The organism is Halobellus rufus (assembly GCF_000739575.1).
Classification (GTDB): Archaea; Halobacteriota; Halobacteria; order Halobacteriales; family Haloferacaceae; genus Haloquadratum; species Haloquadratum rufum.
On sequence record NZ_BBJO01000014.1, the window covers coordinates 1 to 57,671 of the forward strand.

The 57,671-nt window shown below is 63.2% G+C and carries 47 protein-coding genes and 1 pseudogene (1 of these 48 running past the window's edge); 26 read left to right on the plus strand and 22 right to left on the minus strand.

What is annotated here, in order from left to right; genetic code table 11:
- Positions 1-124 precede the first annotated feature (124 nt).
- Positions 125-796 (plus strand): helix-turn-helix domain-containing protein, encoded by a 672-nt coding sequence (locus ACP99_RS06680; protein WP_049985859.1) that lies wholly within the window; start codon positions 125-127, stop codon positions 794-796.
- 192 nt (positions 797-988) lie between these two features.
- The gene (locus ACP99_RS06685; RefSeq protein WP_049985860.1) at positions 989-2,380 is read left to right on the plus strand and encodes an ATP-binding response regulator; all 1,392 of its coding nucleotides are present in this window, start codon (positions 989-991) and stop codon (positions 2,378-2,380) included.
- Positions 2,381-2,657: 277 nt separating this feature from the next.
- On the opposite strand, the gene ACP99_RS06690 is transcribed toward ACP99_RS06685, so the two are convergent.
- Both ACP99_RS06690 and glmS read right to left on the minus strand, forming a co-directional pair.
- Positions 2,658-4,367 carry an asparagine synthase-related protein gene (locus tag ACP99_RS06690; RefSeq protein ID WP_049985861.1) on the minus strand — a complete coding sequence of 570 codons (1,710 nt, stop codon included), beginning with the start codon at positions 4,365-4,367 and terminating at the stop codon, positions 2,658-2,660.
- Between the two features lie 30 nt (positions 4,368-4,397).
- On the minus strand, positions 4,398-6,206 hold the full coding sequence (glmS, locus tag ACP99_RS06695; RefSeq protein WP_049985862.1) for a glutamine--fructose-6-phosphate transaminase (isomerizing): 1,809 nt from the start codon (positions 6,204-6,206) through the stop codon (positions 4,398-4,400).
- A gap of 352 nt (positions 6,207-6,558) precedes the next feature.
- Between glmS and ACP99_RS06700 the strand changes: the two genes are divergently transcribed.
- Entirely contained in the window at positions 6,559-7,581 is a 1,023-nt protein-coding gene (locus tag ACP99_RS06700) for a DsbA family protein (protein ID WP_049985863.1), read from the plus strand.
- A gap of 297 nt (positions 7,582-7,878) precedes the next feature.
- Here the strand turns inward: ACP99_RS06700 and ACP99_RS06705 are convergent, their stop codons facing one another.
- Together ACP99_RS06705 and ACP99_RS06710 are read right to left on the minus strand one after the other, a co-directional pair.
- On the minus strand, positions 7,879-9,843 hold the full coding sequence (locus ACP99_RS06705; protein ID WP_049985864.1) for a hypothetical protein: 1,965 nt from the start codon (positions 9,841-9,843) through the stop codon (positions 7,879-7,881).
- 52 nt (positions 9,844-9,895) lie between these two features.
- On the minus strand, positions 9,896-10,999 hold the full coding sequence (locus tag ACP99_RS06710) for an ATP-grasp domain-containing protein (RefSeq protein WP_231554230.1): 1,104 nt from the start codon (positions 10,997-10,999) through the stop codon (positions 9,896-9,898).
- 215 nt (positions 11,000-11,214) lie between these two features.
- Here ACP99_RS06710 and ACP99_RS06715 point away from each other — a divergent pair, with 215 nt between their 5' ends.
- Positions 11,215-11,826, plus strand: a complete 612-nt coding sequence (locus tag ACP99_RS06715; protein ID WP_081927214.1) for a class I SAM-dependent methyltransferase — start codon at positions 11,215-11,217, stop codon at positions 11,824-11,826.
- Positions 11,827-11,918: 92 nt separating this feature from the next.
- On the opposite strand, the gene ACP99_RS06720 is transcribed toward ACP99_RS06715, so the two are convergent.
- Genes ACP99_RS06720 through ACP99_RS06735 form a run of 4 tightly spaced genes read right to left on the minus strand, consistent with a single transcriptional unit; the run spans position 11,919 to position 16,249 of the window.
- Positions 11,919-12,995, minus strand: a complete 1,077-nt coding sequence (locus ACP99_RS06720) for a DUF354 domain-containing protein (protein ID WP_049986178.1) — start codon at positions 12,993-12,995, stop codon at positions 11,919-11,921.
- A gap of 8 nt (positions 12,996-13,003) precedes the next feature.
- The gene (locus ACP99_RS06725; protein WP_049985865.1) at positions 13,004-14,290 is read right to left on the minus strand and encodes a nucleotide sugar dehydrogenase; all 1,287 of its coding nucleotides are present in this window, start codon (positions 14,288-14,290) and stop codon (positions 13,004-13,006) included.
- A complete protein-coding gene (locus ACP99_RS06730; protein ID WP_049985866.1) occupies positions 14,283-15,671 on the minus strand; it encodes a nucleotide sugar dehydrogenase in 1,389 nt (462 codons plus the stop codon). Before ACP99_RS06730 ends, ACP99_RS06725 begins: the two co-directional genes overlap by 8 nt.
- Positions 15,668-16,249, minus strand: coding sequence for an acyltransferase (locus tag ACP99_RS06735; RefSeq protein WP_049985867.1), 582 nt, complete (start codon positions 16,247-16,249; stop codon positions 15,668-15,670). Before ACP99_RS06735 ends, ACP99_RS06730 begins: the two co-directional genes overlap by 4 nt.
- Before the next feature lie 428 nt (positions 16,250-16,677).
- On the opposite strand from ACP99_RS06735, the gene ACP99_RS06740 reads away from it, so the two are divergent.
- From ACP99_RS06740 to ACP99_RS06750, 3 genes are all read left to right on the plus strand, one after another.
- Positions 16,678-17,754 carry a DUF1616 domain-containing protein gene (locus ACP99_RS06740; RefSeq protein WP_049985868.1) on the plus strand — a complete coding sequence of 359 codons (1,077 nt, stop codon included), beginning with the start codon at positions 16,678-16,680 and terminating at the stop codon, positions 17,752-17,754.
- Positions 17,754-18,323 (plus strand): metal-dependent hydrolase, encoded by a 570-nt coding sequence (locus ACP99_RS06745; protein ID WP_049985869.1) that lies wholly within the window; start codon positions 17,754-17,756, stop codon positions 18,321-18,323. The genes ACP99_RS06740 and ACP99_RS06745 overlap by 1 nt, the downstream gene beginning before the upstream one ends.
- Before the next feature lie 152 nt (positions 18,324-18,475).
- Entirely contained in the window at positions 18,476-19,990 is a 1,515-nt protein-coding gene (locus tag ACP99_RS06750) for a hypothetical protein (protein ID WP_081927216.1), read from the plus strand.
- Between the two features lie 85 nt (positions 19,991-20,075).
- Here ACP99_RS06750 and ACP99_RS06755 read toward each other — a convergent pair whose 3' ends face one another.
- Positions 20,076-20,744, minus strand: a complete 669-nt coding sequence (locus ACP99_RS06755) for a helix-turn-helix domain-containing protein (protein WP_049985870.1) — start codon at positions 20,742-20,744, stop codon at positions 20,076-20,078.
- A gap of 167 nt (positions 20,745-20,911) precedes the next feature.
- On the opposite strand from ACP99_RS06755, the gene ACP99_RS06760 reads away from it, so the two are divergent.
- The 3 genes from ACP99_RS06760 to ACP99_RS06770 all read left to right on the plus strand — a co-directional run bounded on the left by ACP99_RS06760 (position 20,912) and on the right by ACP99_RS06770 (position 24,972).
- The gene (locus ACP99_RS06760; protein ID WP_049985871.1) at positions 20,912-21,946 is read left to right on the plus strand and encodes a glycosyltransferase family 2 protein; all 1,035 of its coding nucleotides are present in this window, start codon (positions 20,912-20,914) and stop codon (positions 21,944-21,946) included.
- Positions 21,947-22,044: 98 nt separating this feature from the next.
- Positions 22,045-23,691, plus strand: a complete 1,647-nt coding sequence (locus ACP99_RS06765; RefSeq protein WP_049985872.1) for a right-handed parallel beta-helix repeat-containing protein — start codon at positions 22,045-22,047, stop codon at positions 23,689-23,691.
- 60 nt (positions 23,692-23,751) lie between these two features.
- Entirely contained in the window at positions 23,752-24,972 is a 1,221-nt protein-coding gene (locus tag ACP99_RS06770; protein ID WP_049985873.1) for a glycosyltransferase, read from the plus strand.
- 144 nt (positions 24,973-25,116) lie between these two features.
- Here ACP99_RS06770 and ACP99_RS06775 read toward each other — a convergent pair whose 3' ends face one another.
- On the minus strand, positions 25,117-27,549 hold the full coding sequence (locus tag ACP99_RS06775; RefSeq protein ID WP_049985874.1) for a lipopolysaccharide biosynthesis protein: 2,433 nt from the start codon (positions 27,547-27,549) through the stop codon (positions 25,117-25,119).
- Between the two features lie 139 nt (positions 27,550-27,688).
- A complete protein-coding gene (locus ACP99_RS06780) occupies positions 27,689-28,645 on the minus strand; it encodes a hypothetical protein (protein ID WP_049985875.1) in 957 nt (318 codons plus the stop codon).
- Between the two features lie 142 nt (positions 28,646-28,787).
- Here ACP99_RS06780 and ACP99_RS06785 point away from each other — a divergent pair, with 142 nt between their 5' ends.
- Genes ACP99_RS06785 through ACP99_RS06800 form a run of 4 tightly spaced genes read left to right on the plus strand, consistent with a single transcriptional unit; the run spans position 28,788 to position 32,084 of the window.
- The gene (locus ACP99_RS06785; protein WP_081927218.1) at positions 28,788-29,576 is read left to right on the plus strand and encodes a DUF4129 domain-containing protein; all 789 of its coding nucleotides are present in this window, start codon (positions 28,788-28,790) and stop codon (positions 29,574-29,576) included.
- Positions 29,573-30,148: a DUF7269 family protein gene (locus tag ACP99_RS06790; RefSeq protein ID WP_049985877.1), complete on the plus strand. Its 576-nt coding sequence runs from the start codon at positions 29,573-29,575 to the stop codon at positions 30,146-30,148. Before ACP99_RS06785 ends, ACP99_RS06790 begins: the two co-directional genes overlap by 4 nt.
- Complete coding sequence (locus ACP99_RS06795) at positions 30,145-31,404, plus strand: DUF58 domain-containing protein (protein WP_049985878.1); 1,260 nt, start codon at positions 30,145-30,147, stop codon at positions 31,402-31,404. The genes ACP99_RS06790 and ACP99_RS06795 overlap by 4 nt, the downstream gene beginning before the upstream one ends.
- On the plus strand, positions 31,401-32,084 hold the full coding sequence (locus ACP99_RS06800; RefSeq protein ID WP_049985879.1) for a DUF7519 family protein: 684 nt from the start codon (positions 31,401-31,403) through the stop codon (positions 32,082-32,084). The genes ACP99_RS06795 and ACP99_RS06800 overlap by 4 nt, the downstream gene beginning before the upstream one ends.
- Here the strand turns inward: ACP99_RS06800 and ACP99_RS06805 are convergent.
- Positions 32,062-33,029 (minus strand): annotated as a pseudogene (locus ACP99_RS06805) (AAA family ATPase). The gene ACP99_RS06800 and the pseudogene ACP99_RS06805 overlap by 23 nt on opposite strands.
- Positions 33,030-33,143: 114 nt before the next feature.
- Here ACP99_RS06805 and ACP99_RS06810 point away from each other — a divergent pair.
- A complete protein-coding gene (locus tag ACP99_RS06810; protein WP_049985880.1) occupies positions 33,144-34,064 on the plus strand; it encodes a glycosyltransferase family 2 protein in 921 nt (306 codons plus the stop codon).
- A 6-nt stretch (positions 34,065-34,070) separates the two neighbouring features.
- Here ACP99_RS06810 and ACP99_RS06815 read toward each other — a convergent pair whose 3' ends face one another.
- The 4 genes from ACP99_RS06815 to ACP99_RS06830 all read right to left on the minus strand — a co-directional run bounded on the left by ACP99_RS06815 (position 34,071) and on the right by ACP99_RS06830 (position 38,964).
- Positions 34,071-35,315, minus strand: coding sequence for a helix-turn-helix transcriptional regulator (locus ACP99_RS06815; RefSeq protein ID WP_049985881.1), 1,245 nt, complete (start codon positions 35,313-35,315; stop codon positions 34,071-34,073).
- A 223-nt stretch (positions 35,316-35,538) separates the two neighbouring features.
- Positions 35,539-36,141, minus strand: a complete 603-nt coding sequence (locus tag ACP99_RS06820; RefSeq protein ID WP_049985882.1) for a DUF7344 domain-containing protein — start codon at positions 36,139-36,141, stop codon at positions 35,539-35,541.
- Between the two features lie 701 nt (positions 36,142-36,842).
- Positions 36,843-37,832, minus strand: a complete 990-nt coding sequence (locus ACP99_RS06825; protein WP_049985883.1) for a Gfo/Idh/MocA family protein — start codon at positions 37,830-37,832, stop codon at positions 36,843-36,845.
- Positions 37,825-38,964 (minus strand): DegT/DnrJ/EryC1/StrS family aminotransferase, encoded by a 1,140-nt coding sequence (locus tag ACP99_RS06830; RefSeq protein ID WP_049985884.1) that lies wholly within the window; start codon positions 38,962-38,964, stop codon positions 37,825-37,827. Before ACP99_RS06830 ends, ACP99_RS06825 begins: the two co-directional genes overlap by 8 nt.
- 313 nt (positions 38,965-39,277) lie before the next feature.
- Between ACP99_RS06830 and ACP99_RS06835 the strand changes: the two genes are divergently transcribed.
- The 3 genes from ACP99_RS06835 to ACP99_RS06840 all read left to right on the plus strand — a co-directional run bounded on the left by ACP99_RS06835 (position 39,278) and on the right by ACP99_RS06840 (position 41,622).
- A complete protein-coding gene (locus tag ACP99_RS06835; RefSeq protein WP_081927220.1) occupies positions 39,278-39,793 on the plus strand; it encodes a DUF7344 domain-containing protein in 516 nt (171 codons plus the stop codon).
- Between the two features lie 177 nt (positions 39,794-39,970).
- Entirely contained in the window at positions 39,971-40,132 is a 162-nt protein-coding gene (locus ACP99_RS19880) for a hypothetical protein (RefSeq protein WP_156105621.1), read from the plus strand.
- Positions 40,133-40,287: 155 nt separating this feature from the next.
- Positions 40,288-41,622, plus strand: coding sequence for a hypothetical protein (locus tag ACP99_RS06840; protein WP_081927222.1), 1,335 nt, complete (start codon positions 40,288-40,290; stop codon positions 41,620-41,622).
- A gap of 52 nt (positions 41,623-41,674) precedes the next feature.
- Here ACP99_RS06840 and glmU read toward each other — a convergent pair whose 3' ends face one another.
- The 3 genes from glmU to glmM all read right to left on the minus strand — a co-directional run bounded on the left by glmU (position 41,675) and on the right by glmM (position 45,859).
- On the minus strand, positions 41,675-42,856 hold the full coding sequence (gene glmU / locus ACP99_RS06845) for a bifunctional sugar-1-phosphate nucleotidylyltransferase/acetyltransferase (RefSeq protein WP_049985887.1): 1,182 nt from the start codon (positions 42,854-42,856) through the stop codon (positions 41,675-41,677).
- A gap of 89 nt (positions 42,857-42,945) precedes the next feature.
- Positions 42,946-44,313: a succinylglutamate desuccinylase/aspartoacylase domain-containing protein gene (locus ACP99_RS06850; protein WP_049985888.1), complete on the minus strand. Its 1,368-nt coding sequence runs from the start codon at positions 44,311-44,313 to the stop codon at positions 42,946-42,948.
- Positions 44,314-44,521: 208 nt separating this feature from the next.
- Entirely contained in the window at positions 44,522-45,859 is a 1,338-nt protein-coding gene (glmM, locus tag ACP99_RS06855; protein WP_049985889.1) for a phosphoglucosamine mutase, read from the minus strand.
- Between the two features lie 344 nt (positions 45,860-46,203).
- Between glmM and ACP99_RS06860 the strand changes: the two genes are divergently transcribed.
- The 3 genes from ACP99_RS06860 (at position 46,204) to ACP99_RS06870 (ending at position 49,367) form a co-directional block, all read left to right on the plus strand.
- Positions 46,204-46,434, plus strand: coding sequence for a PadR family transcriptional regulator (locus tag ACP99_RS06860; protein ID WP_231554231.1), 231 nt, complete (start codon positions 46,204-46,206; stop codon positions 46,432-46,434).
- A 156-nt stretch (positions 46,435-46,590) separates the two neighbouring features.
- The gene (locus ACP99_RS06865) at positions 46,591-47,601 is read left to right on the plus strand and encodes a rhodanese-like domain-containing protein (RefSeq protein ID WP_049985891.1); all 1,011 of its coding nucleotides are present in this window, start codon (positions 46,591-46,593) and stop codon (positions 47,599-47,601) included.
- Positions 47,602-48,158: 557 nt separating this feature from the next.
- The gene (locus ACP99_RS06870; protein WP_049985892.1) at positions 48,159-49,367 is read left to right on the plus strand and encodes a threonine synthase; all 1,209 of its coding nucleotides are present in this window, start codon (positions 48,159-48,161) and stop codon (positions 49,365-49,367) included.
- A gap of 156 nt (positions 49,368-49,523) precedes the next feature.
- On the opposite strand, the gene ACP99_RS06875 is transcribed toward ACP99_RS06870, so the two are convergent.
- Positions 49,524-49,937 carry a MarR family transcriptional regulator gene (locus ACP99_RS06875; RefSeq protein WP_049985893.1) on the minus strand — a complete coding sequence of 138 codons (414 nt, stop codon included), beginning with the start codon at positions 49,935-49,937 and terminating at the stop codon, positions 49,524-49,526.
- A gap of 127 nt (positions 49,938-50,064) precedes the next feature.
- Here ACP99_RS06875 and ACP99_RS06880 point away from each other — a divergent pair, with 127 nt between their 5' ends.
- The gene (locus ACP99_RS06880; protein ID WP_049985894.1) at positions 50,065-50,613 is read left to right on the plus strand and encodes a hypothetical protein; all 549 of its coding nucleotides are present in this window, start codon (positions 50,065-50,067) and stop codon (positions 50,611-50,613) included.
- Positions 50,614-51,413: 800 nt separating this feature from the next.
- Here the strand turns inward: ACP99_RS06880 and ACP99_RS06885 are convergent.
- Both ACP99_RS06885 and ACP99_RS06890 read right to left on the minus strand, forming a co-directional pair.
- Positions 51,414-52,073 carry a hypothetical protein gene (locus tag ACP99_RS06885; protein ID WP_081927224.1) on the minus strand — a complete coding sequence of 220 codons (660 nt, stop codon included), beginning with the start codon at positions 52,071-52,073 and terminating at the stop codon, positions 51,414-51,416.
- Entirely contained in the window at positions 52,022-52,570 is a 549-nt protein-coding gene (locus ACP99_RS06890; RefSeq protein ID WP_156105622.1) for an AAA family ATPase, read from the minus strand. The genes ACP99_RS06885 and ACP99_RS06890 overlap by 52 nt, the downstream gene beginning before the upstream one ends.
- Between ACP99_RS06890 and ACP99_RS06895 the strand changes: the two genes are divergently transcribed.
- From ACP99_RS06895 to ACP99_RS06910, 4 genes are all read left to right on the plus strand, one after another.
- Complete coding sequence (locus tag ACP99_RS06895) at positions 52,548-54,176, plus strand: amidase (RefSeq protein ID WP_156105623.1); 1,629 nt, start codon at positions 52,548-52,550, stop codon at positions 54,174-54,176. The genes ACP99_RS06890 and ACP99_RS06895 overlap by 23 nt on opposite strands.
- 64 nt (positions 54,177-54,240) lie before the next feature.
- Complete coding sequence (locus ACP99_RS06900; RefSeq protein ID WP_049985898.1) at positions 54,241-55,347, plus strand: ABC transporter ATP-binding protein; 1,107 nt, start codon at positions 54,241-54,243, stop codon at positions 55,345-55,347.
- A 23-nt stretch (positions 55,348-55,370) separates the two neighbouring features.
- Entirely contained in the window at positions 55,371-56,909 is a 1,539-nt protein-coding gene (locus ACP99_RS06905) for an amidase (RefSeq protein ID WP_049985899.1), read from the plus strand.
- A gap of 48 nt (positions 56,910-56,957) precedes the next feature.
- Positions 56,958-57,671, plus strand: the 5' portion of a protein-coding gene (locus ACP99_RS06910; RefSeq protein WP_049985900.1) for an ABC transporter substrate-binding protein. Its footprint extends 498 nt past the window's final position; the window shows 714 of its 1,212 coding nt (coding positions 1-714); it begins with the start codon at positions 56,958-56,960; its stop codon lies beyond the right edge, outside the window.

Sequence of the window (57,671 nt, forward strand, 5' to 3'; positions counted from 1 at the left end):
AAAATCCCTCGACGGACGATACGGTGGCAGTTGTGGAATTGTCAGAAATTTATTCTAAAAGTTTTTATTCAAAATAGTTTGTGCCGATAAGAATGTTTTTATCAAATACTTCCGTGCACGACCTATGAGTGTCGTTCTGGAATTTACTATTGATGCCGAGGAATTTGCGTTCGGGAGCGTTCTCGCTACTGTGGGCGACCTAAGCTTTGAATTGGAGCAAATCGTTCCGACTGGACTTGAGGTGATGCCGTTCATATGGGCCAGCACAAACCAAGACTTGACCGAGGTGCTATCCAAGTTTGAACAGAGGATCCGAGATAGTGACCTTGTCCGAGAGCTGCACTCACTGGACCGGCTGGAAGATGGGACACTCTACCGGATTGAGTGGGGAAACTGCAGTGATGATGGCTTGCTCACGGCACTCAAAACAGCCGAAGCGACAATACTCGACGCGTGGGGAAAGCAAACGTGGAACTTCCGCGTGCGATTCGTCGACGGGGACTGTCTCACGAAATTTCACGACGTGCTACGTGAATCAGGAGTCACAATCGATGTTGAGCGGACACACCTAGTCACAGAAGATAGCACTCGTCGGTGGAATTTCGGACTCACACCAGAGGAGCGAGAAGCGCTGACACTGGCGCTTCAATGGGGATACTTCGAGACACCAAGCCAGACAGATCTCGCCGAACTGGGCGACGAACTCGACATCACAAAACAATCAGTATCGGGTCGCCTTCGTCGAGGGAATCAGAAAATTCTCCAACAGACACTCCACCCATCCGGATCAGACTGATGCAGTATTAAAATACCTTGACCTGTAAGCCAGCATTTTACTTATTAGTGGGAAGGATGTGTACCCCGCACTCTGGAAACAGTGCTAAGGGACAATGCTTCTGGTCCAGGCGACCGAGACAACTCCGAGAACGCTGACAGCTCAGGACGCAGCAGGAATAGCGGTCGATTAGACAGTAGGAAGGGCCCAAGTATGACAGGGACAGGTCAGAATACCGAGCAAGTGTCCGTCCTCTGTGTTGATGATGACAGCCAACAACTCGAACTCACATCTACGTACCTAGAACGGTTGGACAGCGGGCTGGAAGTCACCACAGAGACGGACCCTGCGACTGCACTTGAGCGGGTACAGGAGCGTCCAATCGACTGTATCATCAGCGACTATAAGATGCCAGGAATGAATGGCATCGAACTCCTCCGGGAAGTCCGGGAGGACTACCCCAATCTGCCGTTCATTCTGTTCACTGGAACTGGGAGCGAAAAGGTTGCCTCAAAAGCGATCGAGGCTGGCGTCACCTCCTACGTGCAGAAAGGAGGCAGCGAGGTGTACGAGCAGCTCACCAATCGAATCGACAATTCGATGGACCGACGGCGATCTGAGCGGCGAGCCCGAATCGCTCGGGATCGACTGGTAGAACTGTACGAACAGACGGACGGTTTTTATATTCTGGATAGCGACTGGACGGTAACGTACTGGAACCAACAGATTGCAGAGCGGACAGGCATCTCCAGCGAGGAAATACTGGGTGAAACCTTCTGGGAGGTATTCGAGGAAGCAACGAACACCGAGATGTACAGCAACTTGCGTGCTGCGATGGCAGAAAATCGCCCAACAGACTTCGAGCTCTACTATCCACCCTTCGATTACTGGGCGGAAATTCGGGCGTATCCGGTAGACGACCTGCTGTTCGTCCATTCACGCGAGACGACACAAGAGAACGAACGGAAAGACGAACTCGAACGCCGAAATCACATCATCCAGTCGTTTGCAAGCACCGTCTCCCACGATCTTCGAAACCCACTGAATGTCGCTGAGGGGAGACTCGAATTGGCCCAAGAGACTGGTGATTTCGAGCATCTGGAGGCAGTTACAGAAGCACACAACCGGATGCGGAACCTCATCGATGAACTACTTCGGTTGGCCCGAAATGAAGAGTTAGAAACCGTCTCTATTTCTCTCCAAGAAGCGGCTCACCACGCATGGGAAACGGTCTCTTCGGGGCCAACGGAACTGGTCGTTGAAGACGACGTAACGTTCGAGGCACAGGCAAGCGAACTCCGTCGGTTATTTGAGAACCTCTTCTGGAATGCAATCGATCACGGTGATGCGACGACGATTCGTGTTGGGCGAGTTGGCGATGATGGGATCTTCATCGCCGATGACGGAGCCGGGGTCCCCGAAAGCCAACGCGATTCCGTGTTCGAGTCGGGAATGTCAACACAGCAGAACAGTCCCGGGTTCGGACTCTCGATCGTGGTGGGAATCGTCCGGAATCACCACTGGAAGATTGACCTCGTTGAAAGCACTGCTGGCGGGGCTCGCTTCGAGGTCTCAGGGATCGAGTTCGAGGACAGCCAAGAGTAGCACCGGACATTGACATCTCCTCCGCACTGAAGCACAATTGAGGTGTCATCAGTCGGCAGGAGCTATTCATTGAAGGGTACTTTATTGAGGGTGCCATAAGAAGTACAGCGCGAAGAATCCGTAACCAGAGGAATGCCACTACGGCGTTTTTAGCCGAGTGGCTGATTTACTGGTGAGATCGGATGTCTTCGAAATAAACTCGCGCTGGTTCCCGCCCCCTATTGCGAGCTCCACCGATCGAAGCCGAGGGTCGAGTGACTCCCTAGAGCGGTCTGGATCAAATGTCTATCGGGAGTCTCGACCGCGGACACAGTACGTCGTTCGGAGTGAACGCGTTCTCGTCGGAGGCGGCGTTCATCCACGTCGTAATGTCGTTGATTCGGAGCTTCACTCTGACCGGTAGGTCGTGGATGCCCGGATACTTCGGGAACAGTTTGCGGTCGAGTTCGTTCTGTTCGTACTGCGCCTCCATATCGGGCCACGGCGAGCTGAACGGTTCGAGTCCGGGTACCTTCTTTCGGAGGAACTTCTCGATCTGGTTCTTCCGGAAGGAGTGGTGTGGCCTGTCCGGTGGTTGATGGCGGAAGATGTTCGGATTGAGTTTCCGCATCGCTCGCTTCATCGTCTCCGTGTTTCGTTTCTCCGGGGGCGTCTTCAGGTGCCACTCCAGGAGTTCGGCGTCCACGGCGACGAACGATTCGACGTAGTTGTCGGCCAACTCGAAGTGCAACGGGACCGACGGCTGGTTCTGGATCCCGACGAGTGCGATGCTGTCGTAGACGTTGTCGTACCGGTCGGACCACCGCTCTAACTGTTCGGAGACGACGTCGCGGATGAAGTCCATACTGGTGTCGAACTCGTCGTAACACTCGGGGAAGACGTGATCGCACGCCGGGTGGTAGCCGAACTTCGAGGACAACACCTCCGTCGGGTTCGGATCGGGGTCGAGTCCGTCCAGCGGAAATTTGTTGCCGAAGACGTCGACGACGTTACGCGGCAGGAAGTGGCCGCGGAGGAACGTATCGAAGAGCAGTCCGTGGAAGATGGTGTCGACCGTCATCTTCTCGTCACACCCGGCGTGGTGGATGTGAATCGACTCCCTGGTCCCGAGCGAGTACTCGATGACGTCTTTGTCCACGTTGAGATACTCGTCGTTCGCCACCAGCGTTTCGTGCTCTGCGCCGTACTGGTGCGCGATCCGCTCGGCTACTTCCACCTCGGGGTGACCCGGCGAGCCGAGCGTGTAACAGACGTCCATATCCGGGTGTTGAGCGACGAGCGCTCGCGAGTCGTACCCACCGCTGAGAAGGACGCCGTGCGAGCCGGGATTTTTCGTCCTCCGCCCGATCGCACGTTCGAGACGCGAGGCGAGTTCGTCGACGTAATCGAACTCATCGGGGTCCGCGGGATCGTAGACGAACCGGGAGAGCGTCCCGGCGTCGTCGGCGGTGATGTACCCGTCGAACGGGACGTTCTTGAGGCTGTTGTACACCGTCCGATCACCAACGACGACTCCCATGTGGACGTATTCCAGGACGCCGCGGGTGTCGACGGTGGAGTCCGACGCGGCCGAGAGCACGCGGTGTGGGTTCGTCCCGAACACGCGTCCCTCGTCGGTGTCCGTATAGAAACACTGCCACGACCTGACGGGATCAGTCGCGACGACGACGTCGTCGTCGCACTCGATGAATACGAGGAACGATCCGTTGAGTTCCGCGAACGCATCGGTCCCGACTGCAGTGTACCTTTCGAGCGTGTATTCGGCTGCGGAGACGGTGACGCCGTCTGGAGGATACACCTCGCCCCAGAGCACGCAGTGACCTCGCTCGTCTCGGTATGTCGCAGAACGTCCGGGGAACCCGAGCGCGGGATCCCGGATGGCGACGGTGGCGCGCTCGCCGTCGGTGACCCAGTCGAAACTCGACCTAGAGACGAGTTCGTCGAACGCTCCGTCGCCGTCGAGAACGCCAAACAGTTCTTTGTTCATTATATGCGGGTGCTGTTCAGTGGAGTCTCGTTATTCGACGGTCACGCTCTTGGCGAGGTTACGCGGCTTGTCGATCGCGCGGTCCAGTTCCGTGGCGCTGTAGTACGAGAGCAACTGCAACTGGACGTTCGCGAGGAGGTACGAACAGACCGGATGCATATCCGGGACGTAGAGGTGTTCGTCGGCCGTGTCCACGACTTCGTGGTCCGGCGGACAGACCGCGACGATGGGCGCACCTCGGGTCTTCGCCTCTTCGGCGTTCGTCACCGTCTTTTGGCTGTCGTCCACACAAATTGTGAACACCGGGGTTCGTTCGGTGACGAGTGCCAGCGGGCCGTGCTTGAGTTCGCCAGACGCGAACCCCTCCGCGTGCTCGTAGGTCACCTCTTTGAACTTGAGTGCGCCCTCCTTCGCGACGGAGCAGCCGAGTCCCCGTCCGATGAAGAAGTACGCCTTCTCGTTGAGGTACGTTCGCGAGAGGCGCTCGGCGCCGCTCGTCTGAAGCACCTGTTCGACGGCGTCGGAGAGTTCGGACAGGTCCGAGACGAGTTCTTCGAGGGTGTCCAGCGGTTCTCCGCCGTCGGTGATCTCGGCGAGGTACTGACTCAGGAGGGTGAGCGTCACCGCCTGCGAGGAGAACGTCTTCGTCGCCGCGACGCCGATCTCGGGGCCGGCGCGGATGTAGATCGGTTCGTCCGCCTCGCGTGCGGCCGACGACTGGACGACGTTCGTCACCGCGAGGCTAGTGGCACCTGCCTTCTTCGCGCGCTTCAGTGCAGTGAGCGTATCGGCTGTCTCCCCGCTCTGTGTGACGGCGATACAGAGCGTCTCCTCCGACGGAGTGCCGGCGGAGACGTCGTACTCGCTCGCGCGAATGGCCCGCGCTGAAACGCCGCACTGGTTCAGCAGGCTCGCGCCGAACATCGCAGCGTGGTAGGAGGTGCCGCAGGCAACGAGTTGGACGGACTCGACCCCGGAGAGGTCGATCTCTAAGTCGAGGTCGATCTCGCCGCGATCGCGGTCGAAACGCCCTTCGAGCGTCTTTTGGAGCGATTCCGGTTGGTTGTGGATCTCCTTGAGCATGTAGTGATCGAACTGCGCCTTCTCGGTCTCGCCGGGCTGCCAGTCGACCTGCTCGACCTCTCGTTGTGCCAAGTGTCCCTCCTCGTCGATGATTTCGACGCCGTCAGAACGGACCTCGAGGACGTCGCCGTCGTCGAGGTAGAGAACGGTGTCCGTCTGACCGAGGAACGCCGGCACGTCGCTCGCCAAATAGTAATTGTCCTCTTCGAGACCGAGCACGAGCGGCGATCCCTGCCGGGCGGCGAAGATGGAATCGCTCCCTTCGATGACGGTCGCGATCGCGTAGCTTCCGTCTAGGTCACTCACCGCGTGCTCGAAGGCGGCCAGCGGTTCGTTCCCGCGATCGAGGTAGTAGCTGATGAGGTTCGGAATGACTTCGGTGTCCGTGTCGCTCGTGAACTCGTAACCGTCCTCGGAGAGCTTCTCTTTGAGCGTCTCGTAGTTCTCGATGATGCCGTTGTGAACCGCAGCGACGCGGTCCGAATCGTCCGTGTGCGGATGTGCGTTCTCGTCGGTCGGTGGTCCGTGCGTACTCCATCTGGTGTGACCGATACCGAGCGTCGCGTTAGACTCGACGGTGTCGATAGTCCGCTTCAGGTCCGACACCTGCCCGGAGCACTTCCAGACGTCCAGGCCGTGTCCGTTCTTCACGGCGATCCCGGCGGAGTCGTATCCCCGGTATTCGAGCTTCTCGAGCCCGGTTACGAGCGGGTCGAGCGCTTCTCGATCCCCCACGTGTGCGATGATACCGCACATCTCAACACACCTCCAGATGGCGGCTGCCGTCGGCAGTCAGAACCGCGTTGTGCGCGTCCGATACGGAGGTGTTCGTCTCCCTCGAAGCGTGTGTCTGTTGTCTCATTGTTGGGTGGCTGCGGGGACGAGTTGCCCCTACGGAATCCAATGCAGAGACACGGGCATTACTATAGACGCGCTAAGGAGACGCACGCTCGGAGAGCCGACGATATTCGGCCCGCAGCGGTTCGGTCCCGACGGTCTCGGGTGATCGCGCTGATCGCCCGGTTTAGTCATCGGCCAACGGTGGATAACCGCGAGACGATCTCTTACCGGCCCGATAATAATGGCCGTTACGGCCGGTCTGTGTCGTATGGGTGACAGAGAAGTAGACAGACGACGAGTGCTCAGCCTGACCGGTGCCGCAGCTATCGCATCAGTCAGCGGCTGTGCGAGCATCGCGCAGGAGGCGAACTCCGATCCGAACCGACAGACGGGATCGGGAACCGAGCGGTCGACCGAACGGACGGCGAACGCCAGTTCCGATCGGACGAGTGACGACGCGTCGACCGAAGTCCACCCACAGACCATCGACGAACCGGACTTCGAGTTCCCGTCGGATCCGATACCAGACGGATCGACGAACCCGCGCTACCCGACCATCGGAACGGCTGAGGAGACTCTCACGCTCTACGGGAACTGGAAGTGCCCGTACACCCAAGAGTTCGTCAGGGGGCAACTGGGCGTCCTGATCGACGACTTCGTCACCACTGGTGACGTCTCGATCGAACTCCGCAACGTCGCCTATCTCGATGGAGAGCCCTACCTCGGTTCGGACGCGCCGCGGGCGAGCGAGGCCGGTCTCGCCGTGTGGAACGTTGACCCCGGGTCGTTTTGGACGTACCTCTCGTACGTCTTCGCCAACCAACCCCAGGAGCGGTACGAGTGGGCGTCCACCGACACCCTCGTTCGGTTCGCAGAGCAGGCAGGCGTAGAACGGGTCGACCGCATCCGGCAGGCGATTCGAGACCGCACCTACACCGGGGACGTGCAGACGTCCGCCGACAGGGCCGAGGAGATCGGTATCAGCACCGTCCCCCGCGTCGTTTACGACGGGGACGTGACCGCACCGACGGTGGACCCCGAGGCGACGCGGGCGCAGTTCGAGCGCGCGGCGAACGGGGAGTCGGAAACGGGTGATGGGTCGTTCGACTCCGACACGTCCGACGATTCATCCGATGGGAGCCCGTCCGACAGCGACGACCGGGATACGGACGACGAGGACGACGGAGACGATGCGGACGGTTCAGATTCAGATGGGTCGGGCTCCGACGGGGTAGACTCCGATGGGTCGGACTCCGACGAGTCGTCGACGTTTTCGATCTCGGTGACGTAACTGGGCGTACTCCAGAGGCTCGAACCGGACGTTTCGCACACGTCGATCAGTTTCTACGCCGCGACCGTTCGCATCAGCGACGCTGCCCTTCTCGCGTCTAGACCGAAAAGCGGGCCGGGGCGATGGAACCGATCACGCTGTCGGTCGTCGTCTTCGCCTCGCGACCGGAGCGGTTCAGCGTACGCTCGGTTTTCAGCGAACCGTGACGGCCGATCCCCGCATATCGATTGTCGTCTCGTTCCGGCGCTCACCGGGACCAGGAGTGGTGAGCACCGATACTAGCTCCGGCGATCAGTATCAGGCTCCGGGGAGCGTACAGATCGTGACCTCGCCGTTCGCGTAGACGTGGTTGGTCGTCGTCGGGCAGACCTCGCTCTTCGTGGGATTGAGGTTCTGGGTGACGTCCTGCTCGTTTGGGAAGTACGACGCGCTCTCGGATTGGTACTCCCGGTAGGCGCTTATCCCTTGGGGGACTGGGCGTCCCCCTTCGGCCGGTAATGGCTCGGCGGGGTAGGCGTTCGTCCGCTCCCACACGGTCCCGTACGGGAGGTCGGTGTAGAGCTCTCCGCCCTGTCCGGCGGGCCGAACAGTCCCGAACGTCTCCACTGCGGCGAGTTCCTGTTCGGTGTAGGACAACCGCTCGTGTTGGTTCGGGAAGGCTGGGCTGTCCATCGCCCCGTCGTTCGACATGATCATCACATTCGGGTAGACGAGCACGAATACGAGCAAGACCGCGCCGACGACCTTGAGCGAGGTCCGGTTCGCGAGGTGACGGAATCCGAGCGCGCCGACGATCGCCAACAGCGCGTACAGGAACGCGATCCAGCGACCCGGTACGAAGCTCTCGATACCGAACAGGGGCAGTCCGAGGATGACGAACAGCATAACGACGATGGAGCCGAGGATGGTGTACGTCGTCTGCGTCGCCCGTGAACGCTTGAGGACGGTGAGACACCCGAGGACTGCGGCGAAGATCAGCAGGAGGAATCCGGCCTCTGTGACGTACGTGGACAGCTGCGAGAGGAACGTCTGTCCGGCGGATCCCGTCGCACCCGACGCGCCGGCCGACCCCCCGCTCCCGCTGACGCCGCTCAGGAAGCCAGCGTTGAACAGGTTGATGTAGAGGTAGTTGAGCACCGTCTCGAGGAAGGTCTCTCCCTTGTAGGGCGTCAACGACCACGTGAACACGATGAGGCCGAGGTTGAAGACGACGAGTCCGCCCAGGTTCACCGGGTTGGAACCTCCACCGATGAACGACAGGGGGTTCGGCTCTGCCGAAAAGAAGTCGAACCGAAGCAGGACTTGCGCGAGCAACCCGGAGAACAGGAGCACCAGCATAATGAACGACGAAATCTGGTGGGTGAGGATCACCGCGCTGCTGAACAGGACCAGCAGCCCGAAGTCGCGCCACCGCTCGCTCGCGTGCGTAATCCGGACGAGACAGTACAGACACGCGAGGAAGAACAGGAGCCCGAGGCTCGTCGGGATGAGGTGGATCCCCCAGCGGATCACCTGATCCCCCATCGCGTAGAGCGCTCCCGCGGCGAGGGACCAGCGCACGGGAATCAGCAGCCGCGCCGTCCCGTAGACGAAGAGCGGCGCGAGCGGCATCACGAGTCCCAGAGAGAGGTACAGGCCGTTTCTGAGAGACAGGTCCAATAGATTCGTCGCCGCCACGGCGAGCAGGTGGAACAGCGGCGAGGCGAAGTACTTGATGTCGTCGATCGCAGACAGCGATCCGGTCTGCAGTATCGACTCCACGAAGGTCGTGTGCGACCAGATATCGATACCGATGTACCCCGGTGCGGTGTAAAGGGCGGCGAAGCGGACGACGAAAGAGTACGTCAGCAACTGGGCGAGATACACCGTCGGCCGCAGTTCCTCGTCGGGGGAGAGCAGAATCTGCAACAGCAGGACCACGCCGACGACGCCCCCGATGTCCATAAACAGGACTGTCCGGCTGCCCTGGAGGGCGGCGAGCGCGACCATCACAGCGAGGCCGAGGAAGACGCCGACCGAGAGGAGTCGACTGACCGAGGGCGTCACCGTCGGCAGCCCGTTCGTCGTCCCCGTTCCGCGCGCTGCGGCGAGGTACAACAGACACGCGACCCCGAGGATCACCGGGAGCGTCACGATGAATATCTGTGACGACAGGAACCGGAGCGGGAACAGCGCGAGCGCGAGCGCGAGTCCGACAACTGCGGCGAGTACGTCCAACTCTGCGCGTTGCAACCGATCGTAGGCGGATGATATCGGATTCATCTCGTGAGATAGGTGGCCGTCGAGCCGTTTCGGGAGCGGCCCGGCGGCTCAATCAGATCGTACTCGGCTCCCGGTCCGGCCCGTAGAACACGTCCTGCCAGTCGCGCGTGACGTGCGTCCCCCACTCGACGTCGACGTCCGGGAGTTCGCGGCCGAGGGCGTACTGCACGCTGAGTGCGGGTATGTTCGCTCCCGCTCCGACGCAGGCGGTGATGCTCTTCGATATCCGGGGGTGGATCCCGAGGAGTTTCGGCGTCCCGTCGGCGCTACGCTTGAACCGAAGCGTGGCGTTGTACTCCAGCCCGACCAGGTCGCAGATTTCCCGGGAATACTCCATCAGCTCGAAATCCTCCTCGACGGTTCCGGTGAACGACCGGTTCTCGTCGGTCTCGGTGTGCAGCCGAGTGACGAGAATCGGCTCCTCGTCCGCCCGGACCAACGCGTCGACGCTGTACTTCTCCCCCCGGAGGTCCTCTGTCACGACGAGGTCCGGAAACTCCGCCGTCTCGGCGAACGCCGGCAATACCCCGTCTAACGTGGTACGGATGCTGTTCGACTGCTTGTTCAGCAGGGCGTTGAACCGGTCTATCTCCGGGTCGAGGATGTGCAGGCAGGAGAGGTCGGTGCTGGTGGGGGGCTTGAAACAGACGCAACGGTCCGGATACCCGAGCGCGTGGACTGCGTCGACGAACTCTTCGTGGGTCGAGACGCGGTAGAACTCGGGGGTTGCGGGGTGCCCCCGCTTGACGAGTTCTCCGTAGAGGCGCCCCGTGTCCCGAGCGATCCCGAGGGCACGCGGATCAGCGACCATCACCTGGATGCCTTCGCTCTCGAAGGTCTGTTTCGACTCCGAGAGCGGCCGGAGGAACTCGGTTCCGAGCGGGAAGACCACGTCCACGTTCTCTCGCCAAGCGATCTCGAACAGCTCGGCGACGAGGGCTTCGGGTTCGTCTTGCGAGACGGTCGCTGCCGTGTCGACCAGACTGAACCCGCGTGCGTTCGGATTCGCGTCGACGCCGACGATGTGGGCGTCGAACGCGTCGGTCTGTCGGAGGGCTTTGAGGATTCCCGACGCCCCGAGCGTCCCAACGCCAGCCACCAGTACGGTCACGTCGCCGTCGCGGATCGAGGGCCGAACGGTATCCAGCAGTGTCATCGAAGTCAGGTAGCCACCAAACTGTCCTTATTATAAAGCCAATAAACGCCCGAATCCCCCGGGATTCCGCCGATCGCACCGGTGGCTTCTCGGTCGTCTCCGACCGCCGCTGCGAGACTACCGACTCGCCTCCGGAGCTGAACATCTACAATTGGGAGCAGAAGCGGAATCGACAGCGGGGACAGTACCAAGGCCCACGACGCCGTCGTGGACGTATGACCACGTGGGACGAACGCTACCGCCGCGGCGAGTACCCGTCCGAGCCCGATCCGTCGCCGGTCCTGCGCGAGTACGTCGACGAAGTGTCCGACGGACGGGCGCTCGACGTCGCCTGTGGCACGGGACGCAACGCTGTCTTCCTCGCCGAACGCGGCTACGAGGTCGACGCGCTCGATCAGTCCATCGAGGGACTCCGAATCGCGAGGTCGAACGCGGCCGATCGGGACGTCGGTGAGAGATTCAATCCGATACGGGCGGACGCGACCCAGTTCGAGTACCCCGAGGAGCGATACGACGTGGTGACGATCAGTTTCTTCCGAACGCTCGACCGACTGAGTGACGTTAAGGGAGCATTACGATCCGGCGGGCTTCTGTTCTATCAGCACCACCTCCGGTCGGACCCCCCGGCAACGGTGGGGCCGAGTACCGACCGGTACCGGTTTTGCTCGAACGAACTCCTCCGTGCCTGCCTCGATCTCACCGTGCTGTACTACGAGGAATCGAGTGGCCGACAGGACGGAAGACGTTCGGCGACCGTGGAACTCGTCGCGCGCAACAGCCACGGCGGGACGCAGTCGTATCCGGAGACTGGGTGGTCGCGCGCTTAGCCCCCTGTCGAGGCGTCTCGACAGCCCGAAAACGCCGTCGGCTCCGGGTGATGAGGGAAAGCAGTCCGAAACCGGGTGTTTCGGCGTCGTGGTTAGGACCGCTGAGCCCCGGTCGCGGGAACGCGCTGTTCCTGTATGCCGACCGTACGCGCGGCCGTGAGCACGCGTCGGACGACGACGTCCGTCGCGTCGACCCTCTCTTCGAGGAGCTGACCCCGTCGCTCCTCCCAGTCGACGTCGGTCGACCGGAGGATGTCGTCCGCTCGGTCCACGGCACGCTCGTTTCGGCGGTCCCCGTGATATCCGAACAGCAGTCCGTAGCTCTCCAAGTCCTGCATCAGACCCGGTTCCGCGCTGTGAACGTACACGGTCGGGGTTCCGAGGACGGCGCTTTCGGCGGCCATCGTCCCGCTCTCGCCGACGAACAGGTCGGCGTACGCGAGGACGTGGTGGATGAGGTGCGGGGCGACGTCGAGTGCGTACCCGCGGAGTTCCGGCGGAAGCGCGTCGCCTTCGGCCGAGATCAACACCGTCGCACCCCCGCGTTCGAGGCGGTCGATCAGCGCCGAGAGGCCGTCGATCCCCTCGTCGCCGACGTCGTGCGCCGCGCCCCAACTGACCAGCCGAACGACCGCGTAGGTGTCGTCGGGGCCGACCGGCAGTCCGTCGAGCGCCGACGGATCCGGCTCGAACCGGTCCGGGTGTAGGTACGCGAGTTCGTGATAGCTCGGATAGCGGTACTGGTTCGCTCCGGCGTCCTCGCGGTAGCACTCCGGCGTCGCGACCTCGTCGGCGAAGGGGAACGTCAGCGCGTTCGAGAGCGTCGCGTGCTCGGTGTCCGTGAACACGACGCAGTCCGTGCCGATCAGCCGCGCGACGTGGGCGGCGTAGAAGCCGCCGATGGTCGTTATCACGTCCGGTTCGATCCGCCTCGCCTCGCGGTAGAGGCGGTATTCGATCGAGAGCGCCGAGAGCGCGAGTGCGGGCAACGACTCGCCCGGCGAGCCGATGACCTCGTGCTCGATGTCGTACTCTTCGAGGAGCGACACCGAGACGTCCTTATCGAGGGCGCGGACGTACACCTCGTGGCCGCGCGCCTCGAACTCGTCGATGGCGTGCTTGAAGAAGTGCACGTGCGCCGGGTGCTGGATCGTGATGAGGATGTCCATCGTCACACTCACAACTGGGCGTAGTGGAACCCCTGTTCTGTCGCCGCGTCAGCGTCGAACACGTCGGCCACGTCGACCATCACGGGGTCAGGGCCGAGGGAGGCGGCCATCGATTCGAGGTCGTAGTCGCCGAAGGACTCGTGTGCCGTCGAGACGACGACGCCGTCGTACGCCTCGAAGTCGACCGCTTCGACCACGTCGATGTCGAATACCTCCCGTGAGTCGGCGGGTTCGGCGTGCGGGTCGTACCCCACGCATTCGACGTCGTACTCGCCGAGTTCGTCGATCATCGTCCCGACGTTGGAGCTGCGGATGTCACCGACCCCGGGCTTGTAGGCCAGCCCGAGGATCAGGAGCCGCGTGTCCTTCAGGACGCGGCCGGACTCGTTGATCGTCTTGACCGCCTTTCGCGCCGCGTGGACGGGAACGTACTCGTTGATCTCGCGGGCCTGCAACACGAGCTTCGGCGAGAAGCCCTCGCGCTTGGCGCGGTACGTGAGGTAGAACGGGTCGACCGGGATGCAGTGTCCCCCGACGAATCCCGGTGAGTAGCCGTCGTGGAAGTTCCACTTCGTCCCGGCGGCTTCGAGCACGTCCTCCGTCGTCAGTCCCATGTGGTCGCACGCGATGGCCAGTTCGTTGACGAGGGCGATGTTCATGTCCCGCTGGACGTTTTCGATGACCTTCGACGCCTCTGCGGTCTCGATGTCGGGCGCTCTGTGGATGCCCGCGTCGACGATGTCCCCGTAGAGCGCCGCGAGGTCGTCGCGGACCGACTCGGAGTTCGCACCGACCACTTTGACCACGTCCCGGACCTTTCGTCCGGCGTCTCCCGGCGAGGCGCGCTCCGGCGAGTAGCCGACGAAGATGTCCTCGCCGACGGTGTAGCCGGACGCGGCTTCGAGTTCGGGAACGAGGACGGACTCGGTCGCACCGGGGTAGACGGTGGATTCGAGCACGACGGTCGCTCCGGGTGCGATGTACTCCCCGATGGTCTCGGCCGCCGATTCGACGAACCGGAGGTCGGGGTTCTCCATGCTGTCGACCGGCGTCGGGACCGTCACGACGACGAAGTCCGCATCAGAGACGTGCGAGGGGTCCGCAGTGAAGAACACCTCGGAAGCGGCGACGCGGTCGTCGGTGAGGTCGCCGGTCGGGTCGGTTCCGGACGCGAGTTCGTCGATTTTCCCCGCGTCGACGTCGTAGCCGATCACTTCCTTCCCCGCGCGATCGAACTCGACCGCCAGCGGGAGGCCGACGTACCCGAGCCCCACGACGCAGACTGTCTCAGTCATAGAGGCCGATCCCCTCGTAGACGACGTCCTCGTCGTCTCGGTACTCCGTCGCTGCCTGGCGGCCGTCGACGAGCACGACCGGGCGTTCGCCGTCGCCGAGCGCCGGAACGTCGAGGCCGTCGAACGAGTCGTGAGCGGTCACGAGAAGCACGGCGTCGACGGACAGGTCGTCGCCGTTCGGGTCGTCGAGGACCGTCGCGCCGGCGTTCTCGAAGTCGGCGGTGTCGTCGAGGATGGGGTCGGTGGCGACGACGTCGGCACCGGCGTCGTCGAGGTGTTCGACGATCGGCAGCGCCGGCGTCTTTCGGATCTCTTCGACGCCGGCTCGGTAGGCCAATCCGAGGACCAAGACGGTCGCATCCGCGGGGGCGACGCCCTGCGCCTCCAGTCTGTCGAGCGCCGCCTGCGCGGTGACGTGCGGCATCTCGTCGTTGATCTCGCGGGCCGTCTCCATGAGCGACGACTCCGCGTCGAACCGCTCGATGAGGAACTTCGGATAGTACGGGATGCAGTGCCCGCCGACGCCCGCGCCGGGCGCGTGGATGTCGCAGAACGGCTGCGTGTTGGCGACGTCGATCGCTTCCGTGACGTCGACCTCGAACTCGTCGGCGTGGTTCGCGAGTTCGTTCGCGAGCGCGATGTTGACGTCGCGGTAGATGCCCTCGAAGACCTTGACCGCCTCCGCGGTCGTGGTGTCAGAGACGGTTATGACCTCGTTCGAGCTGATCTGCTCGTAGACGAGCGCCGCGGCGCGTGTGCTTTCGGCGTCCGCGCCGCCGACGACCTTCGGGTACGCGCCCCGGATGTCTTCCAACGCCCGGCCGGAGGAGGTCCGTTCTGGGCAGAACGCGAGCCCGAACTCTCCGAGCGAGAGGCCGCTCTCGGCTTCGAGCTTCGGCAGCAGTTCGTCGGCGCAGGTCCGCGGGGGGAGCGTCGACTCGAAGACGACGAGGTCGCCCTCCTCGAGCCCCCGTGCGATGCTCTCCGTCACCGCCTCGATTATCGAGAGGTCGGGGCGGCCGCGGTCGTCGATGAGCGTCGGGACGATAACCACGTGGACGCTCGTCTCCGCTGCGACGTCGTCGGGATCGGTGTCGGCGACGAGCGACCCTCGTTCGACCTGTTCCTCGACGAGGTCGTCCAGTCCCGGCTCGCCGACGACGTGACTGCGACCGGCGTTGACCTCTCGGACGACGTCTGGATCGACGTCCGCGCCGATCACGTTCCCCGTGGTCTCGGCGTAGACCGAGGCGAGGGGAAGTCCCATCTTGCCGAGGCCGTAGACGCCGACGGGTACCTGTCCCGACGTCAGTGCGTCGATCTGTTCGTCTTCGGGTCGCGTGGATCCGTAGACTGCTCTGATGGTGGATTTCGAGCTCATATCGCGTTCTCTCCGCTGAGCGCGGCCGGTAGCGGGCGATGTTCTGCCGGTACGCCGACTGCGAGGGTCCCCGCCGGGACGTCGTCGGTGACGACGGCACCGGCGGCGACGAACGAACCCTCGCCGACGGTCACGTCGGGGAGCACCGTCGCGTTCCCGCCGATCGAGACGCCGTCTTCGAGCGTCGGTCCCGACAGGTCGACGTCCCGCCTGACCGGGTACGGGTCGTTCGTGAGGACCGCGCCGGGACCCACGAACACGTCGCTGCCCACGTACGTGTTCGTGGGCACGTAGACGCGGCTCTGGAGGCTCACGTTGGAGCCGACGACGGACGTCCCGTCGACGACCGTGTCGGTCCCGACGACGACGTCGTCGCCGATTCGGGTATCCTCCCGAACGAGCGCGTTGTGTCCGGTGGTGAACCCGTCTCCGATGTCTACGTCGCTGTACACGATCGTCCCCGAGCGGATGCGGGCGTCGTCGCCGATGACGGTCTGACCGGGATCGTCTCCCGCCGGATACCCGATCGTGACGTCTTCGTCGATCTCGCAGCCGGTCCCCGTGACGTACGTGTTCATGCGGACGAGCCCTCTACAGTCGTCTCCACCTCGTCTGGTGGAGTCGTACCGCCGACCAGTCGGGGAACGATGACGAGCAGGAACAGTGCGAGGAATGACGCGAGAATTTTCGTTTTGGTGCGCATACGGTGATCACACGCGGGCCGATGTGACCCGCGGTTCAGCAGGCAGGTCACGCGAGACGGCCATTATTATCTGGACGGTAAGCGGCCTCTTGGTGGGTCCAGCGCGCCGTTTGGCTATGTGATAGTGTGTGCCACCGACGTTTCTCTCACCTCGACTCTCCGAATTTTCGAACTATCTGCGACGAGAGGCAGTGTCCGGGCGGTTCAGAATCTGCTTAGCAGTCGTATAAGGCCCGATAAGCCGGATATTCCGGCGTGAACAGTCTCCTCCATTTTTGGGGGCAGAAGCGAAAGCCGCAGGCGATGACGTCGTCTCACCGCCGGTGGACACTCGACTTACTACTCGTCGTCGCGGGGGCGATCGCCGCCCTCGCGGTGGTGCTCTTAGGTATCGAGGGATCGCTCGTCCGGAGTCTGTTCGTCGTGCCCTTGATCGTCCTCTACCCCGGGTACGCGCTGTTGGCGGTGATCTTCCCGGAGAGACGGTCGGAGGTGGATTCGGACCGACTCGGGCCCGACCTCTCGCTGACCCGCCCGGCGCGACACACGGCCGGGCTCCTGTACTCGGTTCGACTGATCCTCTCGGCCACTGCGAGCCTCGCGCTCGTCGCCGGCGTCGCCCTGCTCACGAACGCGCTCGGTCGCGGGTTCGACGCCGCTGTCGTGGGGTTTGGCGTGTTCGTCCTGACGGTCGTCCTCACCGCCGTCGCCTTCGCTCGTCGCGCGTCGCTCCCCTCGGACGTCCGTGCCGGTCTCCCCGCGCTTTCGTCGGTCTTCGGAGCCGTATCCTCGTCCAGTGGCGGACAGAGCTCCTCGCTTTCGGCGGCACGGCGTTCACCGGTCCCCCTCGTGGTCAACGCGCTGGTGGTCCTGAGCCTCCTCGTGTTCCTCAGCAGCGTCGGGTTCGCGATGGTCGAGACCCAGGACCCCGACGCCGAGTTCACCGAAGCGTACCTCGTGACGGAAAACGAGACCGGATACACCGCGAGCGACTACCCGAGACAGCTCTCCCAAGGCGAGACGACGGAGTACACCCTCGCACTGGAGAGTCACGAGCAGGAGCCGACGACGTACACCGTCGTCACCGAGCTCCAGCGAACGGAGCAGACGGCGAACGGAACGCAAGTCGCGGAGGAAGAGGAACTCTCGCGGACGCGGCACACGGTCGAGGACGGAGAGACGGCGTATCTCGATCGCGAGGTGCAGCCGACGATGTCCGGAGACGGACTCAGGCTGGTCTTCCACGTCTACGAGGGCGAGGCACCCGAGAACGCTGACCGCGAGAGCGCGTACCGAACCGTCCAACTCGTCGTCTCAGTCGGCGGTGACGATCCCACGCAATTCCAGCGGCAGTCGTCGGGCGGGGGGACGGTCGCCTGATGTGGCCGTGGGAGCACCTCGTCTTCGGCTACGTGCTGTATTCGGTGCTGAACGGCCTCGTCTGGGGACGCCCCATCAACGACGGAACCGGCCTCGCTCTCGCGGTGGCGACGCAACTGCCGGACCTCGTCGACAAGCCGCTCTCGTGGACGTTCGGACTCGTCGCCACGGGGTACGGGCCGGCTCACTCCCTGCTCGTCGCCGGACCGGTCGCGCTCGGAGTTGCGGCCGTGCTGTGGACGCGCGGCAGGACGCGAGTCGCCGTCGCCGCCCTCGTGGGGTACGGGTCCCACCTGTTCGCCGACGTGCTCGCCCTCCGCGCGAACGGCCCGAACGTCGCGCGAACCCTCTGGCCGCTCATCCCCCAAGCACCGTACGAGAGCGATCTCGGGTTCTTCGAGCGGTTCACCGAGTACTTCGGAACGTTCCTCCTGCAGATGATGCACACGGAGAACGTCGGACTAGTGCTCGGATACCTCGCTATCTTCCTCGTCGTCGCGGTTCGCTGGGTTATGGACGGGATGCCGGGGATCCGGTGGGCACGGCGAAACGTGCAATTCGCCGAGTAATCAAGCCCGTCCGCTCGTTTCTCCTGTCGATGCTCCCCGAGTGAGCCGAGGTTATAATCAGCGGAAAAGCTAACTAAATTCAGAATATTCAAGCTGGAAAATACGAAAAACCCTAAAAATACTCATTAGGCGAGCGTCGGGACTGGTTCCCGATGTCTGAAGAACGCGGAGACGGAAGCGACAGGATCGTCACACGCCGAGGAGTCCTCCGGGGGCTGGGGGGAGCGCTCGCGGCCGCCTCCTTCGCAGGGACGGCCTCTGCGGACAAAGACTGGTTGAACGTCGTCGAGTACGGGGCCGACCCGACGGGCGAGGAGCCGATAAACCCCGTCTTGGAGGAGTTGCCGCGCGACGACGACACGATACTGTATTTCCCGGAAGGCCGGTATCTGATGGACGACGAGTACCGTCACGTCGGTTTCCAGGGGTTCGGTCTCAGCGGCGACGACGCGACGATCGTTCCTGACCCCGGATACGACGGTCGGTGGCTGTTCAAGCTCGGAACGTACAGCCAGCCCGGAGACGACCTCTACGTCGAGGGATTGGACTTCGATTTCACCGCCGATCACACGGGACTGCGCGCGGTACAGGCCCAGGTCAGCGACGACCTGTTGGTGCAGGACCTCGAAGTAGTCGGTCAGCACGACAGCGGGAAGTTCGGCCCGTTCCTGTTCGATATCACGGATCCTTCCGGGATCGGCTCGATCGAGAACGTCCGGATCCCGGAAGGCGGTGAGTTCTCCAAGTACACGCCGGGTGACATCGACGTCGGCCCCACTGGGATCATCGTCTCGCCCTATCACGAGGGGAAGTTGTGGGTTCGAAACTGCGAGGTGGGCGCGTGGCCGGACAACGGCCTGTACTGCTCTACGGACAGCGGCCGAGTCGTCGTGGAGGGCGGGATATTCAAAAACTGTAATATCGCGTGTATCCGCCTGTCGGGCGACTACAGTTCGATCCACGACGCGACGGTCGTCGTCGACTCCCACCGGGAAGACGATCGCAATCAGCGCGCCATCCGCCTCGACGGCGGGGCGTACAACTGGGTAGAAAACGTCGAGATCCGGCTTTCAGAGCCCAACGGACGCGCGATCAGTATCCTCAACGACGTGGAGTGGGCCCGGATTCAGGATACCGACATCGTCGTCGACGGAGACGTGCCCACGAAGGCGGTCTCCGTCTCACCGGAGTCGGGGAAGGTCGACCTGATAAACTCCGAGATCGAGTTCAACACGCCCGGGTGTGCGTTCCACGTCGAAGGCCCAGGCAGCCCGGACGCAGACCGAGTGTACGTCCTGAAATCGAGTATCACCGGCGGCGGTGACGGCACTCACGGTCGCCACGCGGTACGGATCGAACGGGGTAACGGCACGTTCGATCGGTTCGACGTCGAACAGACGGGTACCGATTACCGGCGCGCGGTCAAGGTCCTCGGTGACGGCTGTCGGTTCACCTGGGGCCACTACGACGCGACTCACATCCCGATCGTCAACGAGAGCGACGGGACGACGTTCCACGGCATCACCACCCGATCGCTCGACGGCTACGAGGGGATGAAGATCCTCGACGGGTCCACTGACGTGACGATCTCGGAGTCGGCGATCTACAACGACGTCTGGGAGTACGGTGACGTCGACGTGACGTACAGCGACAACTCGTTCCTCTAGCCGTGGTGTCTGGTCCCCGCGAGTTCGCCTCCTTGGAGACCAATCTGGACGCGCAGGGCGTGTCTCGGTCGGATCTCGGCCGCTCTCACGGAGACAACGTGGACTCGATGAGCCTGCTGATGGAACGGCGGATGCGCTGTGACACTCCGGATTTCGAGATCCCGAGTCGGGCAGCGAGTTCCTCCTGTGACGTTTTGCGCGGCACGTCGAAGTAACCGCTCTTGTGGGCGATCAGCAGTGCTTCGTGCTGCGCCGGGAGCAGCCCCGTCTCGGACCCGGCGTCGGTCTCACGAGCGACGTGCAGGCGCTTTACGCGGAAGGTGATGTCGTGATCGTGGTAGTGTGATTGCACCCGGTGCAGCGTCGAGTGGGCGGGAAGTTGCATCTGAACGCGCCACGACCCGTCTCGGTGGCGAACGGAGATGACGCGGACGCCCATCTCGGTCGACGACTGTGGGATCAGTTGTACGCCGTTTCGAAAGAGCACTCTGAACCGCCTCTCTTCGCCGATCTCCCCGAGGAACTCCGCGTCTTCGACGGTCGAGTCCGATTGCAGCGACTCCAACAGCGACTCGGTCGTTCCTCCGTCGACGACGACGAACGCACAGTCCCAGCCCAGCCCGTCGGTCGGTTGGAACTCCAACTCCACCGCGTACGGCGTGTCGGCAGTGAACGTCGAGAGTATCAACCGCGGGTCGTCGAGACTGAGTTCGAGATAGATCGGCCGCGAGTCCTCATCACGTCCTACCGGCATTACTACTGGACAATCCCCGGGGGGCACCGGTTATTATTCGGATGATAAGCCGCGGAAACTACTTCAGAAGCAGAACCGCTGGTTGTGAGACGGACCCGCTCCCGTTGCTACGAGACACATAATAACGACCCCCGGAGCCCGACTCAGCGGTACCGAATCCCAATTCTATGTACAAGGAGAACTCTATCGCCGTCGTCGTGCCTGCCTACAACGAGGAAGGGTACGTCGGGGACGTCATCGACACGATCCCGTCGTTCGTCGACGTGGCGTACGTCGTCGACGACGGATCGACAGACGACACGTGGGAGGAGATCGTGACGCACGCGGAGGCGGTCAACGCCGAACGAACGCCCGAAGCGGATGGGTACGACGACCTCGTCGTCCCGATCCAACACGACGAGAACCGCGGCGTCGGCGGCGCACTCAAGACTGGATACCTCCGCGCACTCGAGGACGAAGTCGACATCACGGCCGTTCTCGGCGGCGACGGTCAGATGAACCCGGCCGAGCTCGCGAAGTACCTCGACCCCATCGCCGAGGGTGACGCCGACTACGCGAAGGGGAACCGGTTCATGAAGCGCGAGGACCTCGAAGCGATGCCGGGGTTCCGCCTCGTCGGCAACTCGGTTCTCTCGTATCTGACGAAGTTCGCGAGCGGATACTGGCAGACGATGGACCCGCAGAACGGCTACACCGCCATCTCCTACGAAGCGCTGGCGTCGGCCGACATCGAAAATATGTACGAGTACTACGGGTACTGCAACGACCTCCTCGTCAAACTCAACGTCGAGAACCTTCGCGTCGCCGACGTCGCGTGCTCCGCGGAGTATCTCTACGACGACGAGTGGAAGAGCCACATCGACTACGGGGAGTACGTCCCTCGCGTTTCGGGTATGCTGCTGCGGAACTACTTCTGGCGGCTGAAACAGAAGTACCTGCTGCGGGACTTCCACCCGCTGGCCGCATTTTACGTCCTCGGTACAGTCGTCTCGATGGTCGCCTCCGCTGGGCTCGTCGGGTCCGGGGTGATGCACGACGGTGACGGGCCCTCGGGGCTCGGGAGCTGGGCGATCGGCCTACTCCTCGGAACGGCCTTCCTCCTCGTCGGCGTCGTGCTCGATCGCGACGACAACGCCCCCCTCGAACTGCAGGTCTACGACGACACCTACGACACAGATGTGCCAATCGAGGCGAGTGAATAGACCCGAGTTAACACCTCACACATCAGTTTCCGGGACATATATAAAAAGCACACATATGAAGGGAGAGACGGTAGTCGGTCTACCGAGTCTTCTCTCGTATGAAAGAGGCGACCCGTGAAACTCACTCCTCGGAGAACTGCGAACCGGACACTTGCGATGGCTCAACACTTAGCAGACGATCCTACCTCCTCGGGGCGGCCGGAGCGCTCGCGGTGGGTGGGTACGTGTCTGCGACCGCTCCCACTGCCCAAGCGGACACGATAACGGTCGACGTACCGCAGGCGTACCTCGACCGATTCGACTCGGTCCTCAACGTCGTCGATCTGGGGGCCGATCCGACGGGGAACGATCCGATCGACGGCGTCCTCTCGGAGAACGTAGGCGACGATACGCTCCTCGTCTTCCCGGAAGGCCGGTACCTGATGAACCGCCAACTCCGAAAGACGGGGTTCGACAACCTCGGGTTCTACGGCCCGAACGCGACGATCGCACACGGGAAAATCGACGCGATCGACGGAAACGTCGTCACCGAAGGCGACTTCGACGGTCCGGCGCGGTTCTTCCGACTCGGCGTCATCTACGCCCCCGGACGCGACCTCCTCTTCGAGGGGTTCACCTTCGATTTCACCGAGGCGCAGACGGGGATCCGTGCCGTCGAGGCGTACGTCACCGACGGACTCGAAGTCCGCGACGTCACCATCGACGGACAACACGACACGGGGACGTTCGGTCCGGCGCTCTTCGGCGTGATGAACGCGAACGGAACCGGGACCGTCGAGCGGTTCAGCGCGCCGGACGGCGCTGAGTTCAGCGAGAACACGATCGGAGACATCTCGCTCGGCCCGACGGGGATGCTCATCGACCCCAACAGCGCGGGGACGCTCCGGATCGTCGACTGCGAACTCGGTCGATTCCCCGACAACGGGCTGTACGTTTCGGGCGCGAAAGGCGTCGTCCACGTCGAGGGCGGAACCTACAGGAACAGCACCGTCTCCTCGATCCGTCTCAAGGGCCACGGGAGCAGTATCCGCGACGCCACAGTCGTCATCGACGACCTGGTCCCTGGGATCAGCCAACGCGGTATCCGACTCGACGACGGCGCGGGGCTCACCGTCGAGAACACGACAGTCGAGGTGACCGGACCGGCAGAGAACGCCATCCGGGTGCTCAACGACGTGGAGACGGCGACGGTCCAGAACTGCACGATCGTCCTGAACGACGACGGCGACGGGTGCGCTCGCGGCATCCAGACCACGCCCGATGCCGGCAGCCTCGAAATCCTCGACTCCACCATCGAGATCGGGGGATCGAACTTCGCGATCTACCTGCAGGGCCGAAACGCCCCCGAGGACTCGATGGTGCTCGTCGAGGGAGTGTCGATTTCCGGGAACGCACCCGGCGATGGGCAGCGTGAGGCCATTCGGATCGAACGGTCGAACGCTCGGTTCGAGAACCTGACCGTCGACCAGCCCGGGTCACACTACCGGCGCTGTGCGGAGATTCTGGCCGACGACACCCTGTTCGTCGGCGGGAGCTACTCCTCTACCCACCACCCGTTCATCAACAAGGGCAACCGAACCCGCTTCGACGAGATAACCGCACGGTCGTACAGCGAACGGCAAGCGATGAAACTGTACGAGTCCGGCACCGACGTCGTCGTCACCGATTCCGTGCTCTACGGTGGATACATCGACCGTGGCGCGAAAGGGTTCGTCATCGAGAACTCGGAACTGCCTCCCGCCTGAGAGGGCTTCGACCTTACCCTCCCGATAATCATAGTCTCGGGGCGGCAACGACGGGTACGGATGAACCAGAAACGCCTGGCCGATATGGACCTGCTCGTCGTCTCACACGGCTACAAACACTTCGTGAAGTCACAGGTGGACGTCCTCGCGGAGTACGTGAACTCCGTCACCGTCTGCGTCAGGTACAATTGGTTCGCAGACGTCGCGTCACGGCTCCCGATCGACGCCGGTGCGGGGTTCGGCAAAGACGCGAAGATCGCCCGCAAGAACGTTCCGGACAACGTCGATGTCATCGAAGTACCGCTCGCGTACCTCCCAGTCGATCTCCACCGCGATCACCTGCTCGGTCAACAGCACGCCCGGAAGGTCCGGAAGAAGCTCGAAGAACACCCCGTCTCTTTCGATCTGATACACTGTCACATCACGTGGACGTCGGGGTACGTCGGCGCACGCCTCAAGCAGGAACTCGACATTCCGTACGTTCTCACCGTCCACGCGAACCGGAACTGGTTCGAGCAGCAACTCGAATCCGACAACGACCGACTGAAGACCGCGTGGGAGGACGCCGATCGGCTCATCCGCGTCAACCGGAGCGACCGCTCGAAGCTGGAGGCGTACAACGACGACGTGGTATACGTCCCGAACGGATACGACACCGATACCTTCGAGCGGATCTCTACGGCCGTGGCCCGGGAGCGCCTCGGCATCGATCAGGAACCACCGGTGGTGTTCGCGCTCGGGACCCTGAAGCCTCGGAAGGGGTTCCAACACCTGATGCGCGCGATGACGCGAGTCCACGAGTCCAAACCGAACGCGAGGCTCGTCATCGGCGGTCAGGGGGGGATGCGCGGAGAGCTCGAGACGCTCGCCGCGGAGCTCGGCATCGAGGACCGTACCTCTCTCCTGGGCTACCTCGAACCGGACGTGCTGAACGACTGGATGAACGCCACAGACGTGTTCGTCCTCCCGAGTTACAGCGAGAGCTTCGGCGTCGTCCAACTGGAGGCGATGGCCTGCGGAACGCCCGTCGTCGCCACCGAGAACGGCGGCAGCGAGGAAGTCGTCACGAGCGACGAGTACGGCCTCCTCGTCGAGGGACCGGAGGCGCACGACGAACTCGCGGGGGCGATCGAAACCGCCCTCGACCGCGAGTGGGACGAGGACGCCATCGAGTCCTACGCGAACGAGTACACGTGGGAGACCGTCTGCGAACAGATCGCCGACCTGTACGTCGACGTCCTCGACGAACATCGAAGCGCGCCTGTCGCCCCGACGCCCTGAGAGGCGGACTCAGGAAACCCGTTTCAGAGGGCTTTCTTTTCTCCATCGCACGGATCGCGCCCCGTTCCGGCGCAGGCCGGTTCATCCGTTCGCTCCACGTCGCCGATAGCGATGTTACACGTAGTCGACCGAAATCAGTATCCGCTACCGTAGATTCCGTCCGGCCAAGATCGCAACCGACCCCAAGAGCGCAGAGTGGTACATCAGTGTTCCTTCGATCTCTGTCCACCAAGAGCCGATCGACGAGAGCGGCTGTATCATCAGGAGCGACCCGTCCGACGTCTCTGTGGTCGTGCTCTCCGTGGTAGTGGTGGTCGAGGAGTCGGTCGTGGTTGCCGTCGACGTGTCGTCTCCGGTAGTCTCGTTCGACGACGTCGTCGTCGCAGTATCCGTGGTGGATGACTCCGTGGTCGTTTCGGTAGTCGTCGTGGACGATTCAGTCGTCGTGGTGTCCGTGGTGGACGACTCCGTGGTCGTTGCGGTAGTGGTCGCGGATGATTCCGTGGTGGTTGCGGTTGTCGTCGTTGACGACTCAGTGGTGCTCGCGGCATCCGTCGTGGACGACTCGGTAGTCGTCGCGGTCTCTGTGGTCGGCGAATTCGTCGTGTCCGTCGACGTCTGCGTCGTCGTGATCTCCGACGCCGTGGAAGTTTCGGTCGTCGTCGTCTCCGACGTTGTGGCCGTTTCAGTTGTCGTTCCGTCGTCGCCGCCGCCGCCACCGAAGAACCCGCCGTCGTCGTCCGATTCAGTCGTCTCCGTCGGCGTGGTCGTCTCCGTCGGACTCTCCGTCTCTGTCTGCGTCGACGTGTCTGGAGTTTCCGTCCCGGTGGCCGTCGAAGTCTCCGATTCGGTCGTCGTCGGCATCGGGGTGTCCGTGATCGGCGTCGTGGCGTTCACCTCCGGGACCGGCGAGTCACCATCGACCGAGGGTCCGACGCCGACGTCGGGTGCCCCCACGGCGAGTACGACGCCGGACAGCGAGAGGAGCACGCCGATCACGAGGAGGCCGCGCTGGAACGTGTCCTTGTGACGGTCGGCCCACGACTCGTTCCCCCACGACGGCCCGTCACCACCGAGTCCGGTACGGCGGGAGTGGATGGCGCTGGCGCGCGCTCCGATCGGGCCCGGGAGCGACGACAGCACGTCGAGCGCCTCGTCGACGTCGACCGCGCCGGTCAGGAACGCCACCGTGACGAAGACGACGAACCCGACCGGCGGGACGACCGCCAGCGCGAGGAGGCGTTGCCCGATCGCCATCGAGACCAGTACGATCGGGACGCCCGCGATCAGCCCAGTCCCGAGCACGCGGCCGATCCGCGCGTCGGCGAACGGCTTGAATCCGAGATAGCGCGCGCTGAACAGGTTGAATATCGGGAGCGAGGAGTACCCCGTCGTCGTCGCGATCGCCGCCCCCGTGATCCCGTATCTGGGGATGAGAACCGCGTTCAATACGAGGTTGAGAAGCGCCGCAGCGCCCGTCGCCGCGATGAGCGGTTTCATGTCCGCCTTCGCGTGACTGATCGCGAGGATCGGTCTGACGACGGCGAATCCGATCGTTCCGGGGAGGAGAACGAGGAGTGGCAGAACGACCGGCATCGACCCCTCGCCGAGATAGAGCGGGACGAAGTCCTTCGCCAGCGTCCCGAGGCCGATCGACAGCAGGAGTACGACCAACATCCCGTAGCGCGTCACCCGCGAGGCGATCTCGGTTATCTGCGCGGTTCTGCCGGCCGCCCACAGGTCGGAGACGGACTGGATGAGCATCGACTGGATCGACCGCGGGATGACCCAGAGGAACTGGCTGATGACCAGCGCGGACTTGTAGTAGCCGACCTGCGTCTCCGTGACGTGGGAGGCGAGCATCAGCACGTCGACGTGGTACATCGACGTGAGAAACAGCATATACACGACAGAGAGGTGATTGAAGCTGAACAGCTCCCGGGTCGGGAACCGGTCCGGTGTCCGACTGAAGATGCCGCGTAGCGAAACGTTCGTCCGGAGCCACCACAGCGCGAGCAGCGCGACGAGGCTGTTGACGACGACGAGTCCGACCATCAGTCCGCCGATCTCGAACCCGAGGTACGCGATACCGATGAGAACGAGTCGGGAGCCGACTTTGTTCAGGACTCGGAGTGGTTCCGAACGGTGCTCCTGCTTGAGCCCCATCAGCGCGCGTCGTGAGTACTCGCGGAACTGCGTCGCGATGGTCAGTCCGGCCAGCCCGTAGAAACCGACGACGTACTCGGGGCCCAAGTACCTCGTCACGATCCCGAACCGCGCCGCGGCGGCGAACGCGACCGCGGTCAACACCGCGAGGACGGTTCCCAAGCGGAAGTAGTACCCGAAGACGTGGGTCTCCCAGTTCCGGTGCGATCGGTCCTCGGAGAGATACTTGCGAGCGCCGCTGTTGATCCCCGAACTCATCAGGATCGTCGAGATGCCGAAGACCGCCGTGAGCGTGCTGTACCGTCCGTACAGCTCGAATCCGAGGGTCGTGATGAGAATCGGCGTCAGTACCACCGAGGACAGCACGATGAAGATGCGTCCTCCCACGATCGAGAGGAACGCAGTGACCATATTCCGCCTCATAGTCGCTCCGTCGGGCCTCCCGCCGCGGCTGCACTCGTCGGTCGGAACCGCCGATATCGATGGCGTATCGAGTCCTGATCGCGTGCTGTCCGGTTGCGTACGTGCATAAATCCGAGGTAGCGGGGGATCAGTCCGAGGATCCGATCTCGATGGCGACGGAATCGCCGTTCTTCAGATAGTACTCCGTCGGGTCGACGGGTTCGCCGTTGACCGTCACCGTGGCGGTCCCGTTCTCACCGTCGTAGGGGTACCTCGTCCCGTTGTAGACGACGGCCTCGTCGGTCACGTTGATGCCCTCCAGCGTCGACAGCCCGTAGGCGAGCGTGACGTGTGCCGAGTGAGCGTGCCACGGCTCGGCGTGGCCGCCCTCGAAGTGGAAGTGATCGTTGTGTCCGGCCTGCTGGTATCGTTCCCGGCTGAAGTCGAGTTCCTGCCCGTCGACGACGAAGTCGATCGTTCCGTGGACGTGGAGTTGCTCCGGCGGGATGTACTCGCCGGGCGTGGCGACGTCCGAATCGTCAGTCACGACTAGGACCCAGACTTCGTCGTCAGATTCGAGCACGTACTCCTCGGGATCGACCTCGTGGCTCCCGACGCGGTAACTGATCTCCGTCCCGTCGGCCGACTCGTCGTAGGACTCCCCGTCGTAGGAGAGCGACGACTCCTCCGCCTCGACTCCCGCCGCCGAGAGGACGTTCGCGAGCGTCACGCTCTCGTTCGTGGCCCACGTATCGACGTCGTGCATTCGAACGGGAGCGTCGTCGCCGAGACTCCGTTCGAGGTCGACGCGGTCGCCGGCGATCATCACGGCCATCTCCCCGCTGTACTCGGCGTCGATCTCCACGCTAGCGGCTTCGGTCGACGCGTTCGACTCCGTGTGTGAGTGGGAGTGTCCGTCCTCCGTGGCCGACTCCGCAGTCGTCGTTTCGTTGCTCTCGACGGCGGCGGTCGTGCCGGTCCCGTCGTCGACGGTCGGTCCGCCCTCGTCGGCACCACTCAGTGACGAACAGCCCGCTGTCGTCATCAGGAGGCCGACGAGAAGCGCGATGCTCACGCGTTTCACCGTGGTCGATTTGCGTTCCATTTCGGTCTCGACCGCTACGTCACACGCTCCCCTCGTTATTATCGAGTACGTAGCCGGCGCTTATCGTCCGGATAATAAGGAGCGAAGACGCGCGATGGCCAACAAACGTGATACCAATCCACACTCACGGAGGGCGGTTCGAATGAACCGAGATCGAGTGCTCACGCTCGCGCTGGCTCTCGTCTGCCTACTCGCCGTCGGGTCGGCGGCAGGGTCCCTCGAGTCTGCGGTGGATTCCACACCGAGCGAGGCGGTCGACCTCGATTACGCCTCGCTCCCGATGAGCGGGGAGGAGGCCGGCGAGGTCCAGCAGACGTATCGGTCGCTCGCCGGAGATTCGGGCTCGTCCGCAGACGCGGCGGGATCAGACACCGTGCGCGCGCGTCAGAGACAGGCGTCGACCGAGTCACCGGCCGCCGGCGAGTCCGCAGCCGAGTCGAAGGCGTCGACGCTTCGGACTTCCGCGCTGACGCGCCTCTTCGAGTACCTCCGGTCGTTGCTGAGCCGGCTTCTCGTGGTCTTCGGCGCGTTCGTCGCACTCGCCGGCGCCGTGCTGGCCGCTCGCTACGGTCCACGGTTGTTTGACCGCTTCCGTCAGCGGTCCGACGTCGACGACCGTAGCCCTCCGTCCGACGCCGAGATTCGGACCACAGATAGTGATGGTCGAACGCCACGGCCACAAAACGAGGTCACCGAAGCGTGGCACGAGATGGTCCGCCGACTGAAACTCGAAGATCGCGAACCGCTGACGCCCCGCGAGCGGGCCGCCCTCGCCCGCCGGGAAGGGGCCGACGCAACCACCGTCTGGTCGCTGACGGAGCTGTTCGAGGAGGTCAGGTACGGCGACGCGCCGGTCACCGAGGAGCGACGGCGACGTGCGCGGAAGTACCTCGATCAGCTTCGTCGAAGCGAGCAGCGAGAGGATCGATGAACACTCGGCAGACGCTCCTCGGTGGCGTCGGCGTGCTCTGTCTCGCCCTCGGTGCCAGTGTCCGAGACGTCTCCGTATCAGCCGCTCCCGTCGAATCGGGCGGAGACTACTTGCTGATCGCGCTCCTCGCCGGGACCGCGCTGCTGGCTGCGATCGCGGTCCTCGCCTCCGGCAGAACCCGAAACCTCCGACAGACGGAGACGCCCGACCCGGAGACGCCGGTCCAGTATCCGCACCCCGGCCGCGAGTTCGACGAGTCGGTCCGGCGCTGGGGCTTTCGGACACCCGTCGGCAGTGCCGACGCCACCGACGTGATCGAGGACCGACTTCGCACGGCCGCCGTCAAGGCGACGATGCACGCGGAAAACTGCGGGCGGACCCGCGCACGGCGCGCCGTAGAACGCGGCGAGTGGACCGACGACGGCGTCGCTGCGGCCTTCCTCGACCCATCACGTGGGCGGACCGTCACTGCTGTTCTCGCCGCTCTCGTGCGGTTCCAACTACCGGCCGAATTCCGCGCGCGTCGGACCGCAGACGCGGTATACGATCTCGCCCGGAGTGATACCCAGTGACGATCCCGACGCGGACCAACCGGTGGCGAGGGATCGTCGCGGTCTCGCTCGCCGTCGCCGCGGCAGGTCTGTTGGCCGAGCAACGGGCGGTGTTCCTGCTCTCGACGGTAGGTGTCGTCTTCGCCGCCTACAGCCGAACGGCGTCGGTGCCGACGCCTGCGCTCGGGATCGAACGCCGGGTGGACGCGCCGTCGCCCGCCGAGGGCGACGAGGTCGAAGTGACCGTAGCGATCACCAACGAGGGATCCTCGCTGCTTTTCGACTGCCGCGTCGTCGACGGCGTCCCACCGGCGCTCTCGGTCGTCGAGAGATCCCCGAGGCGGGGAATGGTTCTCCCGCCCGGGGCGACCCGGACCTTCTCCTACGTCGTCGAGGCGGAACGCGGCTATCACCCCTTCGGAGCGGCGACAGCCATCGTTAGAGACCCGAGTGGGACCGAAGAAGTCGAGGTCGCGCTGCGGACCGACAGCGCCACCGTCCTCGATTGCACGAGCGCCCTTCCGGAGCCGCCCCACCGCGGTCAGGCGCTCGATGTCGCGGGTACCGCCGTTTCCGACGGAACGGGGTCAGGAATCGAGTTTCAACAGACGAGGGCCTACCGGCGTGGCGACCCTCCGAGTCGAATCGACTGGAAGCGGTACGCGTCGACCGGGAGGCTGACGACCGTCGAGTTCCGCTCGGAGCGGGCGCTCTCTGCGGTGGTTCTCGTCGACGCCCGTGAGACGTCCCGGCGAAGCTCCCCGTCCGGAGCGAACGCCGTCGACGCGAGCATCTCCGCGGCGGCGCAGTTGGTTTCCTCGTTCTCGAACCGGTGTCGCGTCGGCCTCGCGGCCATCTCGGCGGAGCCGTTCTTCGCTGCGCCGGCCAGCGGGGGAGATCACCGCCAGAAGTTACGACACCGCCTGGCGACGCATCTGTCGTTCTCCGAGCGGGGAACCGGCGACGAAGAGCCGATCGACGCGCAAGTGCAGTCGCTGCTGGTTCGGCTCGCCGAACGGACGCAGATCGTCTTCGTCTCGCCGCTCTGCGACGGCGGTGCAGTCGACGCGGTGAACCGATTCGAGAGTCGCAACCACCCGGTGACGGTCGTGTCACCCGACGTGACGACCGACGGGACCGCGGGAGAGCGGTTGGCGACCGTCGAACGAACGAACCGGATTCGATCGCTCCGGCGGGCCGACGTGCCGGTCGTCGACTGGACGCCGGAAACTCCGCTGCGGCTCGCGGTCGAGCGACAACTGAACGATCGACTATGAGCGCACCGCTCGACAGACGCCCCGCCCGACTCAGTTCGTTCCTCTCGCTCGGCATCGCCGCGACCGTCGTCTCGGTCCTCGAACCCGACTCGTCGATGGGAGTCCTCGCGGTGGTCCTCGGCCTCGTCGTCGCGAGAGCGGGAGCCCACCGGTTCCGCTCTGACGGCCGCCTCCACGGGTCCGCGGCTCTGTCGGTCGGGGGTGGTGTCGGACTGGCCGGAATCGCTCTCGCGACGTCGAGCACGACGGATCTGGCGGGGCTGATCGAAGTGGGTCTGGGCGTCGCCGGGATCGGCTGTCTCGGCCTCGCGACGCTCCCGATGCGAGCGGTCGGCTCCCGGCTCTTTCTCAAGGCCGGATCGGCGTCGGTCCTCTTCGCGGTTCTGGCGGGGGCGCTGTTCGGATCGGTCAGCGGTGCGGTCGCACTCGCCGCGTGTGCGGGGGTCGTCGCCGCGTGGGACGCCGCCGAGAACGCCGTTACCGTCGGGGAACAACTCGGCGACGAGGCGCGGACGTGGACCATCGAGGTCACACATCTCGCCGGGACGGGTCTCGTCGGCGCGGTCTCGGTGGGGACCGGACTGGTCGTCAAAGGCGTCGGCGTCGACGGACTGTCACTTCACTCGCTCGCGCTCGTGCTCGTCGGAGTGGTCGCGCTCACGCTCGCCCTCCACGACTGACGGTCGGCACGGAAACCTCCGCGAGCACGTCGTCGACGATCTGCTCTCGGGTCACGTTTTCGACCTTCGCCTCCGCCGTCGGAACGAGTCGGTGAGCGAGCGTCTCGTGGGCGATCGCTTTCACGTCGTCGGGGACGACGAAGCTCCGCCCGTAGATCGCGGCCGTCGCGCGAACGGCCTCGAAGAGCCGCTGGCAACCGCGAGGGGAGACGCCGACGGCGGTGCGGGAGTCCGAGCGAGTCGCGTGGACGAGGTCGACGATGTACTCCTTGATGCCGTCTTCGACGTAGACGGTCTCGGTGGCCTGCTGCATCTCGCTCAAGACGTCCGCGGAGAGGACGCGCGAAACGGACGGAGTGGACGTGTCGCGCGCGTCCCGACGGTCGAGAAGCTCCCGTTCGGCCGCTTTATCGGGGTAGCCGAGGCTATCTTTGATGAGAAACCGGTCCTTCTGCGCCTCCGGTAGCGAGAAGGTGCCCTCTCCCCGCTCGACTGGGTTCTGCGTGGCGATGACGAAGAACGGCGTCGGGAGCGGGTGCGTCTCGCCGTCGACGGTCACCTGTCGCTCGGCCATCGCTTCGAGGAGGGCCGCCTGCGTCTTCGGCGAGGCCCGGTTGATCTCGTCGGCGAGGACCACGTTGGCGAACAGCGGTCCCTCGTTGAACTCGAAGGACCCTCGCGCTCGTCGAAGACGTACGTCCCCGTCACGTCGGACGGGAGGAGGTCCGGCGTGAATTGGACCCGAGAGAACGACAGCCCGAGTGCGGTGGCGAAACTCCGCGCCGTCAGGGTCTTTCCGGTCCCGGGGACGTCCTCCAAGAGGACGTGTCCTCCGGCGAGCACGCCGGTGAGAACGCGTCGCAGCACGGCCCTGTCAGCGACGACTGACCGGGACACCTCGTCGAGGACGCGCGCGCCTCGCTCGTCAACCTGGTCGAGGTCCATACGCCACCCTCGAAGTATCCGCCCATTATTATCCAACTGATAAGCCGAAACGGACCGCTCCGTTACCTGCCCGGTAATAAAGGGATGCCGGGCAGGACTGTCGGTCGATACTCGATGCCTACAGTGAGCGTCATCATACCCACGTACAACCGCGCGGCCGACCTCCCGCGCGCCATCGACAGCGCGCTCGGCCAGACGCTCTCGGATCTGGAAGTGATCGTCGTCGACGACGCTTCGACCGACGACACCGAGTCCGTCGTCACCTCCTACGACGACTCCCGCGTGAGCTACCTCGCTCACGAGACGAACCGCGGGGGGAGTGCCGCCCGAAACACGGGCATCGACGCCGCCACCGGCGAGTACATCGCACTCCTCGACTCCGACGACGAGTGGGCCCGAGAGAAACTCGAACGACAGGTACGGACGTTAGAGCAGCGTTCCGACGAGTGGATCGCCGCCTATTGCGGGACGACGCTCATCGACGACGGCGCGGAGAACTCTCTCTGGGAGCGGTGTAAATCGCTCGTCGGCGGACACTCCTCTCGGGAGGGCGCAGAGGGGGGCGAAGAACTCGTCAAGGAGATCTTCTTGGAGAACGTCCACACCAGCGCCGGATCGACGCTCGTCGTCGAGGCCGACGTCGTCGACCGGATCGGCGGATTCGACGAGTCGTTCGATCGGTACCAGGACACCGAGTTCCTCATCCGCGTGCTCAAGGAAGGGAAACTCGCCTACGTGGACGAACCACTGTTGCGTCGATACCCCTCCGGCGGTCCGGACGCGGACGCGGTTCGCCGCGCGAACGCGCACTTCCTCAAAACGTTCGCGGAGGACGTGGTCGAACTCGAAACGCGCGGCTACAACGTGACCGGGGTTCAGAAACACGCGGTCGCGTCGACGTATCTCCGCGAAGGTCGGTTCCGAACCGCGCTGACGTACTTCAGCGCCGGCGCGACGCTCTCCCCCTCGCAGCTACCGGGGCTGGCCTTCAATGCGCTTCGAGGCGTCCGTGCCGGCGCTAGGAGCGATTCCTGAAACCGCTCACTCGTCGAACGGCGACTTTGCGCCCTCCGGCATCGACCCCTCCTCGGCGACGAGGTTCTGCCGTCCGACGCTGATCTTCTCGATCATCCCGTCGTCGCACATTCGAGAGAGCAAGCGGCTGACCTTCGATTTCGACCAATCCGTCTCCTCGACGATCCGGCCCTGGTACATCCAACCGCCGTTCTCGCGCAGCAGTTGGACGACTCTGTCCTCGTCGCTCAGCATCGGCTGCGACGATTTCAGGAGTTCGTTCTCGTCGAACTCCATCGACGGCGGCGAATCCGCTTCTTCCTCGTTCGGCTCGTCGTCGTCCTCCGAGAATCGATCGAACAGGGCTGTCTCCGTCGGGAGCAACGACGCCGACGCGACCCCGGAAGAGTCGAGCGCCATCCACCCCCAGACGGCGACCACGCCGAAGAACGTCCCGCCCGCGAGCAGGACCACCATCGTTGTCCCCCTGTTCGTCGGGTCCGTTCCCAGCCTGACTTCGAGGTTATCGTTCAGACCGTCGTTGTCCGTGTCCACCGATCGTGGGTCGGTCCCGATAGAGACCTCTTGCGCGTCCGTTATCCCGTCCCCGTCGGTGTCCGGTGAGGTCGGAGACGTGCCGTAGTTTTTCACTTCCGGGCCGTCTTCGAGGCCGTCTCTGTCGGTGTCCCGTATCGTCATCGACGTCCCGTTCTTCAGCTCGTTCTCGTTCGAGAGCCCGTCTCCGTCGATGTCTCCGTCTTTGGCGATTGTCCGTATTTCGATCGTGTCGTTGCCGAGCGTTTCAGACCGACCGGGGAAATCGTCCCGAACGACGACGGTGACGTTGCTCGAACCCTCGAACGCCGAGAGGTTCTCGTAGGCAAACTGCACGGTGTGCTCACCCGAGATGCTACTCTCGGTCTTACAGGTCACGTTGTCCCCGGTGTCGTCGGACACGCAAACCTCGTACATACTCGTCTGGTTCGTGGCGGTGAACGTCGCGTTCAGCGTATTCGGCTCCGATTTCCAGAGCAGCACCGGTTCGCCCGTTTGGTTGGCGGGCACGGTTTCGTTGAACTCCGCTTGGACGTTTACCTGCGATCCGTTCGCCGCCGAAACAGGCGCAGCGAAGACGACCGCGACGAGCGCAAGCACCGTGAGGAGAAACGAGATCCGACCGAAGTTTCTCGTCGGGGTTCCTGTGCCGCCCAGCGTATCGACGATCCGGCGGAGGGTCCCACCGCTCCGGAGGGTCTTCAGGGCGGATTTCATCGTGAACCTCGCGATCGGAGGGGGCCAGAACTCATAGGTGCCTGCGTTGTCCTTGTAGGTAATTTTTGCGGACTACTATGAATCTCTCGCAATCGAACGTCGTTTTCATACCGCGCTTCCCGTCGTGATGTAACACATTTTAATTGCGCAATATATCCGTCGGAATTAGGTTAGATAACGGCTGTTCCGCGGTATGTGGAAATAAACGCTCTCCTTCGCAGTCTTATCTACCATCGACCGCACGGAGATCGTCGAGAACCTGCCAGAAGGTGAGTGTCGTGAAGCCACTCATAATCGCCAGCGCGACCGACAGGTACGAAATAGCGCCGATCAACGGCGCTTGGAGGACCGACGCTCCGATCAGCAGGGAGCTCGCACCCGAGACGCCGAGGTAGTACCATCCCCACGGACGATCCGGCTCGTCTTCGGCCTCATCGTCCTGCGCGTCGGGTGCTTCGAGGTGAGCGATGAGTTCCTCTGCGAGGGGCTTCTTCTCGACGATCCCTCGGCTCTGGTTGTAATCGATGACGCCCTCCTTGTCCAACTTCGGCAGGTGCGCCTGATACAACGCGATGTACACGCGCTGGCGCTGGTCGGACATCAACGCCTGCACGGTCGTGTCGTGCTCCCACGCGGCGACCTGTTCGGCGATGTCGCGCATCTGAACGGGTCCTTCGCGGTCACGCAGGTACTCCAGTACTTTCCTGCGCCGCTCGTTTTGGAGCAGGTGGTAGATCTCGTCCTTCCCGAGCTCGGTTTTCTCCTCTTTCGGCGTCGCGTGCTGATCGACGAGCGCATTTTCGTTGCCGCTTACTTGAGTAGTCATACTCACCCTGACTGTTATCTGGGACCCAAATAAATGCCCGAGTCCATCTCGATTGTTCTCGATTGTTGCAGCGTCGTTTCGGCATTGTTTCGAACTGTTTCAGGGAATAATCGCAATACTGCGCCAACATAGAAAGTACAACAACTGTCTGACGTGGGAGTCCCTAAATCCGAATAGAACCGAGTTGACCGTCCGAGAAACGGTTCGGTCACTCCGAAAACGGAACATACCTACCTATTCTCTGATACTATTTTTTGAGGGCTAGTTCTGTCGGGGATTCCCACCGCTAGTCGTCGATCCCAAATGCGGTGGTGAACCCGGTATCACTCGGAGTGAACGGTGGGTGTTGGCTCCACGCAGACCTCATCCGTGCAAAGGTGGATCGCCGAGATACGGCGAGCGGAAGACCGGCTTTCCGAACAGAAACGGCCGTCTGACGGTTGCAGAGCGTAGGGGCTTCGCGTCATATCCGGGCAGTAGCTGGTAGCCACTGACGCCGTGTCGAGGCAGTGTTTCGGATCGTCGGACAAACGGAGATTCACGCCCCTCAGTGTAGGGGTATCAAGCGATCGGGACGGACGTCGGGAGCTACGTGCACGGGCCAGAGGACCGTAAGGCGTCCGTACTGTCAGCAGCTATCTAACTCGAAGAGAAGAACCCGCTGCAACGTACAGAAACTCGCCGAGACCACGAAGGACGCGTCAGTCAGCGTCGATCCGTACCGGCGTCTTTCGATCCGCTGTCGACGTGGCTTCGGCGTCGAGCGACTTCGTCAAACTCAACACACGAAGGCCCTGCTCGCCGTCGACGACCGGATCCGAGCCGGATCGGGCGGCGTTCGCGAAGGACCGGAGTTCGCTCTTCAAGGGCTCGACCTGCTCGACCGAGAGCGTTTCGACGAGGTTTTCGTGACGGTGGCGGAGGAACGACTCGTCGTCGATGTAAGTGGGAACGGACGATCGGTGGATCTCGATGCTCTGGTCGATGTAGTCGACTTTCACCCGGCAGTCGGCGGCCGAGATCGTGAGCTTCCGAACCTTCTCTTGGGTGACCCGACTAGTCGTGAGTGATGCGGTCACGCCCGAGTCGAACCGGAGGTTCGCGTTCGCGTAGCGGCCCTTCGGCGTCCCGACCGCGTTGTAGGATTCGACTTCGCCGTCGACGAGGTCGAGGACGATGTCGAGGTCGTGAATCATCAGGTCCATCACGACGGTGTCGTCGATCATCCGGTCGACGGGCGGGCCGAGGCGTTCGGTCGAAACCGCGTAGACGTCGAGATCGTCGACGAGGTCGCCGAGCGTCTGGATCGCCGGATTGAACCGCTCGATGTGCCCGACCTGCAGGACGAGGTCGCGTTCGTCGGCGAGGGCGGTCAGCTCTCGGCCGTTCCGGGGATCTTCGACGAAGGGCTTCTCGACCAACACGTGAACGTCAGACTGGAGGGCGCGCTTGGCGTTCTCGTAGTGGAACTGCGTCGGGACGGCGACAGAGACGACGTCGGCGACTGCCAGCAGTTCGTCCATCGACAGCGCGGTCGTTCCGTACTCGGCGGCCACCTCGGTCGCCCGCTCGCCGTCGACGTCGAAGACGCCGACGAGGTTCGTCTCGTCGATTTCATCGTACACGCGCGTGTGATTTTGCCCCATACTTCCGACGCCGATGACCCCGGCGTTCACTCGCTCGTCAGTCATCGGCCACCTCCGCGACCGCGGCCGGACCCTCGGGCGAGGCGATAGACACCTCGTCCCGGAGGACGGTTCCGATCCGTTCGACCTCGCTGTCATCGAGAGCGGGGTGCACTGGCAGCGAGAGCACCTGTTCGGCGACCCGTTCTGCGTTGGGTGCCTGGACGTCGTAGCCGTCGTACGCCGGTTGGTCGTGGATGCAACGCGGGTAGTACACGCCGGTTCCGATCCCCCGCTCGTCGAGTTGGTCGGCCACGTCCGCTCGATTGCCGACGCGGATCGTGTACTGATGATAGGCGTGGTCGTACCCGTCCGGGACCGCGGGCGTGACCGCGTCCGTGTCCGCGAGCAGGCGATCGAGACGCGACGCGTTCTCGCGACGCGCCTCGACGAACTCGGGGAGCCGATCGAGCTGCGCCCGGCCCATCGCCGCCGCGACGCTCGTCATCCGGAAGTTGTGGCCGACCGAGACGTGGCGGTAGCCGTCGGACTCGCGCCCGTGGTTGATGAAACTCGCCGCCCGCCGAGCGATGGACTCGTCGTCGGTGAGGACCATCCCTCCCTCGCCGGTGGTCATGTTCTTCGTCGGGTAGAACGAGAAGCACGCGACGTCCCCGAGCGACCCCACCGGATCGCCGCGGTAGCTCGCCCCGTGCGCCTGCGCGGCGTCCTCGACGACGGCCACGTCGTAGTCGTCGGCGATGCTGCGAAGGCGATCCATCGGTGCCGAGAGACCGTAGAGGTGGACGGCGACCATCGCCTCGACGTCGCCGTCGAGGGCTTCGAGCTTCGCTTCGACGCTCTCGGGATCGAGGTTGAACGTCTCCGGGTCGACGTCGGCGAAGACGGGTTCGGCCCCGGCGAGGCGTATCGCGTTCGCCGTGGCGACGAAGGAGAACGGCGTGGTGAGCACTCGGTCCCCCGGTTCGACGCCCACCGCTTCGAGCGCCGTGTGGAGGGCCGTCGTCCCGTTCGACGTCGCGACGCCGTGTCCGACGTCGCAGTAGTCCGCGAACGCGGCCTCGAAGTCGCGGACCTCCGGGCCGTCTGCGAGCATCCCGGACTCGATGACCGACTCCACGTTCGCGAGTTCGGCGTCTCCGAGTTCTGGGTCGGCGATCGAGATCCGATCGGTCATCGACGCGCCCCCTCCCGGTTCGGTTCGACCGCGGTGTCGCCCGCGGGCTGCTCGACTCCCTTCTGGTTTCGACGTGTGCCTCTCATAGCGTGATCTGCGGATTCTACCGCTGACGATGCTCGGCACTGTCTCCGCATTATTATGAGTCAGATAAGCCCGTCACGCATCCAGAGGGGGGTTTCGGCGTACGATAGACGGCCACACCCGGGTTTTATTTTCACAGGCCCGATGTATCCAGACACGGATGTCCCCGACGCGGTCACCCAGTGGCCCGGACGATACTGAGACAGGGGCCACACCGGAGCTCGACGTTATGCCCGGGTTCGGTGGCGTCTCGGAGAGTGACCGCCGCGAGGAGATCGTTTCGCTCGTCGACGAACGACCGACGACGCCGTACACGGTCGGTGAACTGACGGTCGAACTCTCCGAGTGGTTCCACGCAGAGACCGACGGAATGGTCCCGACCGACGAGGAGATACACAGCACGCTCTACGACTTCGACCTCCCCGCCCTCGACAACAGTGGGCGGATCGTCTTCGACGAGGCGACTGGCCGGGTGTACGCGACTGATTACGAGGCAGCGAGGCGATCGATGTCGCCGGATTCGGGCCCAGAGCACGGAGCGTCCGTCGGTGATGGATCATCGGACGCGACCGCGCTGACCGGAGAGCGCGTCACGGTCTCGAAGAGGTTGCTGACGGACCTCGCCGTCTTGGTGGTCGGCCTGCTCGGCGTCGCCGTCGCGGCGTCGGACCTGCTCCCCGTCGGTACGTCGACGGCACTCGTTCCGGCCGGACTCGTCGTCCTCTATTTTATCTCACGCGCGTGAGGGTCGGTCGCCGACGCAGAAACCCACGGAAACCAACGTCCCCGAGCAGACGCTCCCGATTCGGTTATCGCCTCCATAAGCAAGTGTCGATTTCGCCTATCTATCGGCGTGCTCGATCAGAACGTTGCCGAGTCGAACCGAGTCTCAGGAGCGCCGGTCTGGAGGGCGAGATAGCGTATGCTCTCGGGCCAGTTCGTCCCGATGAGCGCGACGTTCGTCGGACTCGCACTCGTCACCTCCGGGGTAGGACACACGGGTCTGACCCGGTTGTCGCTCGCTCGGACGCACCAACTCGTGTTCCTGTTCCTCCTCTCTGGGACGATCAGCCTCGCGCTGTGAACGCGGTGAGGGGGCGATCGGGACCGCCACGTCGGCGTCGGTTAGGGCGTTCCCGGCGGAGCCGCGGCTCAACTCGTGGTTTTGTCAGACGCTAAGCGTAGCCGCGTCGGATTATCTGGTCGATAGTAATCATCGCTTCGGCGGTGTAGTGTGGTATGTTCGCATCAGCACGTATCCGGGGTACGTACGGTTCCCACGTGACCGCGAAACTCGCCCTCAAGACCGGTCGTGCCCTGACCAGCAACCGCGACGAGATCGTCCTCGGACACTCCCCGAGCGAGAGCGCACGGCTCCTGGCCGACGCCGTCTCCACCGGGATCCGCGAGTGCGGTGGGACGGTCGTGCGGCTCGGAGAGACGGCCGGCCCGACGGTCGCGAACAGCGTCAGCCGGCTGGGCGGTGACGGCGGCGTCGCGGTCGTCGCCGTCGGTGGGCGACCCGAACGAGCCAGTCTGAAGCTGTTCGACGGCGACGGGTCCCCACTCTCGTGGGAGCAGCAGAGCGAAATCGTCCGGCGGGTCAACCGATCGACTGCCGACATCGCTTCGTGGGGGGAGTTGGGGTCGGAACGACGATTGGATGACGCCACCGCACGTCACGTCGAACGGCTCTGCGAGAACCGCCCGACGTTCTCCGACACCCGCGTGGCCGTGGCCGTCGGCGAGTACGAGACCGCTGTCACGGCCGAGGCCCTCGACCAACTCGGCTGCGAGGTGGACCGCCTCGCCGACACGAGCGACGACGCGCTCCCGCAGGGACGCATCTCGCCGGGGGACGACGTGTGCGCGACGCTGCGACGCGCGGTCGCGACCTCCGACGCCGACTTCGGCGTCGCACACGGCGTCGACGCAGAGCGACTCGTCGTCGTCGATGGACGCGGTGAGATCGTCGAGGGGAACTCGCTAGTGGCGCTGTTCGCGCGAGGCGCGGTACGCGACGCAGGCCACGGTGCGTGCGTTGCGATCCCGCAGGGTGCGAGTCGGCGGATCGACGACGTCGTGGCCGACGTCGGGGGACAGGTCACCAGACCCGAGGCGGAACGGGACTCCTGGCCGCGTCCGGGAGGGTCCGCAAACGTCGTCTTCGGCGGTGACCCGAACGGCGTCCACCAGTGGCCACAGGAGTCGCCCTGTCCGGACGCCGCGTTGTCGGCGATCAAACTCGCCAGTCTCGTTGACGACGGCGCGGCTCTCGCCGAGCAACTCACGGACGTCCCAGCGTATCCGCTCTACTGTAAGTCGTTCGGGGTCGACAGTCTCGCCAGCGAGATGATCCGGGTCGCCGCAGACGCGAAGGAGCGCTTCGAGTCCGTCTCCACCGACGGCTGCGTGCTCGGCGAAACCGACGACGCCTGGTTCGTCGTCAGGCCGGACCGGACCGAACCGGCCCTTCGAGTGACTGCAGAGGGGACGTCGAAGCGCAGCGCGAAGCAGTTGTTCGAGCGCGTTACCTCCTTGATCGCCGACGAGCAGACGACGGTCGCCACGTGACCTGCCACTCGCGTCGACGGTAATCCGGTGAAGGGGCTCCGGTGTGAGGCGACTATCGGTCTCGGGTCACTGTTTCACCGGCCGGGATCGAAGTCCCGTGAGACAGTTTCACGCCGGCGTCGAGCGTGGCATCGATCCCCGTCCCGACGTCGTCGCCGACGACGACGCCGAAGTTCTGCCGACCGGTGGAGACGCGGTCGCCTTTGACCGTGACGACGACGTCGCTGCCGTCCTGACAGCGGTTGACCACCTTGAGCCCGGGGCCGAAATCGACCTCTCGCCCGACGACGCTGTCACCGACGTAGGAGTGGTGGCCGACCCGGGTATCCGCGAGGAGGACGCTGTTTTCGATCTCGACAGCGCGCTCAACGCTGACGTTCGGGCCGATGAACGTCCGTCCACGGACGTACGCGTTCGGACCGACTTCTGCGCCCGAGGAGACGACCGCTGGTCCGTCGACGACGGTCTCCTCTCGGATCGTCGCCCCCTCCTCGACGACGACGTCTCCTCGAATCGTCGCGTCGTCGCTCACGTCGCCGTCGACCCGTCTGTCGATCGTCCCGAGTTTCCACTCGTTGGCTTCGAGGAGCTCCCACGGCCGCCCGACGTCCATCCAGCGGTCGAGCGTCACCGAGGTGACGTTGAAGTCCTCGATGACCCGTTCGAGCACGTCGGTGAGTTCGCGCTCGCCGCGTTCGCTCTCGGGAACGTCGAGCGCGTCGCGCGCCTCCGCCGGGAAGACGTACGCCCCCGCGTTCACGAGGTCGTTCTGCGGCGCGTCGGGCTTTTCGACGATGTCCGACACCGCGCCGTCGGCCACGGTCAACACCCCGTAGTTCTCCGGGTCCGGAACGCGGATGGAAGCGACGCTCGGTGCGGCCGCGAACAGTCTGTCGATGCCGTCTGGATCGTAGAGGGAGTCGCCGGAGAGGACGGCGAACGGTCCGTCGATGTGCTCTTTCGCGGCGTGAACGGCGTCTGCGGTGCCGCGCTGTTTCGATTGGACGACGTACGTGACGGGCACGTCACGGTGGGCGGTTCCGAAGTGATCTCGTACGCGCTGTTGGCCGTGACCGACGACGAACAGGAGTTCGTCGGCCCCCGCTTCGACGGCGGCGTCAGCGGTGTGCTCGGCGATCGGCCGGCCGGCGACCGAAAGCATCGGTTTGGGCGTCGCGTTCGATAGCGGTCGCATTCGAGTCCCGCGTCCGGCGGCGAGTACGATTGCCTGCATACCCCATCGGTGCGGAACGGGGGGGCGTTATTATCCGTGAGATAAGCGCACAGTCCCGCCACTCTGCTCGCCGGCGTTTCTGGGAGGCCCTATCCGTGCAGGACTCCGTGCTGCCAGAGCAGATCGCGCGCCACGGCGAGTTCCCACGTCACCGCATCCTCGAAGTGCGTCTCCTTTCGGGTCGTCTCCACGAGATACCCCGGGAGGCGGAGGTCGCCGTACACCTTGTGAACGAGTCGCGGGTGCGATCCGTCCAGGGAGTTCCCGCAGTCGAAGTCGTAGTACGTCGGGTACTCCGAGAGGTCTACGTACTGCTCGTTGACGTACTCGCAGGCACCCACCGCGTTCCCGGGCGTCGCAGCGGTCGGGAAGACGGCCTGTCCGACCTTGCCGTCGTGCTTGTAGATGCCGCTCGAACTGTGGAGGTCGACGACGACGTCCGGATCGTGCGAACGGAGTTCCTCCCAGAGCGCGCGAGCGAGGGTCGACGTCGGCTCAGGTCCCGTGGGGAACTGCTGGTTGAGGTCGCCGTCGGTCGTGTACCGCGCTCCGATGTCGACGGCGGGCTTGTTCGCGTAGGGAACGACGACGAGTTTCCCGCCCGTCGGGCGGAGCCGAGTCACGTGCCTCGCGGCGGTGTACCCCTCCGGTTCCTCACCGTGAATCCCGCCGACGACGAACGCCGTCGGCCCGGGTCTCCCCGATTCGATGACGTACACCGGCGTCTCGTAGTCGGTCCCCGGAAGCAGCGAGTGGGTCTGAACCGACCCTTCGTTGGCCCTATCGAGGCGCTTCCGGATCCAGCCGAGTACGTCGGCGTAGTTCCCGTGCTTGTGATCGCGGAGCAGGCGGATCCGCGGCACGTCGGAGATCCCGTAGCGGACTGCTTCGTCGGTCGCGCCGCGAACGAGTGCGTCGTACCGGTCCCTGTACGCCCGGTTGGCGATCTTCGTGACGTTTCGGACGCCCGCGAGGTCCATGTAGGACTCCAGCCGGGAGTGCGTGTACGTCTTCGTCGTGAAGTTCCAGAACATGAACTCGAAGAACGTCCAGAAGTTCTCCGGTTCGACGTCCCAGACGCCGTGACCGGCGCGCGCGGCACGGGCCTCTCCCTCGTCGTCGCCGACGAGGTAGGTGTCGACGTCGTCCGGTCGATACGAGAGGAATCGGACCTCGAGATTCAGGTGGCCCGGGACCACGTATTCGCGGACGATGCGCTCCAGATTGTGCTGTACGAAGTACTGGGAGGCTTCCGAGAGGAAGTTGACGTAGACGACCAGCGTGGGATTGCTGTCGTCCGTTCCCATCGTCGGGTACAATCGATCGCTGAGGTACGGTGCGGTTCCGACGACACCCGGCGAAAAGTCGGCAGAGACGGGCTGTGCTCCGGCGGCACCGACGAGCGTGAGCCCTCCGGCGGCCGTGAGAAAACGGCGTCGAGTTAGTTGTGGATTCACTGTCGTTCGTATCGAGAGACGTGGCGGATCCCCGAGAGTAGCGTCCTTCACATATGCAGCGTTGATATAGTCGTGTGACCGACAAACACACCGAGTCACTCGGTTTCGGAGCCGTAGAAATAAATTCGGAATCGAGGGTCACGGATTAAACACCCTAGAGAGACCGTCGAGATCCTATTCGGTCACTGACTAGACACCGGCCTGACGCTCACGTTCGGTCGGGTGCCGGAGCAGGATCGGCGCGCTCTTCGACCATCGCCATCGCCTCCTCGAACAGCCCGTCGGCTTCGGCGTCGGTTCGCGCTTCGGCAGTCACTCGGACGAGCGGTTGCGTTCCGCTCGCTCGAACGAGGAACCACCCGTTGTCGGTCTCGACTCGGAGCCCGTCGCGGTCGTCGATCCCCTCGTACTCCGCGCGGAGCGGCGCTTCGACCCGGTCGAGAACGCGCCGCTTGTGGTCGGTACTGACGCTTCCCCGCCGCAGTGGGTACCCGTCTATCTCGTCGGCGAGATCTGCCAGTGGCCCACGCCGGGACACGAGTTCGACGAGTTTACACGCCGCGAGCGGGCCGTCGGGGCAGGGTGTCTCCCCGCTCCAGATCCACGCCCCCGAGGGTTCGCCGCCGAAGACGACGCCCGGTTCGGCGCAGCGCTCGGCGACGAACGTGTCGCCGACGCGAGTCCGAACGACGTCCGCACCGACCTCGGCGACGGCGTCGTCGACCGCGAGGCTCGTGTTGACGGGAACCGCGATTCGGTCCCCGTCGGTCGCCGCCTCCCGCGCGAACACGGACAGGAGCGTATCGCCCGCGACGACACGCCCGTCGCCGTCGACCGCGACCATCCGGTCGGCGTCCCCGTCGTGGGCGATTCCGAGGTCGGCGCCGACGGCCTCGACGTGCGTTCGGAGCGGTCGAATCGCCTCGGCGGTCGGTTCACTGGGCCGACTGGGAAATCGCCCGTCGCGCTGTCCGTTGAGCGTCGAGACTTCACATCCGAGGTCCGCGAGCGCGTCCGCCGTCAACCGACCGGTCCCGTTCCCGACGCCGACGACCACGGAGAGCGGAGCGTCGATATCCACGCTCGTTCGGAGCTCCTCACGGTGGCGTTCGTACGTGTCTCGTTCCCGTATGGACCCGATCCCGTCCCACGCGGCAAACTCGTATTCCTCCTCACGAACGCGGCGCTCGATACGCTCGCGTCGGTCGCGCCCGAAGGCCCGCCCGGAACTCGTCCACAACTTCACGCCGTTGTCGGTCGGCGGGTTGTGCGACGCCGTGATCGCCGCGGCGGCGTCGGCCCCCAGCCACTCTGCCGAGCGCGCAATCGTCGGCGTCGAGTTGGTCCCGATACGGATCACGTCGGCCCCGCACTCGGCGGCACCCGCGATGAACGCGTGTTCGAGCATCTCCCCGCTCGTGCGCGCGTCGCGCCCGACGACGACGAGGTCGGCCCCCTCACTCGCGAGGGCCCGTCCCAGCGACAGCGTCAGATCCGCAGTGATTTCCGCTCCGATCGGCCCGCGGACGCCACTCGTTCCGAACATACGCTCTCCGGAGGAACGCCCGACTCCTTACTATGGGAGGGGTAAGCAACGGCGAGGCGCATCGCTGTACCGTCGGAGGTCGGCGGACGGCACTCCCCGTTCGACGGGGAGCACTCACTTCACGCCCAGTCGTGTCCGCTCCACGGAGATCCCCCGATTAGGGGGTTCGTAGCACCAGACGGATCGCTAGGAGGATTGTGCCGGCCCAATTTCCTGGGACGCTAGGGGGTCTTTATTTCAGCAACTATCGCGGCAGTTCATGTGGGTTGCCCTCCTTCCGTGCGACTATGGAGGTTCACCAACTGACCGCTATTCAGCGCGATCTCCTTTTCGTCGTGCGAGGGATGAGCGAGTCTTCCGGACAGCGTATCAAATCGGAACTCGAAGAGACGCAGGGACGCGACCTGCTCGCGGGGCGCGTGTACACGAACCTGAATCAACTCGTCGAATGCGGGTACGTCGAGAAGGGGAGCAAAAACGGGCGGACGAACGAGTACTCACTGACGGACGCTGGGCGTGAGGCGCTCCGGGACCGCCGATATTGGGAGCGGCGCTACGTCTCCGGGACCAACTGATCGGCGTTAGGAGGGTGATACGCGGTCCTCCGAGAGCCGGAGTAACGGCTGAATCGGCCGAGTGCACCGTCGAGTCGATCGTTCTGACGGTCGAACCACTCCGGGAACCGCTTACTCCGCATATAATAAACACCCGATGCCGACTACGGCTCGGTGATGACGCAACGACAGTCGAGCCGCCGACGGTTCCTCCAGCTGAGCGGTGTAGCCACTATCGCCGGCCTCGCCGGTTGTTCCAACGGCACATCTTCGGGATCGACGACCACCTCGAACGAGACGACGTCGTCGTCGACGGAGACGGCGACTTCCGTGCCCGAAAACCGGATGAAGGGCCCCCGAGACGGTGACGACCTCCCGAGCGACCCCGCGCCAGACGACGGGTACCCACCCGAGTTCGACACGGTTCCCGAAGAGCGCGACATCGACACGAGCTCCTACGACGTCCTGCGTCGGGAGATCGACGGTGAGACGGTCGAGGTCCCGCTCGTCCCGATCGAAGACGCCTACTACTGGTACGCACGCGGCGACGCGCGCTTCGTCGACGCACGAAGCGAAACCGGCTACGACGTTTCGCACATCTTCGGATCGGTTCTCAGCCCGGCCCCCGACGGTCGGCGAATGGATCCGACCAACGACTGGGACACCGCAGACCGCGTCGTGACCTACTGCCACTGCCCGCATCACCTCTCCTCGCTTCGCGCGGCGACCCTACTCACCAACGGGTTCGAGAACGTGTACGCCATCGACGAGGGGTTCCAGGCGTGGTTGGACCGGAACTACCCGCTCGCGGGCGACGACACCAACCGCGAGTACACAGTCCGCACGATCGAGGGGCGGACGGACGAGGCGGACGCCGGCGAGACAGTCTGGGCGTTCCACCCGCCCACCGACCAGGTCGAGGCCGCCGAGATCAACAGCGACGGGTCGTACACGCTCAAACTGAAGTTCGTTCAGGTTGACTCACAGAGCACAATTCAGATCGAGACGCCGAGCTACGCGATCCGCGCCCCGCTCGCTGAACTGACGAGCGGAACGGTCACGGCCGAAACGGGGCGTCCGGCCGAGCAGACGGCGACCGAGAATTCGACGACTACCAACACGACGGAGTCGTCGAATAGCTCCGAGACGTCCACGACTGACTCCTTCTCGCTTTCGACTCCGTTCTAAGGTACCAGCCTTCGAGCGGATTTCGTCGCCCGAAACAGACACCGCAGTGACGTACTCCGGGCCACTCTCCGCGTTCCCGCAGCGGCTTCAGTTCGAGTCAGGGACGACGAGAAAGCACTCGGTCTCCGAACCCGAAAAAGAGGCGGCGACGGGGTGCCTCTGGAGTGAGTCGTCGGGGCGGGGCGTCCCGATTTCAGTCCCACTCCGTGTCAGCATACGGCAGGGTGTGGGAATATTACTCGGGCGGTAAACACGACCACGCGGGTGCCCGTTACAGTGGGTGAGGCCGCTTACTATGTGCGTAATAATTGCGCTTCCAGCGAATCGGACAGTCGATGGACGGACCGAGAGACCGACGACACAGTCATTGATCCACGAGTGAAGTCGAACTCGTCGGTCGATTACCCCCTCGACGTGGGCGCGCACCCGACTCGACGCACGGTTCGAGTTCCTCACCGATCCCGTCGAAACGTCCCGTCCGCAGGTCAACGCGAAGCAGTGCGAGCGCCCGCCGAGAAACGAGAGACTATTTCGGAGCGAGCGGTGTAGGGCGCGGTATGAGCGCTCCCGTGGTCTGTTTCCGGTGTGGTGACCGCTACGACGACGAAACGCGGGTTCGATGTGCGTGCGGTGAACCGCTCTGGTTCGACACCCCCCGTACCGAGTTCACTTGGGAGGACTGTCCAGATATCGAGGGAATGTGGCGCTACGAACCGCTGCTTCCGATCGACCGGCCCGAGGGGGTCGCCCGCGCCGCAGGGGGGACACCGCTCGTCAGAAGCAGCGGCCTCGATGACGCCGCCGGGTGTCGCGTGTACGTCAAAGACGAGAGCGAGAACCCGACCGGGGCGTACAAGGACCGCGGCAGTGCCGTCGCGGTCCCGTACGCCATCGAGGCGGGCAACGACGTCGTCGGCACGATCTCGTACGGGAATATGGGGATCAGCACGGCCGCCCACGCGACCAGTCTCGACCGGGAGTGTCTCGTGTTGGTACCAGAGGAGATCCCATCCGGTCGCTTGGAACTGATCGCACAGTACGAGCCGACGATCGTGCAAGTCAGCGGCGACTACGGGGCCCTGTACTCGGACGGCCTGTCTCTGTCCGAGTCGCTTCCGATATCGATTCTCGTCAGCGACGACCCCGCCCGCATCAGCGGGTACAAGACGGTCGTCTTCGAGATCTACGAGTCGCTTGCGCCCGAGACGCCCGACGCGCTCGCGCTGCCAGCGAGTTCCGGTGGGTTCGCGTCGGGCGTCTGGCGCGGGCTGTGTGACCTCAAGGCGCTCGGGCTGCTCGAAGAGCTCCCCCGGTTGTATCTCGTCCAGACCGCCGCCGCCGATCCGATAACGCGAGCCTTCGAATCGGGTGCGGCGGAACCGACGGCGCTCTCACCCGACGAGACGGGAGAGACGATCGCGCACTCGATCGGAAATCCGGACCCGCCGAGCGGCGCTCGGGCGCTCGCGGCGGTCCGTGACACCGGCGGGGCCGTCGTGTCGGTCTCCGATGCGGAGATACGGACCGCCAAGCGGCAGTTCGCCGTCGATGGGGGGTTCTGCGTTGAACCCGCGGCGGCGACCCCGCTGGCGGGCCTCACACGGCTGTCAGAGCGCGGTGAGATCGCGTCCGACGAGCGGGTCGTAGTCGTGCCGACCGGGACGGGGTTCAAAGAGCTCGGGGTCGGAGACGTGTCGATCAGCACCGAGCGGACGAGCCGAGCGGACCTGCCAGAACTGCTCGAATCGCTTCTCGACGTGAACTGAGACGCCGGCTGCACCGCAGATCTCGACCCATCTCGCCGGCCTTTCACTCGCGTAGTGGAGATGACCCCACCTGCCGGAATGTCCCCGGGAGTTCAGGAACAGACAACTGACTGAGAACTCCAGTAGTGGTTTCAAAGAACGAGTCGCTTTCGGGAGTTACGCGTCGTCGGGCCGGGGCGCGTTTTCGTATTTGACCATCTTCTCGGGCTTGTCGGAAATCGTCTCGTAGATCCGCTGGAGCGTCTCCTCCGCGGCGAGTAGGTTGTGCTCTTCGAGGAACACTCGACCCTCCTCTGTGAGGCCGTAGAACTTCCAAGGATATCCCTGCCGGCGTTCGTCGTCGTCGAGAGATACCTGTTTCACGATGCCGGCGTCGATCAGCTTCTGGACGTGTTTGTAGACGGTAGCGGCGCTGACGCTGGGATTGAGTTCCTCGAGTTCGTACATCGAGGGCAGTTGTTTGGGGTGCTGGAGGATGTTGGTGATCAGCGCGAACCGCGTCTGTTGCGTCGCGAAGTGGACGAGTTCGCGGGTCTCCGCTCCCTCACCGGATCCCAGATCCGTGCTCATACTCCACGATATACACCCGAGCGGCAAGTAGTTTACTCAAGAGTAAACTACTCTATGGTAAACAGCACTGATTGACTCGGTGATTTACTTCATAATCCCTATCACACGGTGCTGAGAGAAAGCGTGTATGTCCGACGAAGAGTCGCCCGTCCCCGAGGAGATCCTCACGAGTGCGAAGGAGCGACTCGACGCGGAGGAGATCTCACTGGCGGACAACGAAGAGATACTCCACGCCCTAACCGAGTTGACACCGGTGTACGAGAACGACCGGTCCTACTTCGTGCTCGGGAACTACGACCGGGAGCCGATCCGTCGGTTGAATCTGGTGATCGACCGCCTCAACCGTCGGCAGGACGCCTACGCCTTCCGTATGGTCGATATCCACGGGGAGTGGGACAACAGCATCCAGAAGTTCTGTCTGATCGCCGACATCGTGACCCATCTCGTCGGCGTCGCCGAGAAGGAGCCGAGCGACTTCCTCGTCGAGCAGGGACTCCTCGTCGGTACGACGGAGTACTTCTCGAAGAGTCACGTCCTCAAACGGGAGTACGAGGACGAGAGCCACCCGTTTGGGTGGATGCAGGACGGGGTATTCGAGTTGTTCGAGCGAGCGGACCGGCTGTACCGGTGGCAGACCGAGGAGGAACTCGTCGAAACGACAGAAGAACTCCCGTGACGGCGAATAGTGCCTGTTTAGTTGGGGAGTGAACGCTTCGAGACCGGGTTGCGAGAAGGTCCCCGAAAGTCCCCCGAGACGGCAACTCCCTCCAAACCCACTACCAGCGACTTGCCGGTCTGTCACCGCATAACTAAACGTGGCGCGCAAAGAGACACCGGAATCGCTGATCCGACTCAGTATCCACATCATACGGCAGTATTATCATATTTATATACTAGTCGATTATCTGATTTTTTTATCATCCAATGGGAACTACCCTGAGAGAACAGGTGTTGCAGGAATTTCAAGCGAGATGACGTCGCAGTCGGTGCGTCGCTTATCGGTGCTGCATATCGATAACAAGCTCGAATCTCGAAGAAAATCGCTGAGTCCATTACACCATCGATGAAAGCCGAAACGCCCTCAAATATATTTAATTAGATATTACGGCATACTGTCCGCTTTAGATTTATTTCTGCTACCGCTTCTGAACCAATTAAACTATGCGCAAACATCGCATTCGCGTTGACCACGGAACCTAGACAGACCCCCAGGGCGAGCTCCACTATTCTATCAGACGTACAGTTGTTATTTTCTGGCCAAGTCGCACACGAAATTGCGACCAGGAATAAATCTGGGTGCCGGAAAATGATCTATCAGAGAACAGAAGACGGGGTTCTTTGTGCATAATTTACTCTGAGAGCACAGTCTAAATCGGGCCGAAGAGAATGCTCAAAGAACAGATGACGAAGGGGGTATTGGTTCTTCTTCGGTACGATAACCCGATTTGCAGAGCACTATAGTGAGTTGGTACCCGGTCAGAAAAGGCTCGAGACAGAGTGACTACCGGTTCGCCCTCTGTCGGCTAACGCCGACCGGACTATCGCTTGATTGCAAGCGAGTTCGTACTTTCGGTACGCGCCGTTGGCCCGTCCTTCGTTGTGAGTAGTGTACGCTACGAGGCCAGTGTCAACCAGCTCGTTCAGCCGTTTTTGAATACGACGTTTACTTCGAGGGTTCGCCTCAATCTCGGGTGCCTTTTCGAGTATAGATACGTATTCATTGTATACGGAGGCAGTCTTCGCAGGAAGGTCTCCTGCAGAGCTAAGTTCGATTAACGTGAACAGCACCAATTGGCTCTGTCCGTCGAGGTGGTCGAGGTGCTCGTCGACTTCTTCGCGCTCGATCTCTTCCTTAGCTGTTTGCACGTGCCGGCCCCGGACTCGGTCCGCGCGTTCATCACTCGCTATGGCGGCACCCTCACGAAGCAATCGGAGGGTGTACTGAGCGTCCCCGTTGCGTTCTGTCCCATAGGCGGCACAGAGAGGGACAGTCTCCGGCGCGACACGCTGACCTGACAACGACGTCTCGATCCATTCTTTGAGCAAACTCCGGAGCTCATCGGTCGTGTACTGGGGGAATTTCACTACTGACTGGGCCGGCCACACGTCCTCAGTAAACCGGTTCGATATCTCCATATCTCTGCGATCGCGACGACGCCCATGTTATTCCAACGGGCCAAGTCCCCAAGTTCGTCAACGCTTTCGAGTTCGTCAATGCCGTCGAGCACCAGTACTGTCGGCTCTGACCGTGATTGGATTTCTTCTTCGAGCGTCGTCCGAACACGGGCGAACGCGTATCCCGTCTCCGAGAGGGCATTCTCATCGGACCGAAACTCGTTGACTGCTCGAACGAGCGTCCGATAGAGCGTTCCCGCAGACGCACAGTCGATGAGTATCGTGTTGAAGTCCCTGCAGTCTCCGATCTCGTCGAGTCCGCGTCGGACAAGGGTCATCTTTCCGGAACCCTCAGGCCCGACCGCGACGGTAACTTCATCTCCACCGTCGACGGCCCGTCGTAATACCGTTTTCAGCTCCTCGTACTCCTGCTCCCGTTCGATAGCAGCATCCACCTCTTGGCCGGGAAATCCACGTCGTCTTCTGTAAATATTAGTGTTGGCGTCAAACAGAGACATAGGCCAGTGTACGTCAGTATGTCTCAAAAAACCACCGCGTCACCGGAAGGATCTCGCTGCGCCCAAAATTAATGGCCTCCGGGAGAGACGGATCCGTATGAAACGAGACCCCACCGTGGATACAATTGTAAAACTCGCGGAGAATCTCGGAATGAGCGTTACCCCTTCGGAAGCAGAGGACTACGCACACCTGATCGAGACGACACTCGCAGATTACGACGTCATCCGAGAGATGTCCGAGCCGGCGGTTTCACCGGAGGAGCAACGGTATGCCCGCTCTGACTCAGGCCGCCGCCCTGACGAGGGCGAGGACCCCTACAATGCGTGGATTTCACGGACGAAGGTGGCTGGCGCCGACGACGGACTGCTCGCGGACGCTCGTGTCGGTCTCAAGGACAACATCGCCCTCGCGGGGGTGGAAATGACGTGCGGATCGACCCTCTTGGAGGGGTACGTACCAAGCGTAACCGCGACGGTCGTTCACCGTCTTCTCGACGAGGGGGCGACGATCGTCGGAAAGAACAATATGGATAGTTTCGGATTCTCGTCGTCTGGTGACCTCTCCGATTTCGGTGCGGTTCGCAACCCCGCCGACGAGTCGTATCTCGCCGGCGGCTCCTCGGGGGGCTGTGCGGCTGCCCTGGCATCGGACGAGATCGAAATCGCACTGGGCTGCGATCAGGGTGGGTCAATCTGCGTTCCAGCGGCCAACTGCGGAGTCGTCGGCCTCCGCCCGACGACGGGTCTAGTTCCCTACACTGGCATTTTCCCCGTCGAACGGACGATCGACCACGTCGGCCCGATGGCACAGCGCGTCGCTGACGTCGCGGTCACGCTCGAGGCGATCGCCGGGCGTGACGGATTGGACTCCCGCCAGCCCGCCGATCTCGAGCCGGAAGGGTACACCGAGGCGCTCGGAAGGGATATCTCAGGACTGACTGTCGCTCTTCTCGAGGAAGGGTTCGATCACCCAGAGAGCAGGGCGGCAGTGACTGACGCCGTCGACTCGGCCGTCGGACGATTGGCGGATCTCGGGGTCGAAGTGAAGCGAGTTTCTGTGCCGATTCACAACCGTGCCCCGGCTGTCGCGTGGCTGATCTGGGGGTACGGAAGTCTGCAAGTATTCAAGCAGGCCGGACAGGTCCCACAACACGACGGCTGGTACGACACCGATTTCAAGCGCATCTTCTCGAAGTGCCGGGCCGCTGCGGGAGACACGCTCTCGCCGATGGTCAAGGCGACGCTCCTGGCGATGGAATACATCGACCAACGACATACCGCCCTCTACGGGAAGGCCAAGAACGTCAGCCGAACCATCACACGGCGGTACGATGACGTCCTCGCCGAGGCGGATGCAATCGTGATGCCAACCACACCGGGAAAGCCTCTGGGAGTGGATCCAGAACTGAACCAGATCGAGCGGATCATCCGAACGTTCCCGCCGAACAAGAACACGTGTCCGTTCGCGATCACCGGTCACCCAACTCTCTCGGTTCCCTGTGGTACGGTCGATGGGCTTCCGATCGGAATGATGTTGGTCGGATCGCGGTTCGATGAATCGACGATCCTCTCGATCGGGGACGCATACGAGCGGCACAGTTCGTAGTGTCACACCGCTCTAACCCCCTGGGAAACTTTTAACAACCTGAACAGTAGCACATTATCAATAGATGGCACAGATAGAACTCGACGGAATAACCAAGCGATACGACGATCTAGAGGCCGTGAGCGGTCTCTCTACGACCGTAAAAGACGGAGAACTCCTCTGTCTGCTCGGCCCGAGCGGCTGTGGAAAGTCCACAACGCTTCGGATGATTGGCGGCCTCGAGATGCCAACGGAGGGAACGATCAAACTCGACGACGAAGACATCACCGACGTCCCGCCGTACAATCGGGACACCTCGATCGTCTTTCAAAACTGGGAGCTGTTTCCACACAAATCCGTCCGAGAGAACGTGGCGTTCGGGCTCAAAATGCGTGACGTCGACGCTGACGAGCGACACGAAACGGCCGAGGAGCTGCTCGAAAGGGTCGAAATGGGTGGATACGGTTCGTACGATCCGACCGACCTCTCAGGCGGCCAGAAGCAGCGGGTCGCCCTCGCACGATCGCTGGCTGTCGATCCATCGGTTCTCCTCCTAGACGAACCGCTCTCGAACTTGGACAAGCGACTGCGAGAGCAGATGGAGATTCACCTCAAGCAGATCCACGAGGAGTTCGACAAGACGTTCATTTACGTCACCCACAACCAAGACGAGGCTTTCACTCTCGCAGATCGGATCGGAATTATGAACGACGGCCAACTCGTCCAAGTGGGAGATCCGATGGACGTGTATCAGAACCCGACAAACCGTTTCACAGAGGAGTTCCTCGGCGATACGAACTTCATCGAGGGCAAGGTCTCGGATTCCAGCGACCAACCGGTGGTAAAGACAGGATTCGGCGCTTCGATTCCGCTTTCGAAGAACGCGGGTGTCGATTCCGGTGACACGATCGACCTCTCGCTCCGCCCGGAATTCCTGGCGCTCTCGTCGCCGGACGATCAGCAGTCGACGGTGACGACAGACGGTGGCCACGCTGTCACCGGAACGGTCGAAGACGTCCTGTATCAGGGATCGACCATTCGGTACTCGGTGTCGGTTTCGGGGGAGCCCCTCTTCGTCGAACGACACGTCGGTGATCGTCTCGAACTCTCCACGGGAGACACCGTCCAACTTCAGTGGGACACCGATGACGTACTGCTGTTCCGCGAAGACGGAACGAAACTCGACGTGTAAAATATCGTTCCCGATATGCTGCTATGACATTCGAATCCACCACCGTCGACGACCTTTACGAGATAGCAAACCGACTGGGCCTCGACATCTCGACGACCGATATGGATTATTATCGGACCGTCGTTGAGGAGTCACTTTCCGAACTCGAACGCGTGCAAGAGTTGGAACCGCCATCGCTCCGCCCGACCCAGCGTCAGTACAGGACCGAGCGGGAGGGGAATCGACCGGACGAGAGCGAAAACCCGCACAACGCGTGGATCACGCGGTGTGACGTGGGAGCCGACACCAGTGGAGCCCTCGATGGGACCACGGTTGGACTGAAAGACAGCATCGCGCTCGCCGGCGTCGAGATGACGTGCGGATCACGGCTGCTCGAAGGGTACGTACCCGAATCTGACGCAACCGTCGTGAGTCGGCTGCTCGCGGCCGGTGCCCGAATCACAGGCAAGTGCAATATGGAGAATTTCGCATTCTCCGCGTCGAGTGACACCTCAGATTTCGGGGCTGTCACAAATCCCGCGGCCCCCGCCCGCATCGCTGGCGGGTCCTCGAGCGGCAGCGCAGCCGCTGTCGCTGCCGGGGACGTCGATGTCGCACTCGGTTGTGACCAAGGCGCTTCGGTTCGTGTACCCGCGTCCTGTTGTGGGATCGTCGGGCTGGACCCGACGACAGGGCTGGTCCCGTACACCGGGATCTTTCCGATGGACCCGACGATAGACAGTGTGGGGCCGATGGCCCGGACCGTCCACGGCGTCGCCGAGGTCCTAGAAGTAATCGCGGGGGTGGACGGACTCGACCCCAGACAGGGGCCAGCCGTGCAGACAGCCGACTACACCGCCGCAGTAGCCGACGACATTCAAGACTTGGAGATCGGCGTCCTACAAGAGGGATTCGAGGGCCCTGATGCCGACGACCGCGTCCTGGAGACAACCCGAGATGCACTCGATACCTACGAGCGGCTCGGTGCCAACACGACGCCAGTTTCGGTCCCGCTTCACGACGATGCCGTCTCAGTAGGCTTCACAATCTGGGCCTACGGCGCCCTCAAAGTCTTTAGGAACGGAGGCCAAGGCGTGCATCTCGATGGGTGGTACGACACAGATCTGATGGCGGCGTTCGCCGAGCGTCGCGACACACGGACCGATGGCCTCTCTGAGGAAGGGAAAGCCACGCTGTTAGCGATGGAGCACCTCGCCAACCGTTATGGGGGCGCCACGTACGGACGGGCTCAGAACCTCCGATACCGACTTCGTCGCGAACTCGACGACCTGTTCTCCACGGTCGACGTCCTAGCGCTGCCGACGATGCCAGTCCTCCCGTTCGAAATCGAAGACGATCTTGCGGATACAGAGCGCACCAGTCGGACGATCACGCTCTGTCGAAACACTGCAACGTCGTCACTCACGAACCACCCGTCAATTTCCGTTCCGTACGGGTCAGTCGACGGTGTTCCGGTCGGCCTGTTGCTCATCGCGGACCACTATGACGAACAGACATTGTTGGCTACTGCGAACGCCTTACTCGAAACGACCACCGAGGCACCACACCGTGAGCCGCTATGACGGATTGGCACCCAAAGATATTTCAAATATAAAGACATTCCACGGATTATGCGGGACGATAGCACGAACTCCAGACCGAAACGTACCGACGGATCGAGGAATCGACTTCATCGCCGGGATGTTCTCGCTGCGACGGCCGGGCTCTCGGCGACGGCGTTGGCAGGCTGTGCCGGTAGCGGACCGTCTCAGGATGGGGAGACCGAAGCTTCATCCGACGATACGACCGAGGCGTCGCAGGACTCGAGTGGCGGGACGACTGCGAACGGGGAATACCCCGACTACTCCGGCCAGACCCTCACCGTCGCGACGTGGGCTGGCATCTACGCGGAAGCGTTCGAGCAGTCCGTCGCACGACTGTTCGAAGAGCGCACCGGTGCGACCGTCGAAGTTGCGCCCGCAGGCGGGAGCATCCTGACCGAGATTCAGAGCGCGCCGGAGGACAACCCACCGTACGACGTCGCGGCCGCGGAAGGGTTCTTCTACTGGCAAGGTCGCAATGAGGGCCTCTTCCAGGAGATCGACACCGACAGAATCCCGAACCTAGACGACGTGTACCCGTATCTGAAGGACCTTCGCGGAACGAAGTACGGCGTGCCGACGGATGGATCGTTGGAAGGTATCGTCTACAACACCAACATCGGTTGGGAGCCGACCGAGTGGACCGACCTCCTCTCAGACAAGCAGGGCACCGACAGGATCGGGTTCGAAGGCGCTTGGTACATCTATCCGATGGAGGTGGCGGCAGTTTCGCTCGACACCAAA

Bases quoted from the DNA above. Each gene is read 5' to 3' on its own strand.
- ACP99_RS06870 (WP_049985892.1), top strand. From the start codon at position 48,159: ATGAGCGCTCCCGTGGTCTGTTTCCGGTGTGGTGACCGCTACGACGAC.
- ACP99_RS06770 (WP_049985873.1), top strand. From the start codon at position 23,752: ATGAACCAGAAACGCCTGGCCGATATGGACCTGCTCGTCGTCTCACAC.
- ACP99_RS06900 (WP_049985898.1), top strand. From the start codon at position 54,241: ATGGCACAGATAGAACTCGACGGAATAACCAAGCGATACGACGATCTA.
- ACP99_RS06740 (WP_049985868.1), top strand. From the start codon at position 16,678: ATGACGTCGTCTCACCGCCGGTGGACACTCGACTTACTACTCGTCGTC.
- ACP99_RS06710 (WP_231554230.1), bottom strand. From the start codon at position 10,999: ATGACACTGCTGGATACCGTTCGGCCCTCGATCCGCGACGGCGACGTG.
- ACP99_RS06885 (WP_081927224.1), bottom strand. From the start codon at position 52,073: ATGGAGATATCGAACCGGTTTACTGAGGACGTGTGGCCGGCCCAGTCA.
- ACP99_RS06800 (WP_049985879.1), top strand. From the start codon at position 31,401: ATGAGCGCACCGCTCGACAGACGCCCCGCCCGACTCAGTTCGTTCCTC.
- ACP99_RS06685 (WP_049985860.1), top strand. From the start codon at position 989: ATGACAGGGACAGGTCAGAATACCGAGCAAGTGTCCGTCCTCTGTGTT.
- glmM (WP_049985889.1), bottom strand. From the start codon at position 45,859: ATGTTCGGAACGAGTGGCGTCCGCGGGCCGATCGGAGCGGAAATCACT.
- glmU (WP_049985887.1), bottom strand. From the start codon at position 42,856: ATGCAGGCAATCGTACTCGCCGCCGGACGCGGGACTCGAATGCGACCG.
- ACP99_RS06905 (WP_049985899.1), top strand. From the start codon at position 55,371: ATGACATTCGAATCCACCACCGTCGACGACCTTTACGAGATAGCAAAC.
- ACP99_RS06840 (WP_081927222.1), top strand. From the start codon at position 40,288: ATGTTCGCATCAGCACGTATCCGGGGTACGTACGGTTCCCACGTGACC.
- ACP99_RS06890 (WP_156105622.1), bottom strand. From the start codon at position 52,570: ATGTCTCTGTTTGACGCCAACACTAATATTTACAGAAGACGACGTGGA.
- ACP99_RS06750 (WP_081927216.1), top strand. From the start codon at position 18,476: ATGTCTGAAGAACGCGGAGACGGAAGCGACAGGATCGTCACACGCCGA.
- ACP99_RS06745 (WP_049985869.1), top strand. From the start codon at position 17,754: ATGTGGCCGTGGGAGCACCTCGTCTTCGGCTACGTGCTGTATTCGGTG.
- ACP99_RS06720 (WP_049986178.1), bottom strand. From the start codon at position 12,995: ATGGACATCCTCATCACGATCCAGCACCCGGCGCACGTGCACTTCTTC.
- ACP99_RS06835 (WP_081927220.1), top strand. From the start codon at position 39,278: ATGCCCGGGTTCGGTGGCGTCTCGGAGAGTGACCGCCGCGAGGAGATC.
- ACP99_RS06715 (WP_081927214.1), top strand. From the start codon at position 11,215: ATGACCACGTGGGACGAACGCTACCGCCGCGGCGAGTACCCGTCCGAG.
- ACP99_RS06735 (WP_049985867.1), bottom strand. From the start codon at position 16,249: ATGAACACGTACGTCACGGGGACCGGCTGCGAGATCGACGAAGACGTC.
- ACP99_RS06755 (WP_049985870.1), bottom strand. From the start codon at position 20,744: ATGCCGGTAGGACGTGATGAGGACTCGCGGCCGATCTATCTCGAACTC.
- ACP99_RS06830 (WP_049985884.1), bottom strand. From the start codon at position 38,964: ATGACCGATCGGATCTCGATCGCCGACCCAGAACTCGGAGACGCCGAA.
- ACP99_RS06865 (WP_049985891.1), top strand. From the start codon at position 46,591: ATGACGCAACGACAGTCGAGCCGCCGACGGTTCCTCCAGCTGAGCGGT.
- ACP99_RS06875 (WP_049985893.1), bottom strand. From the start codon at position 49,937: ATGAGCACGGATCTGGGATCCGGTGAGGGAGCGGAGACCCGCGAACTC.
- ACP99_RS06705 (WP_049985864.1), bottom strand. From the start codon at position 9,843: ATGAATCCGATATCATCCGCCTACGATCGGTTGCAACGCGCAGAGTTG.
- ACP99_RS06775 (WP_049985874.1), bottom strand. From the start codon at position 27,549: ATGGTCACTGCGTTCCTCTCGATCGTGGGAGGACGCATCTTCATCGTG.
- ACP99_RS06700 (WP_049985863.1), top strand. From the start codon at position 6,559: ATGGGTGACAGAGAAGTAGACAGACGACGAGTGCTCAGCCTGACCGGT.
- ACP99_RS06780 (WP_049985875.1), bottom strand. From the start codon at position 28,645: ATGGAACGCAAATCGACCACGGTGAAACGCGTGAGCATCGCGCTTCTC.
- ACP99_RS06785 (WP_081927218.1), top strand. From the start codon at position 28,788: ATGAACCGAGATCGAGTGCTCACGCTCGCGCTGGCTCTCGTCTGCCTA.
- ACP99_RS06790 (WP_049985877.1), top strand. From the start codon at position 29,573: ATGAACACTCGGCAGACGCTCCTCGGTGGCGTCGGCGTGCTCTGTCTC.
- ACP99_RS06725 (WP_049985865.1), bottom strand. From the start codon at position 14,290: ATGACTGAGACAGTCTGCGTCGTGGGGCTCGGGTACGTCGGCCTCCCG.
- ACP99_RS06820 (WP_049985882.1), bottom strand. From the start codon at position 36,141: ATGACTACTCAAGTAAGCGGCAACGAAAATGCGCTCGTCGATCAGCAC.
- ACP99_RS06810 (WP_049985880.1), top strand. From the start codon at position 33,144: ATGCCTACAGTGAGCGTCATCATACCCACGTACAACCGCGCGGCCGAC.
- ACP99_RS19880 (WP_156105621.1), top strand. From the start codon at position 39,971: ATGCTCTCGGGCCAGTTCGTCCCGATGAGCGCGACGTTCGTCGGACTC.
- ACP99_RS06680 (WP_049985859.1), top strand. From the start codon at position 125: ATGAGTGTCGTTCTGGAATTTACTATTGATGCCGAGGAATTTGCGTTC.
- glmS (WP_049985862.1), bottom strand. From the start codon at position 6,206: ATGTGCGGTATCATCGCACACGTGGGGGATCGAGAAGCGCTCGACCCG.
- ACP99_RS06760 (WP_049985871.1), top strand. From the start codon at position 20,912: ATGTACAAGGAGAACTCTATCGCCGTCGTCGTGCCTGCCTACAACGAG.
- ACP99_RS06690 (WP_049985861.1), bottom strand. From the start codon at position 4,367: ATGAACAAAGAACTGTTTGGCGTTCTCGACGGCGACGGAGCGTTCGAC.
- ACP99_RS06880 (WP_049985894.1), top strand. From the start codon at position 50,065: ATGTCCGACGAAGAGTCGCCCGTCCCCGAGGAGATCCTCACGAGTGCG.
- ACP99_RS06765 (WP_049985872.1), top strand. From the start codon at position 22,045: ATGAAAGAGGCGACCCGTGAAACTCACTCCTCGGAGAACTGCGAACCG.
- ACP99_RS06815 (WP_049985881.1), bottom strand. From the start codon at position 35,315: ATGAAATCCGCCCTGAAGACCCTCCGGAGCGGTGGGACCCTCCGCCGG.
- ACP99_RS06730 (WP_049985866.1), bottom strand. From the start codon at position 15,671: ATGAGCTCGAAATCCACCATCAGAGCAGTCTACGGATCCACGCGACCC.
- ACP99_RS06825 (WP_049985883.1), bottom strand. From the start codon at position 37,832: ATGACTGACGAGCGAGTGAACGCCGGGGTCATCGGCGTCGGAAGTATG.
- ACP99_RS06860 (WP_231554231.1), top strand. From the start codon at position 46,204: ATGAGCGAGTCTTCCGGACAGCGTATCAAATCGGAACTCGAAGAGACG.